The 57,671-nt window shown below is 59.3% G+C and carries 46 protein-coding genes, 1 tRNA gene and 1 pseudogene (1 of these 48 running past the window's edge); 31 read left to right on the forward strand and 17 right to left on the reverse strand.

All coding sequences use genetic code 11. From position 1 onward, the window contains the following. The 3 genes from ACVWZF_RS02305 to ACVWZF_RS02315 form a co-directional block, all read left to right on the forward strand. Positions 1 to 325, forward strand: a 325-nt coding sequence (locus tag ACVWZF_RS02305) for a zinc ribbon domain-containing protein (RefSeq protein WP_457395562.1), incomplete at its 5' end; no start/stop codon positions are given. A 152-nt stretch (positions 326 to 477) separates the two neighbouring features. Beyond that, a complete protein-coding gene (locus tag ACVWZF_RS02310) occupies positions 478 to 2,193 on the forward strand; it encodes a succinate dehydrogenase/fumarate reductase flavoprotein subunit (protein ID WP_011433708.1) in 1,716 nt (571 codons plus the stop codon). A 139-nt stretch (positions 2,194 to 2,332) separates the two neighbouring features. Further along, positions 2,333 to 3,730, forward strand: a complete 1,398-nt coding sequence (locus ACVWZF_RS02315; protein WP_011433709.1) for an aspartate aminotransferase family protein — start codon at positions 2,333 to 2,335, stop codon at positions 3,728 to 3,730. Positions 3,731 to 3,763: 33 nt separating this feature from the next. Here the strand turns inward: ACVWZF_RS02315 and ACVWZF_RS02320 are convergent, their stop codons facing one another. Further along, positions 3,764 to 4,420, reverse strand: a complete 657-nt coding sequence (locus tag ACVWZF_RS02320) for a hypothetical protein (RefSeq protein ID WP_148202749.1) — start codon at positions 4,418 to 4,420, stop codon at positions 3,764 to 3,766. 353 nt (positions 4,421 to 4,773) lie between these two features. Between ACVWZF_RS02320 and purF the strand changes: the two genes are divergently transcribed. From purF to ACVWZF_RS02365, 9 genes and pseudogenes are all read left to right on the forward strand, one after another. Then, a complete protein-coding gene (purF, locus tag ACVWZF_RS02325) occupies positions 4,774 to 6,402 on the forward strand; it encodes an amidophosphoribosyltransferase (RefSeq protein ID WP_011433712.1) in 1,629 nt (542 codons plus the stop codon). A gap of 52 nt (positions 6,403 to 6,454) precedes the next feature. Further along, positions 6,455 to 6,979, forward strand: a complete 525-nt coding sequence (def, locus tag ACVWZF_RS02330; RefSeq protein WP_011433713.1) for a peptide deformylase — start codon at positions 6,455 to 6,457, stop codon at positions 6,977 to 6,979. Positions 6,980 to 6,990: 11 nt separating this feature from the next. Beyond that, positions 6,991 to 7,488 (forward strand): thiol-disulfide oxidoreductase DCC family protein, encoded by a 498-nt coding sequence (locus ACVWZF_RS02335; protein ID WP_011433714.1) that lies wholly within the window; start codon positions 6,991 to 6,993, stop codon positions 7,486 to 7,488. Then, positions 7,422 to 8,660, forward strand: coding sequence for a pentapeptide repeat-containing protein (locus ACVWZF_RS02340; protein WP_011433715.1), 1,239 nt, complete (start codon positions 7,422 to 7,424; stop codon positions 8,658 to 8,660). Before ACVWZF_RS02335 ends, ACVWZF_RS02340 begins: the two co-directional genes overlap by 67 nt. A gap of 90 nt (positions 8,661 to 8,750) precedes the next feature. Beyond that, positions 8,751 to 8,852, forward strand: a pseudogene (locus ACVWZF_RS02345) (IS630 family transposase); the annotation flags it as partial. Positions 8,853 to 9,430: 578 nt separating this feature from the next. Then, complete coding sequence (locus tag ACVWZF_RS02350; RefSeq protein ID WP_148202750.1) at positions 9,431 to 9,820, forward strand: hypothetical protein; 390 nt, start codon at positions 9,431 to 9,433, stop codon at positions 9,818 to 9,820. 188 nt (positions 9,821 to 10,008) lie between these two features. Beyond that, a complete protein-coding gene (locus ACVWZF_RS02355) occupies positions 10,009 to 10,245 on the forward strand; it encodes a gas vesicle protein GvpG (protein WP_011433717.1) in 237 nt (78 codons plus the stop codon). A gap of 107 nt (positions 10,246 to 10,352) precedes the next feature. Continuing rightward, positions 10,353 to 10,958, forward strand: a complete 606-nt coding sequence (locus ACVWZF_RS02360; RefSeq protein ID WP_011433718.1) for a DUF3727 domain-containing protein — start codon at positions 10,353 to 10,355, stop codon at positions 10,956 to 10,958. A 546-nt stretch (positions 10,959 to 11,504) separates the two neighbouring features. Further along, entirely contained in the window at positions 11,505 to 13,334 is a 1,830-nt protein-coding gene (locus tag ACVWZF_RS02365) for an Rqc2 family fibronectin-binding protein (protein ID WP_011433720.1), read from the forward strand. Between the two features lie 47 nt (positions 13,335 to 13,381). Here ACVWZF_RS02365 and ACVWZF_RS02370 read toward each other — a convergent pair whose 3' ends face one another. The 5 genes from ACVWZF_RS02370 to ACVWZF_RS02390 all read right to left on the reverse strand — a co-directional run bounded on the left by ACVWZF_RS02370 (position 13,382) and on the right by ACVWZF_RS02390 (position 24,861). Next, positions 13,382 to 18,193 (reverse strand): alpha-2-macroglobulin family protein, encoded by a 4,812-nt coding sequence (locus tag ACVWZF_RS02370; RefSeq protein WP_457410726.1) that lies wholly within the window; start codon positions 18,191 to 18,193, stop codon positions 13,382 to 13,384. A 112-nt stretch (positions 18,194 to 18,305) separates the two neighbouring features. Then, positions 18,306 to 19,532: a type II secretion system F family protein gene (locus tag ACVWZF_RS02375; RefSeq protein ID WP_011433722.1), complete on the reverse strand. Its 1,227-nt coding sequence runs from the start codon at positions 19,530 to 19,532 to the stop codon at positions 18,306 to 18,308. 197 nt (positions 19,533 to 19,729) lie between these two features. Then, positions 19,730 to 20,872, reverse strand: a complete 1,143-nt coding sequence (locus tag ACVWZF_RS02380; RefSeq protein ID WP_238376760.1) for a type IV pilus twitching motility protein PilT — start codon at positions 20,870 to 20,872, stop codon at positions 19,730 to 19,732. 131 nt (positions 20,873 to 21,003) lie between these two features. Further along, the gene (locus tag ACVWZF_RS02385; protein WP_457410728.1) at positions 21,004 to 23,067 is read right to left on the reverse strand and encodes a GspE/PulE family protein; all 2,064 of its coding nucleotides are present in this window, start codon (positions 23,065 to 23,067) and stop codon (positions 21,004 to 21,006) included. A gap of 156 nt (positions 23,068 to 23,223) precedes the next feature. Beyond that, a complete protein-coding gene (locus tag ACVWZF_RS02390) occupies positions 23,224 to 24,861 on the reverse strand; it encodes an acetolactate synthase large subunit (protein ID WP_457410775.1) in 1,638 nt (545 codons plus the stop codon). A gap of 178 nt (positions 24,862 to 25,039) precedes the next feature. Between ACVWZF_RS02390 and ACVWZF_RS02395 the strand changes: the two genes are divergently transcribed. The 7 genes from ACVWZF_RS02395 to ACVWZF_RS02425 all read left to right on the forward strand — a co-directional run bounded on the left by ACVWZF_RS02395 (position 25,040) and on the right by ACVWZF_RS02425 (position 32,389). After that, positions 25,040 to 26,092 (forward strand): dipeptide epimerase, encoded by a 1,053-nt coding sequence (locus ACVWZF_RS02395; RefSeq protein WP_414342327.1) that lies wholly within the window; start codon positions 25,040 to 25,042, stop codon positions 26,090 to 26,092. Continuing rightward, a complete protein-coding gene (locus tag ACVWZF_RS02400) occupies positions 26,092 to 27,153 on the forward strand; it encodes a DUF1611 domain-containing protein (protein WP_457410730.1) in 1,062 nt (353 codons plus the stop codon). Before ACVWZF_RS02395 ends, ACVWZF_RS02400 begins: the two co-directional genes overlap by 1 nt. A 79-nt stretch (positions 27,154 to 27,232) precedes the next feature. Continuing rightward, positions 27,233 to 28,426 carry an RNA-guided endonuclease InsQ/TnpB family protein gene (locus tag ACVWZF_RS02405; RefSeq protein WP_011433728.1) on the forward strand — a complete coding sequence of 398 codons (1,194 nt, stop codon included), beginning with the start codon at positions 27,233 to 27,235 and terminating at the stop codon, positions 28,424 to 28,426. Positions 28,427 to 28,638: 212 nt separating this feature from the next. Then, entirely contained in the window at positions 28,639 to 28,800 is a 162-nt protein-coding gene (locus ACVWZF_RS02410; protein WP_187147230.1) for a hypothetical protein, read from the forward strand. 139 nt (positions 28,801 to 28,939) lie between these two features. After that, positions 28,940 to 29,527: a DUF2062 domain-containing protein gene (locus ACVWZF_RS02415; RefSeq protein WP_011433729.1), complete on the forward strand. Its 588-nt coding sequence runs from the start codon at positions 28,940 to 28,942 to the stop codon at positions 29,525 to 29,527. Between the two features lie 195 nt (positions 29,528 to 29,722). After that, entirely contained in the window at positions 29,723 to 30,511 is a 789-nt protein-coding gene (map, locus tag ACVWZF_RS02420; protein ID WP_011433730.1) for a type I methionyl aminopeptidase, read from the forward strand. A 6-nt stretch (positions 30,512 to 30,517) separates the two neighbouring features. Further along, on the forward strand, positions 30,518 to 32,389 hold the full coding sequence (locus ACVWZF_RS02425; protein ID WP_011433731.1) for a chloride channel protein: 1,872 nt from the start codon (positions 30,518 to 30,520) through the stop codon (positions 32,387 to 32,389). A gap of 16 nt (positions 32,390 to 32,405) precedes the next feature. On the opposite strand, the gene ACVWZF_RS02430 is transcribed toward ACVWZF_RS02425, so the two are convergent. The 4 genes from ACVWZF_RS02430 to ACVWZF_RS02445 all read right to left on the reverse strand — a co-directional run bounded on the left by ACVWZF_RS02430 (position 32,406) and on the right by ACVWZF_RS02445 (position 35,602). Next, complete coding sequence (locus ACVWZF_RS02430) at positions 32,406 to 33,044, reverse strand: endonuclease III domain-containing protein (protein ID WP_011433732.1); 639 nt, start codon at positions 33,042 to 33,044, stop codon at positions 32,406 to 32,408. A gap of 120 nt (positions 33,045 to 33,164) precedes the next feature. Continuing rightward, positions 33,165 to 34,268, reverse strand: a complete 1,104-nt coding sequence (gene murG, locus ACVWZF_RS02435) for an undecaprenyldiphospho-muramoylpentapeptide beta-N-acetylglucosaminyltransferase (protein WP_011433733.1) — start codon at positions 34,266 to 34,268, stop codon at positions 33,165 to 33,167. 30 nt (positions 34,269 to 34,298) lie between these two features. After that, on the reverse strand, positions 34,299 to 35,288 hold the full coding sequence (locus ACVWZF_RS02440; protein WP_049749647.1) for a photosynthesis system II assembly factor Ycf48: 990 nt from the start codon (positions 35,286 to 35,288) through the stop codon (positions 34,299 to 34,301). Positions 35,289 to 35,296: 8 nt separating this feature from the next. Then, entirely contained in the window at positions 35,297 to 35,602 is a 306-nt protein-coding gene (locus ACVWZF_RS02445; protein WP_049749648.1) for a rubredoxin, read from the reverse strand. Positions 35,603 to 35,925: 323 nt separating this feature from the next. Between ACVWZF_RS02445 and ACVWZF_RS02450 the strand changes: the two genes are divergently transcribed. Together ACVWZF_RS02450 and tpiA are read left to right on the forward strand one after the other, a co-directional pair. Continuing rightward, positions 35,926 to 36,336 carry an FHA domain-containing protein gene (locus ACVWZF_RS02450; protein ID WP_011433736.1) on the forward strand — a complete coding sequence of 137 codons (411 nt, stop codon included), beginning with the start codon at positions 35,926 to 35,928 and terminating at the stop codon, positions 36,334 to 36,336. 239 nt (positions 36,337 to 36,575) lie between these two features. Then, positions 36,576 to 37,328 (forward strand): triose-phosphate isomerase, encoded by a 753-nt coding sequence (tpiA, locus tag ACVWZF_RS02455; protein WP_011433738.1) that lies wholly within the window; start codon positions 36,576 to 36,578, stop codon positions 37,326 to 37,328. Between the two features lie 4 nt (positions 37,329 to 37,332). On the opposite strand, the gene treY is transcribed toward tpiA, so the two are convergent. Then, positions 37,333 to 40,134, reverse strand: a complete 2,802-nt coding sequence (gene treY / locus ACVWZF_RS02460; protein WP_457410732.1) for a malto-oligosyltrehalose synthase — start codon at positions 40,132 to 40,134, stop codon at positions 37,333 to 37,335. A gap of 175 nt (positions 40,135 to 40,309) precedes the next feature. Here treY and ACVWZF_RS02465 point away from each other — a divergent pair, with 175 nt between their 5' ends. The 3 genes from ACVWZF_RS02465 (at position 40,310) to ACVWZF_RS02475 (ending at position 43,061) form a co-directional block, all read left to right on the forward strand. After that, positions 40,310 to 40,978, forward strand: coding sequence for a hypothetical protein (locus tag ACVWZF_RS02465; RefSeq protein WP_414332314.1), 669 nt, complete (start codon positions 40,310 to 40,312; stop codon positions 40,976 to 40,978). Positions 40,979 to 41,012: 34 nt separating this feature from the next. Then, entirely contained in the window at positions 41,013 to 41,882 is an 870-nt protein-coding gene (locus tag ACVWZF_RS02470) for a M48 family metallopeptidase (protein ID WP_011433741.1), read from the forward strand. A 240-nt stretch (positions 41,883 to 42,122) separates the two neighbouring features. Beyond that, entirely contained in the window at positions 42,123 to 43,061 is a 939-nt protein-coding gene (locus ACVWZF_RS02475; protein ID WP_457410733.1) for a carbohydrate kinase family protein, read from the forward strand. Here the strand turns inward: ACVWZF_RS02475 and ACVWZF_RS02480 are convergent. Then, on the reverse strand, positions 43,055 to 44,779 hold the full coding sequence (locus ACVWZF_RS02480; RefSeq protein ID WP_414408756.1) for an ABC transporter ATP-binding protein: 1,725 nt from the start codon (positions 44,777 to 44,779) through the stop codon (positions 43,055 to 43,057). The genes ACVWZF_RS02475 and ACVWZF_RS02480 overlap by 7 nt on opposite strands. 36 nt (positions 44,780 to 44,815) lie before the next feature. Further along, entirely contained in the window at positions 44,816 to 46,831 is a 2,016-nt protein-coding gene (locus ACVWZF_RS02485; RefSeq protein ID WP_457410734.1) for a diguanylate cyclase domain-containing protein, read from the reverse strand. Between the two features lie 675 nt (positions 46,832 to 47,506). Between ACVWZF_RS02485 and ACVWZF_RS02490 the strand changes: the two genes are divergently transcribed. The 4 genes from ACVWZF_RS02490 to ACVWZF_RS02505 all read left to right on the forward strand — a co-directional run bounded on the left by ACVWZF_RS02490 (position 47,507) and on the right by ACVWZF_RS02505 (position 51,521). Further along, entirely contained in the window at positions 47,507 to 47,866 is a 360-nt protein-coding gene (locus ACVWZF_RS02490) for a hypothetical protein (protein WP_011433745.1), read from the forward strand. A gap of 249 nt (positions 47,867 to 48,115) precedes the next feature. After that, on the forward strand, positions 48,116 to 49,036 hold the full coding sequence (locus ACVWZF_RS02495) for an L-lactate dehydrogenase (protein ID WP_011433746.1): 921 nt from the start codon (positions 48,116 to 48,118) through the stop codon (positions 49,034 to 49,036). 92 nt (positions 49,037 to 49,128) lie between these two features. Continuing rightward, positions 49,129 to 49,848 carry a tRNA (guanosine(46)-N7)-methyltransferase TrmB gene (trmB, locus tag ACVWZF_RS02500; RefSeq protein WP_457410736.1) on the forward strand — a complete coding sequence of 240 codons (720 nt, stop codon included), beginning with the start codon at positions 49,129 to 49,131 and terminating at the stop codon, positions 49,846 to 49,848. A gap of 89 nt (positions 49,849 to 49,937) precedes the next feature. Beyond that, the gene (locus ACVWZF_RS02505) at positions 49,938 to 51,521 is read left to right on the forward strand and encodes a CPBP family glutamic-type intramembrane protease (protein ID WP_457410738.1); all 1,584 of its coding nucleotides are present in this window, start codon (positions 49,938 to 49,940) and stop codon (positions 51,519 to 51,521) included. A gap of 12 nt (positions 51,522 to 51,533) precedes the next feature. On the opposite strand, the gene ACVWZF_RS02510 is transcribed toward ACVWZF_RS02505, so the two are convergent. From ACVWZF_RS02510 to ACVWZF_RS02520, 3 genes are all read right to left on the reverse strand, one after another. Continuing rightward, the gene (locus ACVWZF_RS02510) at positions 51,534 to 52,556 is read right to left on the reverse strand and encodes a J domain-containing protein (RefSeq protein ID WP_011433749.1); all 1,023 of its coding nucleotides are present in this window, start codon (positions 52,554 to 52,556) and stop codon (positions 51,534 to 51,536) included. Then, positions 52,514 to 53,371, reverse strand: coding sequence for an ABC transporter substrate-binding protein (locus tag ACVWZF_RS02515; protein WP_011433750.1), 858 nt, complete (start codon positions 53,369 to 53,371; stop codon positions 52,514 to 52,516). The genes ACVWZF_RS02510 and ACVWZF_RS02515 overlap by 43 nt, the downstream gene beginning before the upstream one ends. Before the next feature lie 187 nt (positions 53,372 to 53,558). Further along, complete coding sequence (locus ACVWZF_RS02520; RefSeq protein WP_202943700.1) at positions 53,559 to 54,395, reverse strand: inositol monophosphatase family protein; 837 nt, start codon at positions 54,393 to 54,395, stop codon at positions 53,559 to 53,561. Between the two features lie 276 nt (positions 54,396 to 54,671). Here ACVWZF_RS02520 and ACVWZF_RS02525 point away from each other — a divergent pair, with 276 nt between their 5' ends. The 3 genes from ACVWZF_RS02525 to ACVWZF_RS02535 all read left to right on the forward strand — a co-directional run bounded on the left by ACVWZF_RS02525 (position 54,672) and on the right by ACVWZF_RS02535 (position 57,067). Beyond that, positions 54,672 to 55,229: an FHA domain-containing protein gene (locus ACVWZF_RS02525; protein WP_238376761.1), complete on the forward strand. Its 558-nt coding sequence runs from the start codon at positions 54,672 to 54,674 to the stop codon at positions 55,227 to 55,229. Between the two features lie 72 nt (positions 55,230 to 55,301). Beyond that, a tRNA-Gln gene (locus ACVWZF_RS02530) sits at positions 55,302 to 55,373 on the forward strand. 194 nt (positions 55,374 to 55,567) lie between these two features. Continuing rightward, on the forward strand, positions 55,568 to 57,067 hold the full coding sequence (locus ACVWZF_RS02535; RefSeq protein WP_011433753.1) for a cobyric acid synthase: 1,500 nt from the start codon (positions 55,568 to 55,570) through the stop codon (positions 57,065 to 57,067). A gap of 14 nt (positions 57,068 to 57,081) precedes the next feature. Here the strand turns inward: ACVWZF_RS02535 and ACVWZF_RS02540 are convergent, their stop codons facing one another. Continuing rightward, positions 57,082 to 57,671: the 3' portion of an RNA-guided endonuclease InsQ/TnpB family protein gene (locus tag ACVWZF_RS02540; RefSeq protein ID WP_011433754.1), read on the reverse strand. Its footprint extends 616 nt past the window's final position; only the last 590 of its 1,206 coding nucleotides appear in the window; the start codon falls outside the window, past its right edge; the stop codon is at positions 57,082 to 57,084.

Below are 57,671 nucleotides of genomic sequence, written 5' to 3' on the forward strand. Positions count from 1 at the left end.
GCGGCGGTTTATCGAATACAAGGCTGTGAGGGCGGGTGTCAAGGTGGTAGCTGTCCCTGCGGCCTATACCTCGCAGATCTGCCACAAGTGCCTGCGTATTCATCCCGACTCCGCTCAATCCTATCGCAAGGGTAAGCAGTTCAAATGCGGGCACTGCGGTTGGGAAGGGGATGCAGATTTTAACGGTGCGAAGGTGATTGCGCTTTTGGGGGCTGCCGTAAACCAGCCTAGAGGTTCGGGCCTGTTTTGTTCTCTGGTGGAGCAGAGCAGGCTCAGGGCTACTGAAAGCCCGCTCCGTACCGCTTTAGCGGTCGGAGTCGGGTAGTTTACAGCAGAAAGTGGTAAGCCTACGGCACCGCACCGCTGCTGATAACGAGCTATACTCAGCTGCTGCTGGAGAGGCTGCTGGGGCCGGCCATAATGGGAAAACGCCATCCTGGCTGTGGCGGAATCCTTTGCGAGAGCTTGCCTGCATCCATGCTGGAACACGACATTGTCATCATCGGGGGAGGGCTGGCCGGTTGCCGAGCGGCTTTGGAGGTTATGCGACGGGATCCCAGCCTCGACCTGGCCTTGGTGTCCAAAACCCATCCCATTCGCAGCCACTCGGTAGCAGCCCAAGGGGGCATTGCCGCCGCCTTACAAAATGTTGATCCGCAAGATTCCTGGGAGGCTCATGCCTTCGATACCGTCAAGGGATCCGATTACCTAGCGGATCAAGATGCGGTGGAGATTCTAGCCCGGGAAGCCCCTGAGGTGATCATCGACCTAGAACACTTGGGGGTCTTGTTCTCCCGCCTGCCGGATGGCCGCATTGCCCAGCGGGCCTTTGGGGGACACAGCCACCCGCGCACCTGCTATGCCGCCGACAAAACTGGGCAGGCCATTCTACACGAGTTGGTGAGCAACCTCAAGCGCTTTGGGGTCAAACTCTACAGCGAATGGTATGTGCTGGATCTGATCCTGGAGGACAACCAAGTCCAGGGCGTAGTGATGTTGGAGCAGGCCAGCGGACGGCTGGAAGTGCTGCGGGCCAAGGCGGTTATGTTGGCTACAGGCGGCTATGGGCGCATCTACAACTCCACGTCCAACGACTTTGCTTCCACCGGCGATGGCATGGCAATGGTGGCGCGGGCCGGCCTGCCTCTGCAGGATATGGAGTTTGTGCAGTTTCATCCCACGGGCCTGTATCCGGTGGGGGTGTTGATCTCAGAGGCAGTGCGCGGAGAGGGGGCCTATCTGATCAATGGGAAGGGGGAGCGCTTTATGGCCGCCTATGCCCCCAGCCAGATGGAATTGGCCCCACGGGACATCACCTCGCGGGCGATTGTTACGGAGGTGCGGGCCGGGCGCGGTATTGACGGCAAAGATTTTGTCTACTTAGACCTGCGGCATCTGGGGGCAGAAAAGATCCACACTCGGCTGCCCTTCTGTTGGGAGGAGGCCCATCGCCACTTGGGCATCGATGCGGTTGTCGATCCCATTCCAGTGCGACCGACGGTGCACTACTGCATGGGCGGGATCCCGGTGACGGTGGAGGGGCAGGTACTGCGGGATGCCCAAACCCGTGTGGAAGGGCTGTTCGCTGCCGGTGAAACGGCCTGTGTTTCGGTGCATGGGGCTAATCGGCTGGGCAGCAACTCTCTCCTGGAGTGCGTTGTTTTCGGGCGGCGCACAGGGGCAGCCATGGTAGAGGCCGTCAGAGGTCGAGCCTTGCCGAAAGTGGACGAGGGATCCCTACTCAAACAGGCCGCCAGCCGGATTGCCGGGCTCCTGGAACGATCAGGGAAGAGCCGCATTGATCAGGTGCGGCGGCAATTTCAAGATTGCATGACCGAGCATTGCGGCGTTTACCGCACCGAATCGGTTCTCCAAGAAGGGATCCAAAAATGGCAGCAGATCCGCCAGCGTTACGAGCGGGATTTGCATTTGGACGATCGGGGCAAGGTGTGGAACACCGAGCTGATCGAAGCGCTGGAGCTGGACAACCTCATGACGGTGGGGGCTTTGATCCTCGCCAGCGCCCTGGAACGGCGGGAAAGCCGTGGCTCCCACGCGCGGGAAGATTACCCCCAACGGGATGATCAACGGTTTTTACAACACACCTTGGCTGCCTTTCGCGAGGGATCCCCTCAGATCAGCTATCGCCCCGTGGTGATCACCCGGTTTCCCCCTCAGGAGCGAAAATACTAACTTTCCAGAGGCCTCCCAGGCCGATTAGGATTGCTCTATCGTTCCCGTTAGCAGGATGGAGCCCCTTTCAAAATTATCCAATATCCAGGGATTCCATCTTCGCCAGCTTGAAATCTCGTCTACTGCCGGAGGGCCAGCCATGCAAGAAACCCTGGAAAAAGCAGCCGTCGCCCTGCAAGCGGAGCTGAATCTGGAGCCTTTTTGGATGCCCTTTACGGCCAATCGGCAATTTAAAGCCAACCCGCGCCTGTTGGTTGCCGCCCGAGACATGTATTACACCAGCCACGATGGACGCCAAATCCTAGATGGGACTGCCGGGCTGTGGTGTGTGAATGCCGGCCACTGCCGCCCCCCAATTGTGGAAGCGATCCAACAGCAGGTGGCCCAACTGGACTACGCCCCAGCTTTTCAGATGGGCCATCCCAAAGCCTTTCTACTGGCGGAGCAGCTCATCCAGCTCACCCCTGCCGGACTGGATCACGTTTTTTTCACCAACTCTGGCTCTGAGGCGGTGGATACGGCCCTGAAAATGGCCATCGCCTACCATCGCTTACGCGGACAGGGATCCCGGCAGCGGCTGATTGGCCGAGAACGGGGCTACCACGGCGTTGGCTTTGGGGGCATCTCGGTCGGGGGCATCTCCAACAACCGCAAGTTTTTCGGCAGCCTCATTCCCGGAGTGGATCACCTACCCCACACCCACAACCTGGAGCAAAACGCCTTTAGCCGCGGCCTGCCTCGCTGGGGATCCCACTTGGCAGAAGACTTGGAGCGGATCGTCGCTCTCCACGATGCCAGCACGATTGCAGCGGTGATCGTAGAGCCGGTTGCCGGTTCAACGGGGGTGTTGCTGCCGCCGGTGGGCTATTTGGAAAAGCTGCGGGCCATTTGCGACAAATACGGCATTCTGCTCATCTTCGATGAGGTGATCACCGGCTTTGGGCGTCTGGGATCCCCTTTTGCGGCCAATTACTTTGGGGTGGTGCCGGATCTGATTTGCTGTGCCAAGGGCCTCACCAATGGCACCATCCCGATGGGCGCAGTGATCGTCAAGCAAGAGATCTACAGCGCCTTCATGGAGGCTGCTGGTTCCGCTGATGACCTGCACCGTCCAGGGGACAACAGCAGGACGCTGTCCTGGAGCCCCATCGAGTTTTTCCACGGCTACACCTACTCCGGCCACCCAGTTGCCAGTGCCGCCGGCTTGGCTACCCTGAACCTGTATCGAGAAGAAGGCTTGTTCGAGCGGGCTGCCAACCTCGCTCCCCTCTGGGAGGAGGCTCTCCATTCCCTACGGGGCTTGCCTCATGTCATCGATGTGCGCAACCTCGGCTTGGTGGGGGCAATTGAATTGGAAGGGATCCCTGGCCGACCGACAGCGCGGGCTTTTGAAGCGTTTTTGCGCTGCTACGAGCGGGGGGTATTGATTCGCACTACAGGTGATACCATTGCCCTTTCCCCGCCTTTGATCATCGAGGAAGCCCATATTGAACACCTGATCGCCACCCTGAAGCGAGTTCTTCAAGAGCTACCTTAGTCCTGAATCGACAAGAGAGACTGCCTGAGGGAGTTAGAAGCTTCTGGGGCTGGGCGTCGGCGAAGGACTGGGAGAGGGACTGGGTCTGGGCGAAGGGGATACCGAGGGAAAGGGATTGGGGGTGCCGGTCGGCGTTGGCGAGGGGGAGGGACTGGGCGCAGGCAACACCCGTAAAGGAGCTTTGGCCGAAGCAATTCGGCCCTGGGTATCCGCCACCATTGCCGTCACCTCATAATCCCCGGTGGGAGCAGAAGTGGGAATGGTGATGGGGATGGTGCCAATGCAGGCTCTGCTGTTGGGCTGACAGCCGACGGCAGCGGCAGTGAAATCAAAGGTGAGGGTGAGGGGGCTTTGTCGGATTTCCACCCGGAAGCTGATGCCGGCCCCCAAACCTGCAGGAGTCGTCACGGCCACCAGCACGTTGAAGGGTACTGTCTGTCGCGCGTCCGTCAGGGCCACCACGGCAATCGAAGGCGGCTCTGCTGCAAAGGAAGCAGTGGGAGAGGGGCTGGGAGTGGGGAAAGGATTCAAGAGGGGAGTGGGGGTCGGGGTAGGCAGAGGGGTGGGCAGCGGCGTAGGGACAGGACTGGGGATGAGGAAAGGAGTGGGCGTTGGAGCCACCACCGCTATCGGCGTGATGGTAACCGCAGGCTGTTCGCCGGCATCTTCTTGGCAAGCCACAAGTGACAACGACAGAAGAGCGGCTATACTGGCCCTTATTACAGAGGAGGCTGCTAACGTCCAGCTCTGACGGAACCTATGGGGCTGCTGTCTCATGGGGTTTGACTCCTCACAACACAAAGCTTTGGGATCCTGCCGGTTCTGGGAGAGCCGAGCTTCGGTGGCATTCAACTCAAAAACCCGGCCAACCTGCTTCCTCAGCCGCAAAAGCAGGAGCGTCTCACACGCTGCTAACACTATAGATAGAGCATTAGTTTTTTGCAAACCCCACCTGTGGACTCCCCCTTTGGGGGTGAAGCCAGATAGAGGGGAATGACCTGGGCCGAGTTAGACTGGTAAGCGTGACAGCAAGACGAGGATCCATGGCAGCAAGGGCGGGAGCAGAACCATCTTCTGGCTGTGGAGAAGCAGAGGGGCAGACTGCCGTTGGCGTTGATGCCCTGTACCCCTCAGAAAACATCAGCGGGGCGGGGTATGCCCGGGAAGAGCTGCAAGAGGCTTGCGGGGTCTTTGGCATCCTGGCTCCAGGAGAGGAGGTGGCCAAGCTGGCCTACTTTGGCCTATTTGCCTTGCAGCATCGCGGCCAAGAATCGGCAGGGATCGCCACTTTTGAGGGATCCTTTTGCCGGGTTCACAAGGCGATGGGCTTGGTCTCCCAGGTCTTCGATGAAGTGAACTTGGCCCAACTGACCGGGGATCTGGCGGTTGGTCACACCCGCTACTCCACCACTGGATCCAGCCGCGTGGCCAATGCTCAGCCGGTGATCGTGGAGACTCGCCTGGGGCCGCTGGCTCTGGCCCACAACGGCAATTTGGTCAATGCGGAAGAGCTGCGGAAGGAACTGGAGGCCGCCGACCGGCACCTAACCAGCAGCACCGACTCCGAGTGTATTGCCCACGCCATTGCCCAGGCGGTGAACCAAGGTCAAGATTGGATCGCGGCCACTTGCCAAGCTTTGCGCCGCTGTCAGGGGGCTTTTAGTCTGGTGATCGGCACGCCAGAGGGCCTGATCGGGGCACGGGATCCCTATGGGGTGCGTCCGCTGGTGTTGGGGCTTTTGAGCAGCAACCCCGCTCTGGATGAGCTGCTGCAGTCAGAGATGCTGGAGATCATCTGCAGCGACGGCACCCTCAGCCACCCCGAGGCCGAGCCGCTGCATTACGTGTTGGCTTCAGAAACCTGTGCTTTGGATATCATTGGGGCCGACCCTCTGCGGCAGGTGGAGCCGGGAGAGTTGGTGTGGATCAGCCGTCAGGGGCTGCAATCGGTGCGTTGGGCGGAGGCCACCCCCAAGTTGTGCATCTTCGAGATGATCTACTTCGCCCGCCCCGACAGTTGGATGCACGGGGAAAGCCTCTACTCCTACCGGGTGCGGCTGGGAGAACAACTGGCCAAGGAGGCTCCGGCAGAGGCCGACTGGGTGATCTCCGTTCCCGATTCCGGCACGCCGGCGGCCATTGGCTATGCTCGCCAGTCGGGGATCCCTTACACCGAAGGGCTGATCAAAAATCGCTACGTGGGCCGCACCTTTATTCAGCCCACCCAATCCATGCGGGAGCGGGGCATTCGCATGAAGCTCAACCCCCTGGAGGATGTGCTGGGGGGGAAGCGGATTGTTATTGTGGACGACTCGATTGTGCGGGGTACCACCAGCCAGAAAATCGTCAAGGCCCTGCGCCAGGCGGGGGCTACCCAGGTCCACATGCGCATTTCCAGCCCCCCGGTCACCCATCCCTGCTTCTACGGTATCGATACCGATAGCCAGGATCAGTTGATTGCTGCCCAGCATTCCGTAGAGGAAATCGCCGAGAAGATTGGAGTGGATTCTTTGGCCTACCTGAGCTGGGAAGGCATGCTGGCTGCCACGGGCCGGGATCCCAACTCGTTCTGCTCCGCTTGCTTTACCGGCCACTACCCCATCCCCATCCCAGAAGGGCTGAAGCGCTCCAAGCTGGCCCTGGAACTGGTGGCTACTGGCAAGAGCCGCTAGGCTGCTCAGGGATCCCCGCTAGACTGAGAAGAAGAATTGCTTGGGGCAAGCCATGACTTTTCGCCTACGCCAATTGGGGGATCCCATCCTGACGCAAGTGGCCGAGCCGGTGACGGAGTTCAAAACGCCGGCCTTGCAGGATCTTATAGAAGGCATGCTGGCTACCCTGAAAGAGGCGCAGGGGGTGGGCTTGGCTGCTCCTCAGGTGGGATCCCTGCTCCAAGTGCTGATCGTGGCCTCTCGTCCCAATCCCCGCTACCCGGAAGCGCCGCAAATGCAGCCTCTGGTGATGGTTAACCCCCGTCTGCTGGCTTGCAGTTCTGAACAGGTGCTGGGTTGGGAAGGCTGCTTGAGTGTGCCCAATTGCCGTGGTCTGGTGGCCCGCGCCCGCGAAGTGGAGGTGGAGTATTACACTCCAGAAGGCGTTCAGCAAAGGGTGGTCTGGCAGGATTTTCCGGCGCGGATCTTTCAGCACGAATACGATCACCTGATGGGTCGGGTGTTCCTGCAGCGGCAGCCTCGGCAACTGCTTACCGAAGCCCAGTACCAAGCACAGATTTTGGGTCAGCCCGCCTGAGGGATCCCACCATGCCCTACATGGTTATCTACGACGGCCTCTGCAACCTCTGTGCCACCGGCGTTCAGCTCTTGGAGCAACTGGATCGCGGACGGCAGTTTTGCTATGCCCCCATGCAAGATGCTTCTACCCTGGCCCAATGGGGGATCCCACCGGAGCAGGTGGAGCTGGGGATGATTCTCATCGATCTGGAGCACTCAGAGCGCCGCTGGCAGGGATCCGCTGCCATTGAACAAATTGCCGCCCTTTTGCCGAGCGGGGAGGTGTGGCTGGCTCTGTACCGCAACTTTCCTGGCTTGAAGTTTCTGGGGGATCTGGGCTACAAACAGATCCGGGATCACCGCTACGAGTGGTTTGGCTGCCGTAACACCCTCTACCTATCGGCTTACCCTGTCTGTGTTCGCGGCCAGGATCTCCTGGTGGATTTGGTAGATAAGGAATCATGCTCAGCCCCGTCCAGCAACTGCTGCACCAATACGCTCAGGGGGAACGGGATTTCAAGCAGCTGAATCTCAGCGCCCTGGGGCTTTACCAAGCAGATCTGCAAGGGATCCTCCTCAGCGGGGCCGACCTCTCTGGCCTTTGTCTGGCTGAAGCAGTTCTGTGCCGGGCCATTTTGGTGGGAACTGTCTTGGTGAATGCCAACCTGCGCCAAGCCTTCCTGGAACAAGCCAATCTGTGTCGAGCAAACCTACGTCAGGCTAACCTATGGCGGGCCCAGCTAAAAGCTGCTGATTTGAACAATGCCCGCCTAACTGAAGCCATTCTTTGTTACGCTGACCTCAGCCATAGCCGCCTTGAGGGAGCCCATCTGCAAGGGGCGGACTTGAGCCATGCCAACCTCAGCCAGGCCAATCTCCGGCAAGCCAACTTGCGCCAAGCCAACCTGATGGGGGCTAACCTAAGCAGCGCCGTTTTGGCTGACGCCGATTTGCATCAGGCCAATCTCGTGGGAGCGGACTTGCGGGGATCCCTGCTGCGGAGCGCCCACCTTACCCCTGAGACCCAAATTGCAGAAAAGTGGCGCCAGGTGTGGCAAATCCTCAACTGGGAGCAGGAAGGACGAGATCTGGTGGGCAGGGATCTGTCGGAGGCAAATCTTTGCGGGGGCTATCTCCACTCGGCCCAATTGGATGAAGCCAACCTTGCCGATGCAGACCTCAGCCAAGTCATCCTCTGCAGGGCTTCCTTGCAAAAGGCTAACCTGCGCCAAGCTCGCCTACTGCAAGCGGACTTGCAGGGCTCCAATTTGCGAGAGGCTAACTTTGTCCATGCCGATCTGCGCGGCGCCAATCTCCGCGAAGCCCACCTCGGCGGGGCCGACTTAACCTCAGCCAACCTACAAGGGGCAGATCTCAGCCAGGCCGTCCTGCAGGGGACACGCCTAGACGCCCAGACCCAATTGGATCCCAAGTGGAAACAAGTTTGGCGGGTTCTCAACCAGCCGCGTTCCGGCTGGAGCTTGGCCCGAGCTAACCTTGCAGATGCGTATTTGCGCCGAGCCTACCTGCAGCAAGCGGACTTGACCGGAGCGGATTTAAGAGGAGCTGATTTGCGAGAAGCAGACTTGCAGGAAGCCAACTTGAGCCAAACCGACTTGCGGGGCACCAACCTGCGGGGAGCTAACCTGAACGGCGCTTTGTTCAAGGGATCCCTTTACGACGAGTACACCTTTCTTTAGACTCACATTGTTGCTACAGCCTATTAAAAATAGGATACAAGTATTCAAGAGGAAGGAGAGAGGGATATGCCAACCCATTCGCTAGAAGCTGGGAAGTGTAGCATAGAGCAGATAGTGGAGACCTCTTTATTACTTATCAACCCGTCCTGCTTCCGAAGTTGGTTTGCTAAGTGTTGCTACTGTGCCCCTTAGTTCCTTAACAGGCTGTATCGTTACTCCTGGGGCACCACCCGCCAAACGGTTCCTCTAGCCGCCATTGCTCGTGACCAAATTCAAAGCTTGAAAGAATGGGCTGCCGAGTCAGGAGCACGTACCGCTTCCCAAGATCAAAAGTTGATTCAGGAGCTACGGACCATCGTCCAGAAGAGAGGGTTAGGCTACATTGAAGTTGATAGTCCCCCATCCTTTTCCTCTCCACCTCCTGCCTAAGCTGTTTTGGTCGGCTCGTTCCGAGTTGTGGCAGCTCCGTGGAAGTAGGCTTGCAAGCATTTTTTCCTGCAAGACGCGGAAAAACTCCGGTTGCCGCTCCGCTTGAATTTGCTGCCTGTGGATTAGCCCCCGTTAAATCCGTCCGGGGAAGCCGCCGATTGATCTGAGCTGCTCAGGTGGCCCCTTGTTGGATTAACTTCCGGCAGCTCCCAGGCAGGGCACTGGGATCGGATCCCGCACGTTAGCGTGCAGGACCGATGGTTTTGCACTTTTCGTATCCTTGACTACAGATTTTTTGGTAGGATTGATCGTGTAGAGGTACTGGTATGTAGAGCAGCCTTATGAGTGCAATCGCTGAAATGAGGGGGACAAGTCTCCTGGCCCGCCATCGCCAAAACATAGCAGCCTCCCTGGCCCGTCGTTTGGAAGCAGCTAGGGCGGCCAACAACACCCGCTTGATGGAGCTGCTGAAACAAGAAGAGCGGCAGCTGGCAGCCGAGTACGGCGGCAGGGATCCCTTCTCTTCAGCGCTCTTCAGAGGACTGCGCCATCTTTGGCAGAGCTTGAAGGAAGTCTTGGCGGCCTGCGATGAACTGCGGGTGCGGCAGTGGGTAGATGGCAGCGGCATGGTCTGGTGGTCTGTCCAAGACCCAATCACGGGAGAGCGCCTGTGTACCCATTCCGAGGGGGAGCTCATGGAGTGGATCGAGAAGCACCAGCGAGAGGATTAGTCTTCGCGGCTAGGACTTGCCTGAGCACCAATAGCCAGTGTTTCCCCTGGCGCTTCGTGCGTGTCCCAGTCTTTCCAGCTTGGGAGGAAGGGAACAAAAAGTTTCACGGCTAGGCCGGGGCAATGGCCACCTGAGAATCCAAATTGATAGGATTACGAAGACTCATCATCTGCTTTAGGGGTCCTGGGATGGTTTGGCAATTGTTGACTTGGCCGGCCCAAAGTTTGCTTTGGCTAGCAGAGCAGATCCAAGAACGCGCCGAAGCACAGCTGGATAGCAAAGAAAACCTGCAAAAAGAACTTACGGCCCTGCAAATTCAGCTAGATTTGGGAGAAATTGACGAAGAAACCTACGCCCGCCGAGAAGAGGAGATTTTATTGGCTCTGGAAGCCTTAACCCAAGCAGAAGGAGAAGCCGAAGCATAGAGTTCTGCCGGTGGGCCTGGAAGGGATCCCTCAGCATTGCAGGGGGGCAGAACATGGGAGAATGAGCTTCTGTACACCCCCGTCTTTCCTACCCTGGGCTGTTTTCAATGACTGAATCCCATGAAACCTTGGTGCTCCGCGACGAGCAAAACCAGCCTCTCAAGTGCGAGATCCTGCGGCAGGTGGTCATCGACGAGCAGACCTATGCTCTGGTGACTCCCGTTGATGCTGTGATCAAAGTGCTGGTTTGGGAAGGGGAAGAAGAACCCAGCCAAGCGGTGAACGGCGATGCCAACATGGAAGGGATCCTGGACGAGCCGGATCCCGAAGAGCTACAGGCTACCCTGCCCACCATCCAGGCTGTCTTGGGGGAGTTGAACCTCACCTTGCAGCAAAATGGCTTCGACATCCTCACGGTTCAGGGGGAATTGCCCCCAGTCGAAGAGGAAGATGTGTTCGAGCTGGGCGAGAGCGAGGAAGATGCCCAGGAGTTTCAACTGCTAGCTACCTTTTTCTACCAAGAGAAGAAATACGGCATCTTTACCCCCCTCGATCCCGTTTTGCTCTACGCCGCTCTGCCTGACGAAGGGGATCCCTACCTGCTCACCCCCGATGAGCCGCCAGAGCTTTTTGATCAGCTCTATGCCCTGCTGCTGGATCTCGATGAGGAATGGGAAGACGGAGATGACGAAGAAGATGAAGACGAAGATTAGGCGGTCAACCCCTTCTGTTCTGCCGAGTTGGATACTCCTGCCCAGCCAGTCGCCTCGGCGGTGCGGAGCACCATAGGGATAGAGGTGGTGAAACTACCCGGTAAAACTTGCCCAGAGTTTTTCACCAGCCACTCCAGACCCGTCTCAACATCTGTCGGGGGCGTCGGATCTGCGGGCCAAGGGTCAGAATAAGCCAGCCTCAGACCAGCCGCCTGAGCATTGCGTAGCGAAGGAGCATGACTCTAGTCAATAATAAGCTCAACTATACTGAAAATAATGTATAATATGTTCAGTACGGATTACTACCAGTTGATCTTTCTGTTTACTTTCGAGTCTGCCAACATGGTAGCCAAAGCAAAGCAGAAAATTGGTAGTAAGACGACACGGAAACTGCGCTTTGGGTATTCTACTCAAAGCTTTGCGGGATACCGCCATTCTGTTTGGACTCCGTCCCGCTAACGCGAATGGAAACAAACAGAATGCTATCGCTGCATAGTTGAACAGTGATGTTCAGCAGTGTTCAGCGTAAATGTATCAGCAACAGGGATGCAGCCCGTTGATCTGACCACCCTGCGCGCTGTGCTGGCAGATCTAGCCCAGGCTAAGACAGGTCGGGATCTAGTGTTGCCTGCCCGCGTGGAATGGATCCAACAGACCGATCTGTGGACGGTGGTCATTGGCTTGCGCACCCTCACTGCCCGTCCCTGCCTGCTGTTGTGCTGGCACCCTCAGGCGGCCCGTCTCCACCTCTGTCAGCCTCCTCCCAAAGAGCCGGATGGCTTTCAATTTAGCCAGTTCCTCCAACGGCACCTGAAGGGTTTGGCTCTGACGGAGCTGGCTCTGCTGGAGGATTGGGAACGGGTGATTGACTTGCGCTTTGCCCCTCGGCCCGGGGATCCCCCTTATCGCCATCTCTACCTGGAGGTGATGGGCAAGCACAGCAATGCCATTTTGGTGGACGAGGCGGGCATGATCTTGGCCAGTGGCCATGGGGTAAGCGAGCGCCAATCGCGAATCCGTCCAGTGCAGCCGGGCCTGCCCTACGAGGCTCCTCCGGCCCTAACCGACCCGATCCCGCAGCGATCCGAGCCCTTCTCCTGCTGGCAAGAGCGCGTTGCCCTGATCCCCGGCCCCATCGGCCAACGGCTGTTGCGCTGTTATCGCGGCCTCAGTCGGCACTTGGTGGAAGCGATGTGCCATCAGGCTGGGATCCCGCCGCAAACCTCCACCGATCACCTCTCTGCCCGCGATTGGCAGGCACTGTTTGCCAGGTGGCAAGACTGGTTAACCCGTCTGGAAACAGGCCAGTTTGACCCAGCTCCCACTCCCCAGGGATACACCGTTCTCGGCTGGGCAAGCGGTGCCGTTCCCGTTAGCGGGACGGAGTCCCTGCAACAACCTTCTCGACTCAATCTGCACCAACTTCTGGAAGGCTACTACCAGGCTCAGCTTAACCGCGAACAGTTTGAGCGAGAGCGCCACCGTCTGCTGCAAAGGGTATCCACCCTGCTGAAAAAGCTCTATCAGCGGCGAGAGCAATTTGAGGCAATGCTGGCCGACTCCACCCAGGCGGAAGCCTCCAAGCAGGCTGCCGACTTGTTGATGGCCCACCTCCACCTCTGGCGGCCAGGGTTGCATCACATCGAGCTGCCGGATTTTGCCAGCGGCCAGACGGTCAAGATCCCTCTCGACCCCGAAAAAAATGCCATTCTCAATGCCCAAGCCTACTACCGCAAGCACCGCAAACAAAAACGGGCCCAGGATGCTATCCGGCCCCTACAAGAGGCGCTTGGCCAAGAGATCCTCTACCTCGAGCAGGTGGAAGCGTCTCTACAGCAGCTGGAAACCTATCGGGATCCCCAAGACTTGACCACCCTCAAGGAAATTGAGACCGAGCTGATTGAACAGCGCTACTTGGAGAGTCCCACTCGCAACAGCGGGACAGAGTCTCTGCGGGCGAGCTCAAAACATGCCTCACCGGCAACCTTCAACCCCCACCGCTTTACCAGCCCCAGTGGCTTCTCCATTTGGGTGGGGCGCAACAACCTGCAAAATGATCAGCTCACCTTTCGCGTGGCTCAGGAACACGATTGGTGGTTTCATGCCCAAGAGATCCCCGGCAGTCATGTGCTGCTGCGCTTGCCCCCCGGGGCTGTAGCAGAAAGCGAAGATCTGCAGGCGGCTGCTGATTTGGCGGCCCATTTCAGCCGCGGTCGCCTCAGCGAACAGGTGCCGGTAGTCTACACTCGCCCGAAACTGGTGTTCAAACCCAAGGGATCCCCGCCCGGCATGGTCGTTTACAAACAGGAGCAGGTGCTTTGGGGGCGGCCCAGCCATGCGCAGCTGCTCATTGCGTCAGCCCTTGGGCCACACTGACGCAACTGGTTACTTTGTTTCTGGCCAAGTGGGCAGGTTCGAGGCATTCAAGGGAGAACTTCGAGGGAGTAAGCGGCGCTGCGGCCATGGCGGCTGGGATCGTACATTTCTTCGGCCAAGGCAGGAGCCACCTGGAATTGGCCGGGGATCTCCGGACGGAAGAGATAGACAAACTCATGGCGACCCTGCTTGAGCTCGGTGCTGAAAAAGGCCACGCGGTCATCCCGATTCTCTTGGCGGGTCCAAAACCAGTCCCACCAGTAGTCTGGGGCCAAGCCGGTGAACTCTCGCGGATCCTGGGAGGTGATCTCGGCGCCGCTGGGCAGGGGATCCTCGACCACCACGTAGTGGCTGTCCCGCTCGGCTTCCACCGTCAACCGGGCCAGGAGGATTTCTCCGGCCCTTACTGTGTCGCCAGGGCGCAGCGGCTGCTCTCGGTAGCGGATCTCCCCGTTGGGTTGGGGCTGGGGCTGTAGGCGGAAGTAGCTGCGGCTCACCGCAAAGCCTTGGGCTTGAGAGGGCAGAGGGTTGGGGACGAAGGCTTCTCCCCTCAAGCTGTAGTAAAGGGGGCCGGGGCCGGACTTTTCCAGGCGCAGGCTGCTCAGGTTCCCCACTTCTGCGTCAGCCCAATCCAGCCCATAGCGGGGATCCCCAGCGCCGGCCTGCCAGCGATCAAGAAGGGATCCGGTTGTCCCATCCAACACCCGCACCTCGCCGGGGCCGGGAAGCTGCTGCTGCTGGGCTTGGTAGTAGGCGGACAGGCCGAGGAGAGCATCGGCGGTGGCTTTGGTGGTGCGCCAGCGGTTGTTTTGCCGCTGCTGGAGAAGGGCCTCGGCAATCTGGGCAGCCCGGTCATCCTGCAGCCGAACGGCCAATTGCAAAAGCGGGCCGGCCACCTCCATGTCGTCGTAGGTGGAGCGCTCGTGGGTTGCCAAGGAAGAGGCAGCCGGGATAAACCAGCGCCCTTGGGGATCCTGTTGCCGCCGCTCCAGAACCTCATCCAGGGCTGCCTGGGCAAGATCCCTCTGGCCCAGTTGCAGGGCGGCCAGCCCTCGGTAGGCCAGGCCAAAGGTGGAGAGCCGCTCCGGCGGCGGCAGGTCGGCAGTCACCAAAGCGGGATCCCAGAGGGCCAGGCTGTAGGCGACAAAAGCCTGCAGATCCGGGGAGAGGGCTTGTGGCTGGGCCAGTTGAGCGGCCAGATAGTCCAAGGCCTGCCGCACCTGCCAATCTTTGAGGGCATAGCCGGCGGCTTGGGCAAGATGATATCCCTGCAGGATGTATCCGGTCAGATAGGGGTTGCTCCGGTCATGGGCCCACCAGCCCCAGCCCCCATCGTAGTTCTGGGATCCCTCCAGTCGCTGCAAGCCCGATCGAAGCACCTGGGGCAGCCGCTCCAGGGTTTGCGGTCGCGTCGGCGTTGCGGAGCAACAGCGCAGGTTCAAGCCCAACTGCTTGCTGACTTGGGCGACGGCTAGGGCGGGCAAGAAGCGACTCAGGGTTTGCTCGGTGCAGCCGTAGGGGAACTCCACCAGGTAATCCAGCGGCTCCAGCAGGGTTGCTGCCGGGCTAGCGGCCAGTTCCAGGTGAAGCTGCCGGGATCCCGGCACCCAGGTGGCGGGCCAATCCAGCGATAAGTCAAGGCTGCCCTCCTGCACCCGACCCACCTGGGAGAACCGTTGCACAGCGCCGAAAGGCTGGCTGGGGATCCGCAGTTGCAACGCATCTTTCAGCCCATTCCCTTCCGCCCAGACCCGCAGAGAGGTATCTCCGGCCCCCAGAACCTGGAGAGGCCATTCCACCCGCCCCGCTCCTTGGGCCGGCACGGTGAGGCGTTGTCGTTCCGGGCCTTGCAATTTCAAGATCCCACCGGCAGGAACAGGAACTTCCAGCCGCACCTCCACCGCTTGGGCTTGACCCGTGCGGTTTTGCACAATGGCCGCCAAGGTGAGCTGATCCCCCACCCGGAAAAAGCGGGGAGCGGCCAAGCGCACCAACAGGTCTTTGCTAACCGAGACTGTGGCAAGAGCGGATCCCACCTGGGTGTCGGCAGTGGCGGCGCGGGCGGTCAAGCGCCAGGTGGTGAGGTTGTCGGGCCAGCGCACCTGCACCTGAGCCAGGCCATCGGCATTGGTGACCAGATCCGGGAACCAGGCGGCGGTATCGCGAAAGTCTTCCCGCACTTGGCCGGCCAGCTTGTCAGCACCGCCGGGATATTGCTGAGGGAAAGAGGTAGTGGTGGTAACTTGGTTGTACTGGCGCCCATAGAAGAAGCGGCGAATATCCGGGGTGAAGTCGGGTCGCAATAGGTAGAGGGCATTGTCCACAATCCCTAGGCCCACCTCGGCGCTCACCGGCTGCCCTTGGGCATCGCGGGTGCGGATTTGGATTTGGGCGGTCTCGCCCGGTCGATAGGTGGGTTTATCGGTTTGCAGCTCCACCTGCAAAAAGCGATCCAAGGGGGAGACCCGCAGCAGGGCCTCGCTTCGGTACAGCCGCCGCTCTGGGCCGATGGCAGTGGCAGTGACGTAGAGATTGGGACGATAGTCGCCGCGGATGGGCAGCCGCAGCGTGGCCGTATGCCCCTGGAGACGCAGCACCTGCACCTGGTGCAGCCGGGATCCCTCAATGCCCACCAGCACCGCCACATCCGGCAGCGGCGAGACTATCAGGATCTGGGCCTCCTCCCCCACCTGGTAGATCTGCCGATCCGCCACCACTTCCAGGCTGGGCAGGGATCCCCAACTTTGCAGGGGGCTGCCCGGCTCCACCACCCAGAGATAGTCCACCTCCTGCACCCGTTCGCGCCAGCGGTGCGGAGCACTTTGACGGCGGGGATCCCATGCCGTCAACCGCACCCGGTAGTCTCCCGGCTCCAGGTCGGCGGGCAGGTGGAGGTCGAGGCTGCCTTCCCCGTTGACAATCTGAAAAGGCTGCCGCAGCAGGGTACCTTGCCGTTGGTAGGTGTTGCTCTTGGGATCCCAGCGCCAGCGCTCCAGGCTCAGCTCTCCGGTGGCGCTGACGGGGCGGCCATCGTAATCGCGGGCTTGCAGCCGGTAGGTGAGGGTATCCCCCGGAGCGGGCAGGTGGCGGTTCACTTCCGCAAACAGAGCAAATTCGCCAGCCGTGACCCAGGCCCGCGCCGATCCTGTTACCGTCCGGCGGCTGATATCGGTCACCTCCACCTCGATGCGCAACTGCTGCACCTCTTGGGGGCCCCAGTAGCTGTCTTCTTCCCAGTCCAGATCGGCCAACAGGCGGGGTAGGTGAAAGACGGCACGCCCCTGGGCATCCGTCACCCCTTCCCCTTCCGCCACCAACTGGCCGTAGCCGCCGTAGTAGCCCTGCTCCTCTCCCAGGTCGTCGGCGAAATAGTCTTCCTCGGCAGAACGGGGCAACAGCCCATAGCGCAGGCTCCAGTCGGGGCTGCTGTAAACCCGGTAGCGAAGCTGGGCAGCGGCCACCGGCGCGCCGAAAAGATACTCGGCCTCCACCTGCACCTTCAGGGATCCCCCCCGCACCAGCCAAGGTCGGTCGGGCACCACCGCCACCTCAAACTCCGGCTTGCGGTAGGCTTCCACCTGAAAAGAGGTGTATTCGCGGCTGGATCCCTGCGGCCCTGACACCTGCCACTCCAGGCCGTAGCTGCCCAGGGACGCTTCTTCTGGCAGTTGAAACTCCCCATGGACACTGCCAAAAGCATTGGTGGCCAGGGTTTGTTCGCTCAACACATCCCCGTTGGGGGCCGTAAGGGTCAGTTGCACTGCTTGTCCTGGGGGGGGCGGCGTGAGGCGGGTTTGCTCTCGCACCAGGGCGCGGAAATAGACGGTTTGGCCAGGGCGGTAGAGGGGACGATCGGTGTAGGCGTAGATCCGGTGGGGCTGGTTCCAGCCATAGGCGTAGCTGCGGGACAAAGCCTGCAGGGTGTTGTCGGCACTGCGGCCATAGACCACCAGGGAAGAACCCTCTCTCGCCGGCAGGCCAAAGCGGGCCAGCCCCTCTGCATCGGTGGTGGCCGTCAGGGGATCCCCCCACTCCCCGAAAACTTGGATCTGGATCCCGGCCAGGGGACGCAGCTCCCGCAGGTGCACCGCCTGCACCACCAACTGGCTGGCATCCTGCTTCTGGATGAGGCCGAGATCGCTCACCAAAAACCAATGGTCGAAACGGGGCAAGGGTGCAGCCGTTTGCGCCAGCGGCTCCCGGCCCTCCGCCTCCACCCAGTAGGCCCCCGGCGGCAGGATCCCCAGCTCCAAGGTTTGGGCTGTCCACCCCTCTCCCGCTCGTCGTGGCACCGGCTGCTGCCAACTGCGCACAAGCTCCCGCCGCAGGGTGGGATACAGAGCCGGATTCAGGGAGCCATAGCCAGCATCCGCCAAATCCCGCAAGAGAGGGGATCCCTGCAGCTCTGTCAGGGAAAAGCGATAGAGGCTGAGCTGCACCGAGCCCAGGCTGGTGGCCCGCCACTGCAGCCGCGCCGGTTCTGCGGTCGTAAACACCTGGCTGGTGCTGTAGAGATAGAGACCGGGGGGGACAAGCTGAGGGCGCAAGGTGGGGATCCGGGCCGTTGCCCCCTCCCGCACCAGAACGGATCCCTGGCTGCCCACCGTTTCCAGGCCGGATCCCTGCACCGTCACCTGGTATTCCCCAACAGGCAATCGATCCAAGCGATATTCGCCATCTGCGGTCAAGCTGGAGCTGCGAGTGGCCGGGCCGGCGGCGATCACCCGGACGCTCTCCAGAGCTACCCCTGCCGGTAGCTCCACCCGTCCCACCAGGGATCCCGTCGGCTGTTCGGAAAGCAAAACTGCCAGCCCCACCCCCAACAACAGCACCAGGGCCGCTAACCATCGCCTCAGCATGGGATCCCTTTCCTCCGTTGCTCTGACTTTGCCTCTTTCGACCCAAACTATCGGGAGCCAGCAGCAGAACCTGTGTAGAATTTACCGTCCAACTTCGAGGGATCCCTTCCGGCTACTTCACCAACTCGAACACGTTGAACATGGGCAGGTACATGGCCACGATAATGCAGCCCACCATACCGCCCAGGATCACGATCATCAACGGCTCCAGCAGGCTGGTGAGGGCGCGTACCGCCTCCTCCACCTCCAGCTCGTAGAAATCCGCCGTCTTCATCAGCATCGCGTCCAGCTCCCCTGTCTCTTCCCCCACGCTGATCATCTGAATGGCCATGACTGGGAAGACCTTGGCCTTGTCCAGAGCAGGGGCAATCTGCCCTCCCTCTGAGATGGATTGGCGGGCGGCGTCAATGGCGTTGGCCACCACCTGGTTGCCGGAGGTGTCGCGCACAATTTCCAAGGAAGTCAGCACCGGCACCCCGGAGCGGGTGAGAGCGCCAAAGGTGCGGCAGAAGCGAGCCACCGCCGACTTCTGGATCAGATCCCCGAAGATAGGGAGCTTGAGGGCCAGCGCGTCGATGGTCTCCTTGCCGGCAGGGGTGCGGTAAAAGCGCCGGAAAGCAAAATAGACGGCCCCTAGAAAGCCCACCAGCCCCAAGCTGTACTGGGGCGTGCGTAGGAACTTGCTGATGTTGATGAAAAACTGGGTAAAGGCGGGCAGCTCCCCACCCAAGTCGTTGTAGATGCTCTCAAACGTGGGCAAGATGAACAGCACCATGCCCAAGAAAATCAAGACAGCCAAGATCGTCACCACCACCGGGTAGGTCATGGCTGACTTGATCTGCTTCTGCAGGCGATCCATGTCCTCCAGCAGCTTGGCCAGGCGGTTGAGCACTTCGTCCAGCACGCCGCCCACCTCCCCCGCCTGCACCATGCTGCAGTAGAGGCCGTCGAAGGCGTCGGGATAAGGGCGGATGGAGTCGGAGAGGTTTTTCCCCGCCTCCACCTCCGCTCGGATAGCCCGCAGGTACTTTTTGAGTTTGGGGTTGCCGGTTTGCTCCTCCATGATGGTGAGAGAGCGCACCATCGACACGCCGGCGTTGATCAAGGCAGCAAATTGCCGGGAGAACACTGCCTTGTCGCGAATGTCGATGGATCCCAGCATTGAGAAATCGAAAGACGTATCCAAGGAAAAGAAGGGTTTCTCCTCCTGAATGTCTTCCTGTTTGGCAAAAATCCCGTCTCGGCGCAGCCGTGCACGAACTTCGGTCAAGCTGTTGGCCACCACCGTCAGGCGTACCGGCTGACCGGCCTTTAACCCCCGAACCTTGTAGCGCGGCATGGCTGTACCCCCGGCTAGATCGCTCTAAATAACGAAATGGCTTTAAATGTTTCGCAGGTGCAAAAGAGAAGTCAGCCCAAACCTTGGGCAGATCAACAATCTCTCAGCTAGAGCTTAGCCACAAATCAAGTCAGCGGCTAGAGATCGGCAATGAACCCTCACCCCGGGATCCCAGCGCTGCCTGGTGGAGACGAAGTTTAGCGACGGGCGGCAACTGCTGCTGGCCGCTGTTGTTGGGCAGCCGCGGCTGGCGAGGGCCCGGTAACGTTGCCCAAAAGCCGTTGCAACTCCTCGGGGCGAGAGGTCTTAGACATGGCCGTATCGAAGTCGATCTTGCCCTGTAGGTAAAGGTTAGCCAGATCTTGCTCCAGCGTTTTCATGCCCTGCTTGCCCCCCGTCTGGATAGCCGAGTAGATCTGGGCAGTTTTGCCCTCCCGAATCAGGTTGGCAATGGCCGGCGTCACCACCATGATTTCCTGCACCAGCACCCGTCCAGGCTCTCCTGGCTTGGGATTGAGGCGGCGGGCCAGAGTTTGGGAGAAGACGGCCTTGAGGGAGTTGGAGAGCTGCACGCGAATCTGCTGCTGCTGCTCGGGCGGAAACACATCCACCAAGCGATCCACCGTCTGGGCGGCAGAACTGGTGTGTACCGTGGCAAAGCAGAGGTGGCCCGTCTCGGCGGCGGTAATGGCCAACTGGATGGTCTCCAGATCCCGCATCTCCCCGATCAGGATCACATCCGGATCCTCCCGCATCGCTGCCCGCAGGGCATTGGCAAAACTCTTGGTGTCTTCCCCCAGTTGCCGCTGGTGGATGATGCTGCGAATGGGGGTGTAGATATACTCAATGGGATCCTCGATGGTGAGGATGTGCTCGGCCCGTTCGCGGTTGATCATGTCGATCATGGAAGCCAGCGTAGTCGATTTGCCAGATCCCGTTGGGCCGGTTACCAGCACCAAGCCCCGCGGCAGGCGAGCTGCTTCCTTACACACATCCGGCAGGCCCAGCTTGTCGATGTTGGGGATCTCAGAAGCCAGGGCCCGCATGGCGCAAGCATAGGTGCCGCGATCGCGGTAGACGTTCACGCGGAAGCGCCCGATCCCCCGCACCCCATAGGAGCAGTCCAATTCCCAGTTTTGCTCCAGCTGCTTGCGCTGGTTGTTGTTCAGCATGCTGAAGATCAACCGCTGCACCTCCTCTGCCGAGAGAGGCTCATGCTCTGTCGGCTCAAGGTGACCATTGATGCGGAAGTAGGGGGGCAAACCCGCCGAGATATGAATGTCGGAACCGCCCTTTTGGACGATTGCTTCCATGAGGTCTTCGATCATCAGTTGGGGCATAGGGTTGGGTTCTCCAAAGGCGAGTAGAACTGTCTATCAAAAGAGCCGCCGGCCAAAGCCATGTGAGAAAGGCAACTGTATAGGACTGTTATAGTCGGCACCCCAACATCGTCAAGTGCCAAGCCGACTTCCTAAAACTTCGGGGTCAGGCAATAGGGGCAGTCCATCCAGTCCACATGCAAGGCCGCGCCACAGTTGCGGCAGGTGCTGAGAGCCTTGGCACGGGCCTTCAGCTCGCTTTCCAGACCCTTGTCGGTGAGGGTCACCCGATCCACCTCCTCCAGCGTGGTGAGGCCCTGCTTCACCAGCATCAAACTGTAGGCCAGCAGGGTTTTCATGCCACTTTCCACCGCCGCTTCTTTGATCACCTCCGTGGGGGCCTCTTTGTTGATCAAGTCCGCAAGGCGGTCGTTCATGCGCATGAACTCGTATACCCCTACCCGACCTTTGTAGCCCACACCCCCACACTTCTCGCAGATGGGCTTGCCGGTGGCCTTGCGCTGCTCCACTTCTTTGGGGGAGAGCTTGTTGGCTTTGTAGAAGGTGAGCTGCTCGCCGTCGCCACTGAGGGTAAGGCCATAGCGGGCCAGCTCCTCCGGCGTGGGGTGGTAGGGGATCCGACATTCGGTACACACCCGGCGCATCAAGCGCTGGGCCAACACCCCCAGCAACGAGCTGGAGATCATAAATGGCTCGATCCCCATCTCCGTCAGACGGGCAATGGCGCCAGGGGCATCGTTGGTGTGCAGCGTGGTCAACACCAAGTGGCCCGTGAGGGAGGCTTCGATGGCGGTTTTGGCCGTCTCGTGGTCGCGGGTTTCCCCCACCAGGATGACATCCGGGTCTTGCCGCAAGAAAGCCCGCAGGATCATGGCAAAGTCCATGCCCTTTTCTCGGATCACCTGCACCTGAGTGATCCCCGGCAGCGAGTATTCAATGGGATCCTCGGCGGTGCTGATGTTGATGCCCGGGTCGTTCACCTCCGCCAGGGCCGAGTAGAGGGTGGTGGTTTTCCCGGATCCCGTTGGCCCGGTCACCAAGATTAGGCCAAAGGGTCGCTTGACAATCTCCTTGAAGCTTTCCAAGGTCTCTGGGTCGGTGATCAGCTTGTCCAGCCCCAGTTGGGTGGCGGAGTTGTCCAGGATCCGCAGCACGATCTTCTCCCCATAGCGGGAGGGCAGGGTGCTGACCCGGAAGTCCACCTTGCGCCCCTTGAAGACCCGCCGGATCCGCCCATCCTGGGGCATGCGCCGCTCGGCAATATTCAGGTTGGAGATGATTTTAAAGCGGGCAGTGAGGGCAGGGACGATCTTCTTGGGAAAGTTTTCAAAAGCCTGCCGCAACACCCCATCTTTGCGGAAGCGGATGCGCAGGTATTCTTCTTGTGGCTCGATGTGGATGTCAGACGCCCCGTCCTGCAGGGCCTTGACCAGGATCTGGTTGGACAGTTTAATAATCGGGGCATCATCTGCCGATTTGACCTGCTGCTCCAGGGATCCCTCGCCGGCCTCATCGGCAGTCACATCCTCGATGCTGTCCAGATCGATTTCGGCGGTATTGACCACCACCTCTTCTTCCTGTTGGGCAGTAGCCGCGTCGTTGATCCCCTTGATGGCCAGCAGCTCCGCCTGCGCATCCATGTAGCGGTTGATCAGGGTCTCGAAATCCCGCTGGGTGAAGACCCGCCGCTGCAGCTTCAGCCCCTGGATGCGGAAGCGCCGTTGAATGTCGTCCAGTGCCTGCAGGTTGTCTGGCTTGACCATCGCCACCGTCACCTGATTGTCTCGACGGCGAATGGGCAAGAACTTGTAGCGGTTGCAGATGTCGAGGGGCAAGATCGAGTCGATCAGCCCAATCATCTCGGAGATCTCCACCGGCTCCAGGTCGACATCCAGGGAGGGGATCCCGTAGATGATTTTCAGTTCAAAGAGCTGCTGCCGTTTGTAAGCCCGCTCCAGGTCAGGGGTGATCTCTTTGCCCACGATATCCTTGACCACCAGAGCCAGGGCCTTGCTGTTGCCCTCTCGATCCGCTTTGAGGGCGTTTTGGATGTCCTGGATCTGCTTATCGTCGGCAAAGCCCAGCTCCTTTAACTTGCGGCCAAAGGGGGTAATGCTGACGTTGGCGATGGCCAGAGCTTTGCTGGCAGCACCGGCACGGCGCGAGGTAAAAGGAGGGGGAGGAAGATCGTTCATGCTAGCGGGTCACCCACAATGCCTCTATTTCACTGCACTCGGCTGCTAAGGGTCAACGGTAAAGATACATAAGTCTGGACTGCCCAGAGGCCGCCAACCCTGGGCTTACTATGCCCCAACTCGGCTCAAATCTCGCATTCACATCCATCTCGTCCCCTAAGCCTCGCAGACCAACGCTTGCGACCGCTGGGTTAGGTAAAGGTTTTCGCTGTAATCGACAGGGCAGTCGATGAGGGTGGGCACCGGCTGCTCGAGGGCCTGCTTCAGGATGGGGATCAGCTCGGCAGCCTTTTCGACACGGTAGCCCTTGAGGCCCATGCTCTCCGCCAGCTTGGCGAAGTCTGGATTGCCGAACTTGACGAAAGCAGCCTCGTTGTATTGATTGTGTTGCTTCCACTCGATCAGCCCATAGCCGCCATCGTTGAAGATGAGAGTTACAAAGGGAGTGCCCACCCTGAGGGCAGTTTCCAGCTCTTGGCAGTTCATCATGAACCCTCCATCTCCGGTTACGGCCACGATGCGCCGGTCGGGATGCACCAATTTGGCGGCCAAGGCCCCCGGAATGGCGATGCCCATGGCGGCAAAGCCGTTGGAGATGAGACAGGTGTTGGGTTTGTCACAGTGGTAGAGGCGGGCCATCCACATCTTGTGGGCGCCGACATCGGAGATGACGATGTCTTCCGGTTGCAGGACTTGGCGCAGGTCGTAGATCAGCTTTTGGGGCTTGATCGGGTAGCTCTGATCCTGGGCATAGCAGGTGTACTCGCGGACGATGTTCTGCCGCAGGCTGAGGCCATAGGGATCCGGCTTGCCCGTGCGATCGCAGCGGCGCAGGATCTCCATCAGGGAGTCGGAAATGTCTCCCACCACCTCTACTTGCGGGATGTAGCTGCTGTCGATTTCTGCGGGCAGGGCAGCGATGTGAACGATGGGGATGGTGCCGTCGGGGTTCCATTTCTTGGGAGAGTACTCGATGAGGTCGTAGCCGACGGCGATCAACAGATCGGTGCGGTCGAAGCCACAACTGACCAGATCCCGCTGCTGTAGGCCAACGGCCCACAGGGACAAGGGGTGGGTGTAGGGGATCACCCCTTTGCCCATGAAGGTGTTGACCACGGGGATGTTCAAGCGGGTGGCAAATTCCGTGAGGGCGCTGCTGGCTTGGGCGCGAATGGCCCCATTGCCGGCCAAAATCAAGGGGTTGCGGGCGCGGGAGATCAGGGACGCCGCTTCGTTCAGGCTTTGATAGGAGGCGTAGGTTTTGTCCAGGCGATCTCTCCTCAAGGGAGTGCCGCTGGCTTCCATGGCGGCGATGTTTTCCGGCAAGTCGATGTGGACGGCCCCGGGCTTCTCGGTTTGGGCCAATTTGAAAGCCTTGCGCACGATCTCCGGGGTGATGCTGGGGCGGACGATCTGGGCATTCCACTTGGTGACGGGGGCAAACATGGCCACCAAATCCAGGTATTGATGGGATTCGATGTGCATGCGGTCGGTGCCCACTTGGCCGGTGATGGCCACTAGGGGTGCTCCATCCAGGTTGGCATCGGCAACTCCGGTCATCAGGTTGGTGGCGCCCGGCCCCAAGGTGGAGAGACACACCCCCGCTCTGCCCGTCAGCCGGCCATAGACATCGGCCATGAAGGCGGCCCCCTGTTCGTGGCGGGTGGTGATAAACCGAATCGAGGAGCGGCGCAGGGCTTGCAGGACTTCCAGGTTTTCTTCGCCAGGAACGCCGAAGATGTACTGCACCCCCTCATTTTCCAGGCAGCGAACCAGCAGTTCGGCGGTATTCATGGTGGCAAGGGTATGGAGAACGGTGGATCTGGATCCCACCATAGACGGCGGACGGGGCAAGGGATAACTTGTTTTCTGGGCTTGGGGACGGGGGCAGGCTGGGCTGGGAACCAAGCTAAGCTCAAAGGGGCGGCCCAGGCCCAATTGCCCCTCCAAGCTTCCTCTTCTGGAGATGCCCATGCGGCTCTACGTCGAACCTTTCACCGTTCACAAGCGCTACGCCTTGACCATCAGCCGAGGTACCCACAGCGATACAACCTTGGCTTGGGTGCGAATTGAGGAGGAGGGAGTTGAAGGGTGGGGAGAGGCTTGCCCTTTTTCGGTGAGCGACGACTACCACCAGTCTCTGGACGACATCCTGATGGGCTTGGACGTGGCCAAAGGGATCCTGCGCCGCCATTCCCCCTGGGAGCGACAGCCAATCGAGGCAGAACTGCTGCGGGCCGGGATCCCTTCGGCAGCGCGGGCAGCGGTGGATATGGCCCTGCACGATTGGATGGGCAAACGGCTGGGGAGGCCCCTGTGGCAGTTGTGGGGGCTGGATCGCTCCCGCATTCCGCCCACGACGATGACGATCGGCATCTCCACCCCGCAGGCGGCCCGCCAGCGCGCCTTGGCCTGGATGGAACAGACCCAAGCGCGGGCCTTTAAGATCAAGCTGGGCAGCGGCTCAGGACTGATGGCGGATCAAAACATGCTGATTGCTGTACAAGAGGTGATCCCGCTGGGATCCCTGATTACAGTGGATGCCAACGGCGCTTGGACGGTGGAGCAAACCCTGAGCATGAGCAACTGGCTGGCGGGGCAAGGGGTGAGCTACCTGGAGCAGCCTTTGGAGAGGGGGCAGGAAGCGAAGCTGATCACCCTCTGGCACGAGTCGAAGCTGCCCATTTTTGTGGATGAGAGCTGTATGGACAGCCGCGATATCCCCCCTCTGGTGGATCGCGTCCACGGGATCAACATTAAGCTGATGAAGTGCGGAGGCCTCAGCGAAGCCTGGCGCATGATCCACACCGCCAAAGCCCACGGCCTGCAGGTGATGTTGGGCTGCTACAGCAACACAGCTCTGGGGAATACAGCGGCAGCCCACTTGGCTCCCCTGGTGGATTACCTGGACTTGGATAGCCACCTCAACCTCATCGACGATCCCTTTGCCGGGGCCATCCTGCAGGACGGCTGCCTGCTCCCCACCGACCGACCGGGTTTGGGGGTAGAGCTGCGGGAGGAATAATGGGAAGGCCGGAATCCCTGTCCAGCGAAAGTCGCGTGGCCATCCTGCTCCACGGGGGGTTGCTGGGGGAGCATGGGAAAACGGGGCTGGGGCTGCTGCGCTACGGCTCTTTCCCGGTGGTGGCGGTGATCGACCGGGAGCAGGCGGGGGGATCCCTGGCCCATCTGACCGGAATTGCCAAAGACATTCCCATCGTGGCCTCGGTGGAGGAGGCGCTGGCCCACCGGCCTGAAGTTCTGGTGATTGGGATTGCCCCTTCAGGGGGGCAGTTGCCGCCAGCATGGCGGGAGGAGTTGGGCCTGGCCCTGCGAGCTGGCCTATCTCTGGTGAATGGGCTGCACACGCCTTTGGCCGAGGATCCCCAGTTTCGGCAGTGGTTGCATCCGGGGGCCTGGATCTGGGATATTCGCCGCGAGCCCCCCAACCTGTCGGTGGGGAAAGCCCTGGCCCGCACCCTGCCCTGTAAACGGGTGTTGACGGTGGGCACCGACATGAGCGTGGGCAAAATGTCCACCAGCCTAGAGCTGCACCGGGCCAGCCTGAGGCGGGGCCTGCGCTCCCGCTTTTTGGCCACCGGGCAAACTGGGATCCTGATCGGCGGCGAGGGGATCCCTTTGGATGCGGTGCGGGTGGACTATGCCAGTGGGGCGGTGGAGCAACTGATCATGCGCTATGGCTCTGACCACGACATTCTGCACCTGGAAGGTCAGGGATCCCTGCTCAACCCCGCCTCTACGGCCACCTTGCCTCTGTTGCGTGGATCCCAGCCCACCCACCTTATCCTGGTACACCGCGCCGGCCAGACCCACATCAAGGGGATAGACTACGTGCCCATCTCGCCCTTACCCAAGGTGATTGAGCTGTATGAGCAGGTGGCAGCGGCTGCCGGGGCTTTTGCCCCCGCGCCCGTGGTGGGGGTTGCCCTCAATACCTTCGGCTGGGAGGAAGAAGCAGCCCTAGAGCAGATCCGCCGGGTGGAAGCCGAGACCGGACGGCCCTGTACGGATGTGGTGCGTTTTGGGGCGGATCCCTTGTTGGAGGCAATTTTGGCGGCAGGATAACTCAGCTAGAAATCGCAGGAGCCCCGCACTGTACCCGTAGGGTCAGTGTCGGGAGGAATGCGGAAGTTATGATAGAACCATGACCCAAGTCCTGACCGTCTCCTGCAAGCTCAAGGTGTCTCAGTCGCAAGCCGCAAAGTTGGATGCGACAACGGATGCCTTTGTGCAGGCGTTGAACTGGGTCAACCAAAACACACCAGAAAAAGTAGTCAACGCAGTCAAACTCCAGTCCCTTTGCTATTACCAGATTCGCGCTCGGTTTGGCTTGTCCAGTAACTTGACTCAGCAGGTCTGCAGACGGCTGGCCGGTGCCCGTAAAGTTGCCCGACAGAAAAACCGTCCGGTCAAAGCGTTCAAGAGAGGCTTTGCGACCTACGATGCACGTATCTTCTCGTTTCGCGAGAAAGACTGGACAGTGTCGCTTGCCACGGTTGATGGAAGAGAACGCTTTGAACTAGCCATTGGCAACTACCAGCGTGGGATGCTGGCTGGTTCTAACCCCAAATCGGCCACCCTAGTCCAGCGGAAGGATGGCTCCTACTACATCCAGATTTGCGTAGAGAAAAACCCGCCCAAGCAACAAGATACCGACAAGGTGATCGGGGTGGACTTGGGCAGGACGGATATCGCCCATACGTCAGAGGGGGACAACTGGAATGGACAGCAGTTGAACCGAATCCGAGACCACTACTCCAAGCTGAGGGCGGCACTCCAACGCAAAGCCAGTAAGGGCACACGCAGTTCGCGGCGCAGATGCCGTCAACTGTTGCAACGGCTGTCTGGCAAGGAAAGACGCTTTCAGGCGTGGGTCAATCATCGAATCTCCAAAGCTATTGTCTCTAGGGCAAAGGCGACAAACAGCGCTCTTGCTCTGGAAGACTTGACAGGGATTCGGGAAAGGGTCAATCAACAGCCACGCAGCAAAGCCGAGCGGCGTAGGACCAACAGTTGGGCGTTCTACCAACTACGTCAGTTTCTGGAGTACAAGGCTCTGCGTGCGGGGGTTGCTCTGATTCTTGTGCCGCCTGCCTACACGTCGCAGACCTGCCACCGGTGTTTGCACATTCATCCCGACCCTGAGCAATCCTACCGCAGTGGGAAGCAGTTTAAGTGTGGACACTGTGGATGGGAAGGGGATGCGGATTTGAATGGTGCGAATGTGATTGCGCTTTTGGGGGCTGTCGTAAACCAGCCTAGAGGTTCGTGGTTGGCTTGCCAACTGCAGGGCTACCGAAAGCCCGCCCTGTACTGCGAAGCAGTCAGGGTCGGGTAGTTTACATGGTTCCCGGTGCCGTTGTCTTCTCTGAGATGCGATCTCCTCAGCCAGGTATTCTCGATCCAAGTCGCTCCCATTGGCCGGGGGCCAGGAACTGGGCTTGCTCCGTGTTCAGAGAAGAGGCCTTCAATCTTCGGAAAGTAAGCCGATGGGTACACCTGCACAGCCAAGATGGGATCCTAGATTCACAGTCTTCCCCAGAACTTCAGATGACAACTCCCCCCGAAAGGCCTAACCCCAAAATGAAATCGGGATCCCTGCCCTCTGCCCTGCGATCCGGGCTGAACATTGCCCTGTTCCTATTCTTGGTGGTGCTGGTTTCCTACTTGGGTCTTAACTTCGTGCTGGCCTTGGTGGACAAGCTCAGGTGACCACTCCGTAAACCGATCCCCCGGCGTCACCCCGTTGCTGCTGGCCCGGATTTGCCAATGGCCCTTTGTCGCCAAGGGCAGGAAAGATACACTGGATTTACAGGACTTAACACCTTCTCTCAGTTGCCCCCTTGCCACCATGAGCCCCCTCTTTTGGTTGAGGCTGCCCTCTTTCTCCTGGCCTTCGCCGGGATCCCTTAAGCTTTATTCCAGATCCTACTCTGGATCTCAACCAGGGCCGACCCTAGCCCGCCGGGATCCTTCCTGGAAGCGTTGGCTGCGCTATCTTTATCTGCGCCTGTTGCGGCTGCAATCGTCGCCAAAAGAAATTGCCCGTGGCTTGGCGGTAGGGGTTTTTGCCGGCTGTTTCCCCATCTTCGGCTTTCAAACGTTGGCCGCTCTGGTGTTGGCTGTTCCGTTTCGGGGCAACAAGCTGGCGGCGGCGGCAGGGACCTGGGTGAGTAACCCCTTCACCTATGTGCCCATCTATGCATTCAACTACCAGGTGGGAGAATGGCTACTGGGATCCCGAACTGTCCTTCCCACCACAGAGCTGGTGGCGGCCACCTGGCAAAACTGGATGCAGTGGGGCTTGGAGATGTCGGGCACGCTGTTTGTCGGCTGTGCGTTTGTCGGTTTTTGGGGATCCCTTGTCAGCTATTTTCTGGGGCTGTGGTTGGTGCAGCGGATTCGTCGGCGGCAGAAAATGGCCGGCAGGGGTCTGTGAATGGGCGCAAGGCGATTCAGAATCCCAACTGAGAACCCAATCCTGGACAGTCTGCAGGTGCAGAGATCCATCCGTTTTCACAGAGCTTTTCACAGATAAGGTCTCATGATGGAAGACATGCGAGCGTTGTTGACAGACCTCAGCCGTCGCTCCCAGCGATGGGGGGAGCAGTTGGGATCCGCTTTGCAGACGGGTATGAACCAGCTCACGCAAGCCCCTCAGCCCATTGTGTTGCTCTCTTCGCGGGAACTGGAGAAAATGCGGCGGGCTTGTCGCCTGGCGGCAGATCTGCTCAAGCACTTGGAGCCGATGGTGCGACCAGGGGTCACCACCCAAGAGCTCAACGACGAGGCCGAGCGATGGACGCGGGCGCATGGGGCCAGAAGCGCCCCTTTGGGCTACCATGGCTTTCCCAAGTCCATCTGCACCAGCGTCAACCACGTGGTTTGCCACGGCATTCCCAGCCCCAAGCAGATCCTGCGAGAAGGCGACATCATCAACATCGATGTCACCCCGGTTTTGGATGGCTACCATGGCGATACCTCCAAAACCTTCTTTGTCGGACAGCCTTCTGAGCGGGCGCGGCGCCTGGTGGAGGTGACCGAAGAATGTCTGCGGCGGGGCATTGCTGCTGTAAAGCCGGGGGGGAGAGTCGGCGACATTGGCGCTGCCATCCAAGAATATGCCGAGGCCCAGGGCTACAGCGTGGTGCGCGATTTTGTCGGGCATGGGGTGGGACGGCAATTCCACACTGCTCCCCAGATCCCCCACTACGGCGAGCGAGGAAAAGGGGAGAAACTCCGCCCCGGCATGGTGTTCACCATCGAGCCGATGATCAACGAGGGCACCTGGGAGGTGAAGGTGCTCTCCGACGGGTGGACGGCGGTAACTTTAGATGGCAAGCTCTCGGCGCAATTTGAACATACAGTCGCCGTTACCGAAACCGGTGTAGAAATTTTAACCCTGCCTTCCCAAAGCCCTTGAGCCATCATGAACAGCGCCCCCGCTCTCCGCCTGCGCCTCTCCTCCGAGAACCTGCTGCTGCTGCTGGCGGCGGCAGTGGGGTTGGCCACGGGGCTGTTGGTGGTTGGATTTCGCTACTTGATTGGCTGGTGGCGCTATCTGCTGCAGGACACCCTCGTGGATGGCATCGGCAGGGCTGCAGAACACTATGGCCTGTGGCTGCTGGGATCCTGGACACTGGCTCTGGCGCCGGTGCTGGGGGGCCTGCTGATCGGCGCTTTGGGGGCAGTTGTGCCCTTTCCCAACTTGAGCCTCTCCAGCTTGGTGAGTCCTGCTCGTCCTTTGGCACTTCAGCCCTGGTGGATCCCGCTCAAGCTCTTGGCGGCTGCCATCTCGTTGGGCGCGGGAGCTTCCCTTGGCCCTGAGGCCCCCAGTGTGGAAAGTGGCGCTTTGCTGGGATCCCTGCTGGGGCAAAACCTACGCCTCTCGCGGGAGCGGGTGCAACTGTTGATGGCTGCCGGAGCAGCGGCTGGCCTGGCGGCAGGGTTTAACGCGCCCATTGCCGGGGTGTTTTTGGCGCTGGAGCTGGCTTTGGCCCGCACCTTCACCACTTCTGCTGTCAGTGTGGTGGTGTTGGCGGCGGTGGTCTCCGCCTTGATCGCCCAGGTGGGGTTGGGGGCACAACCCGCTTTTCTTTTGCCCACCATCACCCAGCCGGCTTTTGTCTTGCCGGACTACGAGATCCACAGCTTGCTGGAGGTACCTCTGTATCTCGGCTTGGGCTTTTTGGCCAGCCTGGTTTCTATGGCCTTCAGCTACACCCTGGAGTGGGGCAAGCACCTGTTCAACAGTGGCCCCCTGGCGGCCTGGCCAGCTTGGAGCAAGCCCATTTTGGGGGGCGGGATCCTGGGCTGCGCGGGCTTGGGGATCCCATTGGCGTTGGGGGTGGGCTATGAAACCATTGAGTCGATTCTGCAGGCCGTTCCCTTTTCTCTTGGCCATCTGGGCCTGCTCCTATTGGGCAAGCTGTTGCTGAGCGCTTTGAGCCTGGGCAGCGGCTTTGTGGGGGGAACCTTTGCCCCGGCTTTGTTCATGGGGGCAGTGCTGGGGGCAGGCTACGGTCAGGTGCTATCCCAAGCTTTGCCCCTGATTGCCTTGTCTCCCCCCGCTGCCTACGCCATGGTGGGCATGGCGGCTGTGTTGGCGGCCAGTGTGCGGGCTCCGCTAACGGCCATCTTGCTGCTGTTTGAGATGACGCGGGACTATCACATTGCGCTGCCGGTGATGGCGGCAGTGGGTTTGAGCATCTGGCTGACGGAGCAGTTGCATTCGCCGGCCATCTACCCTTCCGCCCGTCGCTATCGCCACGCAACGCTTGACGGAGTCCTTGGGCAGGAGCCTAGAGAGCTGACGGTGCAAGAGGTGATGGTGCCCCCATCTCTTTTGCTTCGGCAAGACACACCGCTGCGAGAAGCTCTGGAGAGTTTGCTGCAGCAAAAGTGCCATAGCGCGTTGGTGGTGGACGGACAGGAGCGGCTGCGGGGCATTCTCACCCTGGAAGACCTGGAGCGGGCCTTGGCCCACAAGGAGGCGGCGGAGTTGGCGGAGCTAACCGTACAGGAGGTCAGCCAATCCCCAGTTCTCACCACCTTCCCCGATGAGGCGGTGGCAGTGGCAGCCGAGCCGATGTACGAATACGATTTGCGCCAATTGCCGGTGGTTTCTCGGGAAGACCCAGAGCAGATCGTCGGCCTGTTGGATCGAGAGCGGGTGCTGCTCTCCCAAGAGATTCAATCGGTGCGGCAAGCCCTGGAGTTGGAAGTTCCCCCAGCAGAGAGAGACGCCGGCAGGAACGGACAAGAGGGGATCCCCGATGCTTCTACTGCGCCCGCAGAATAGAGCCCTGCTGTCGGGATCAGCGCTGCCGCCCAGAAGGGCAGGTGGGACGCAGCGGGCAGCGGCCACATTCGGGCATACGGGCCTTGCAGATGCGCTTGCCCAGCCGGACAAAGTTGACGTGCAGGGAATAGGCTTTGCCTCTGGGGATCTGAGGGGAAAGCTGAGCAAAAGTGTCGTCGGGATGTTTGGCCCGCACCAAGCCCAGACGGTTGGCCACTCGATGCACATGGGTATCCACCGGGCAGAGATCCCGACCCAGCCCGAACAACAACACACAGGTGGCGGTCTTCAGCCCTACCCCTTTTAACGAGAGCAGAAAGTCGAGGGCGCCGGCGTCGTCCAGGTCGCGCAGAAAGTCGAGGCTCAGGGATCCCTGTCGTTCTTGAATGGCGGCCAAGATCTCCTGAATGCGGGCTGCTTTAAGGTGGGCTAAGCCGCCGGAGCGGATCACCTGGGCCAGATCTGCCGGGTCGGCAGCCAAGACCGCTTCCCAAGAGGGAAAGGCGGCTTTGAGGGCGCGGAAGGCACGGCTGCTGTTGGCATCGGTGGTGTTCTGGGAAAGGATCGTGCCCACCAACTCGTCCAGGAGATCGGGGTGAGGGGAAAGGCCATTGGGAGCCCGCTGGGGGATCCCGAAGCACTGCTCTAGCCGCATCAACAGCGATTCCATCCTGTCAGCGGGCGGGAGTTCTGCCAGCAGGGCAGGGGACTCCGCCGCTTTGGCGAGCACAGGCGGGCGTTGGGAAAGGCTGTCCAATCTTGGCTGTACCACAGCTTAACGGGCAGAACTCTGGCGGATCTCCTGCAACAGGCGGGCAAGAACCTTGCTGGCATTGGGAGGAGCTGCGGCCTGCAAGCGAGCGGCCATTTGGGCAACCACCTGCGGCTGGGCCAACCAGGTCAACACCGTTTGCCGCAGCAAGTCCAGATTCTCTTCGGATTCTCGCATGACCACCCCCCCACCGCGCCCCACAAAGGCCAGAGCATTCTGATACTGATGATCTTCTGCAGCAAAGGGATAGGGGATCAAAATGGCCGGGGTGGCGGTGGTCAGCAACTCCGCCAGGCTCATGGCTCCGGCGCGGCTAATGGCAAAGTTGGCCCGCTGCAACAAGGCAGCTACATCTCGACGGAAAGGAAAGGGCCGGTAGCGGGGATGGCTGGGGATCCTGGCTTCCGGATCTTGAGCTTCGCTGCCGCCGGTCAAATGCACAATCCAGGCCCCCGCCTCCAACCAAGCTGGGGCACAGGTGGCCACCATGCGGTTGAGGCCCCGCGCCCCTTGGCTGCCCCCCATGACCACAATGAGGGGATCCCCGTCGGGAATGGGGAGGTCGGCAGGGAAAGGCTGGGGCGTGTAGAACTCGGCCCGCACTGGCGTGCCCACCACTTGGGCGGCCACCCCTGGCAAATGCTCTGCCGTCTCCGCCATGCCCAGCGCCACCACCTGACAAAATCTCCCCAGCCAACGGGTCACTTTGCCCGGGATCCAATTGGACTCGTGCAGCAACACCGGCACCCCCAGCGAACGGGCGGCCAAAATGGCCGGAGCGGCAATGTACCCACCGGTGGTCAGGACAATATCAAACCGTCCCGACATAAGGAGTCGGCGCACTTGTAGGGTCGCACGGGCCAGTTGGGCCAAGGCCTGCAGCCTGTGGAGAGGGGATCCCTGCCAGCCCGACATGACGACCCGGTGCAAGGGATACCGCTCCCGCACCAGCTTCCCTTCCATGCGATCCGGCACCCCCAGCCATTCAATCTGCCAGTCAGGCAACTGCTCGGCAACGGCCAAGGCCGGAAAAATGTGGCCACCAGTGCCGCTGGCAGCAACCAGCAGCCGAGGGCGTGAAGCTGGATCCTTGGCGCGTGTGTCCACCCGTGTGCCGGTTAGGGATCCCTGAGACCTTCAGGAGTTGTTGGAGCTGACATAGCGCAAGAGGGTGCCCCGTTGCCCCAGAATAAACCCTTGCTCGGGGCCGAAAAACTCAATGCTGTAGAAGTTGGCGGGGATGTTGCTGAGTTTCTTGGCCTGTTCCCAGGTTTTGCCACCATCAGGGCTGTGGATCAGGGTAGCGCCACCCCCCACCACCCACAGGTCGTGGTCGTTCTGGTAGGCGGCATTGAGGTAGCCAAAGCTGAGGGCCCGCCCCGGACGCAGCGGCGACGACCACTGGCCGGAGGTGAAGTCATCGGTAAAGGCGATCTCCGCCCCTTGGTTCAATTTCCAAGCGCTGCCGTGGGGGCCAAAGCCCATGTTTTGAATGCGGCGGGAGCTTTCCCGCGGGTAGGGCTTCCAGGTGCGACTTTCAGGAGTGTACAGAAAGTAGAAGCTGCCCCGCGACGACACCGCCAGATATTCGCCTTCAGGGCCGCGGGCAATGTTTTTGATGGCCCCAATCGGCTCATCCACTTGGGCATGCCAGGTCTGACCGCCATCTTCGGTGCGGTAGATGGCCCCCACATTGGTCACCATTTCGGCGGCGCCAGGGCCCAGAGCCTGGATCAAGAGCGGCTCCCCTGGCAGTTGGTTGTTGAGGCGGATGGAAGTCCAGTCGGATCCCTCGTTTAGGGTGTGGAGGAGGATCTTCGGCTGCCCGGCCACCCAGCCTTCTGCCCCAGCAAAGCTAATGGAGGCCAGGTAGGCTTCCGGCTCCAGACCCGGCAGCTCCCGCACCTGCCAGTGCAGACCCCCATCGCGGGATTCCAGCAGCGTCGCCTTGTCTCCCACCAACCAGCCATGGGAAGGGGTGGTGCCGGTGAAGGCAATGTCCAGCAGAATGTTCTGGGTGGGCACTTCCACCTGCTGCCAGGGGACCACCCGCATGTTGGGCATCCGCGCCGCCATTAGCAGCACCGAGACAGCAATCAGCAGCACCAGCCTCAGGGGTTTGAACATCTTGACCCTCACTCGACGAAATAGAAACTCATCAAAAATAAAAATCCCAGCGCCAGTCCCAAGAAGATCAGCAGGTTCTTTTGAGCAGGGGTCATCACGTTCACCCCCAGGCCGTAGCGCAAGTTCTCTTGAAAACCGGAAGGCTTGCCCTTGGCGCCCACTGCTTGGAACGAGCGCTTACCGGCTCGGCACACCGGACATTTCCAATCGGCTGGCAATTCCTCAAACGGTACGCCCGCCGGGATCCGATTGAGCTGATCCCCCTTGGCCGGTTCGTAAACATAGCCACAAGAACGACATTCGTAGCGCTGCATCCGCAGGGGATCGCTGAGCTGCGCATCGGTTTCATCTTCCGGCAACTCAATGAGCCTCGGTGTCTTGGGAGAACGGGGTTGAACACCGGGATCCGGTTGCGAGCCATTCATGGTCAGGGATCCATCTGCATCGTCGATCCTATTATGAGAGGAATTGTTACAAAAATCTACTCAGACCCTTTCTTGTTGCTCAGGGGGATCCCGCACCAGCCTGGGATGCCGACCTGAAGAGACTTATCCGGTGGACACAGGGATCCACCAGGGGGATCCTATGTTATGTTTTGGCTATCTTGCCCTCAGTGTTGTGCAAGCGGGTGCCTTTCATGACCACGCCCCCTCGCCGACCGGCCCTCAATCACGTGCTCATCGTCAAGGATCGTCACGGGCCAAAAGCCTACTGGTTGACGGCTGAGCTTTATTCGTTGGGCCGGGATCCGCGCAACAGCATTCGCATCGACTCCCAGTACGCCTCTCGCTACCACGCCATTTTGGTTAAGACAGAGTCTCCCTCTTCTCCCGATGGGTTTACCTACCAAATCATTGACGGAGACATTCAGGGCACTCCCAGCACCAACGGCCTTTACGTGGGCGGGCAACGGGTGGAATTTCGGGATCTGGAGGACGGGGACGAAATTCAGTTTGGCAACGATGCCACCGCTACCTACTCGCTGCAGAACAAAGATCTGGATGAAATTCTGGCTACCTTTGAAAACACCCAGATCGTTGAGCTCTGAGAGGCTGCTTTCCCTGTTGAGTTTTGGCCTGTGGGGGATCCCCCTGTCCCCACGTGGGTTGAGGGGTTAACCGGCGCTCGGAGAAGGGATCCCGTCGCCGTATTTCTGGGATCGCTTGCTGGTAAACTGTGTCATACAAAAAAACGAAAGCTGGGATCCCTGCTGTTCTTCCACATATTCCTTGGGCTTTCTGCTTGCGGGATCCCTTCCTTCTGCTGTCTTTAAGGGAGGATCTCATCTTGCGCCCCATCCTCATTGCCGGCAACTGGAAAATGCACAAGACTCAGGCTGAGGCTCGCGAGTTTCTGCGAGAGTTGGGCCTGGCTTTACGGTCATCGCCGTCAGGGTCAGCATCCCAGCGGCAGATTATCTTGTGTGTGCCCTTTACAGACCTGGCGGTGGTGGCAGAGCAAAGCCGCGGATCCGACATAGCCGTGGGAGCACAAAACCTACATTGGGAGGATCAGGGAGCTTTTACCGGGGAAATTTCCGGCCCCATGCTGGCGGAATTGGGGGTGCGCTATGTCATCGTCGGCCACAGCGAACGGCGGCAGTACTTCGGCGAGACGGACGAAACCGTCAATCGGCGTCTGGCAGCCGCCCAGCGGCACGGCCTTACCCCCATCCTCTGTGTGGGAGAAAGCCAGCAGCAGCGGGAGCAAGGCTTGACCGAGTCTTGGATTGTGGGGCAGTTGGATCGCGCCTTGCAAGGGATCGATCTGGAGAACTTGGTGATTGCCTATGAGCCAATTTGGGCCATCGGCACCGGCCAGACTTGTGCAGCTCAAGAGGCCAACCGGGTCATCGGCTTGATCCGGCAACACCTGGGCAATGCCCAACTGCCCATTTTGTATGGCGGCTCGGTGAAGGCCGGCAACATCGATGAGCTGATGGCCCAGCCTGAGATCGACGGCGTGTTGGTGGGAGGGGCCAGCCTAGACCCCCAAGAGTTTGCCCGCATCGTCAACTTTCAGGCCCTAGCTCCCGCCTAGGCCGCTAGCGGGATTGTCCCCACAGCAGGGCCACCGGGAAGGATTTCAAGACAACGCCCACCGGCAAGGTTTCGCCGGCAGGGATCCTTTCCTGGGTTAGCCCATTCACCCAGTCCAGCCGCTTCCAACGCGGCAGATGAATTTCGGTATCTGCCCAAACGGATTCTCCCAGAGGATCTTGGGTTTCGTCGATCAACTTTGTTAAAAAACGCGGCACTACCGTGAGCAATACCTGCTTACTGTGCTGACGGGCAAAAGCCACAACATGGTCAGCATGGGATCCGCTGATTTGCAGAGGAATGTAGCTGCCCTCGAGAAACAATTGGGGCTGTTCCTGGCGGGCCTTGAGCACGTGGTAAATCAGAAACAGCTTAATGCGTCCGTCGCTGCGGTGCAGGAGCAAATCCGCAATGAGTTGGAGAGGATCCTGTTTAACCCGCCGCTGAATTTCTTCCAAATAGGCGAGGCGACGGGAAAAATCCACAGGCCGACGATTGTCGGGATCCACCATGCTCAAATCCCACAGTTCCGTGCCTTGGTAAATATCCGGGATCCCAGGGCTGGTCAGTTTGATCAGCGTCTGTGAGAGAGAATTAAAAATGCCAAAGTGAGCAACTTTCCGTTGGAAAGGCAAAAAGGACTCCAAAAAGGGGTTAGGACCTTGAAGGATCCGTTCGATAAAAGCGGTAGTGGCTTCTTCGTACTCGGTATCGGGGCGAAGCCAAGCGGTGTGGACCTTAGCTTCCCGCACTGCTTTGATGGCATAATCTTTGACCCGCTGTACAAACTGGGGCACCTCTTCCGGTTGGAAGGGATAAGAGCCGAGCAATGTCTGGTAGAGCAAATACTCGTCATTGCGATCCGGCAGTTCCGAGCGCTTAGCTTGTTTGCTGCGGACTTTGTAGCCGAGGTTCAGCTCATGCCAAAGATTGATGTGCTTTTCCCACTCGGCGGGGATTTCAGAAAGCACATTCAGCCGGGCCCGCACATCTTCGCCACGCTTGGTGTCGTGGGTGGCAGAAGCATTCATGGACAGAGGCCACCGAGCTGACCGCTCTTGATTAAAGCGGTGAAACTCTTGCACCGAAAGGCCAAAGCGACAGGGATCCCCGCCGACTTCATTGAGAGATAAAAGGCGGTTGTACACATAAAAAGCAGTATCTTCTACCCCTTTGGCCATGAGAGGGCCGGCCAACTGCTGCAAGCGCATGGCAAAATGGATCTGCTCATTTTTCTCCTGGTCTGATAAATTTTCCAGAGACTCCAGGCAGAGAAAGCGCTGAATAAAATTCAGCTCATTCACCAAAACGGGCAGGTTCTCCTTGGCCTTCTCCACAGCTTGACGAACCACCTGTTGACCTTCTGGACTGAGGATCCCTTCGTGGATATAGACGCGGTAGACCGGAAAGCACACCAAAACTTCTACCAAAGCTCGACGTAAACTGTAGAGGGTAAAGTCATTGGCATAGCGATGGTGGCTGGTGATCTGTTTGAGCAAAAAAGCAAGGTTATCCATATCTCCTGACAGGTTGCGCTCGATGATCAGGCGTTTTTTATCTTCGATAACCTGCTCTGGGGAATGCCGTAGATTTGTGAAATTTTGATAGAGAGAGTCAAAAGCCTCCGCATTTTCTTCTTGACAAAAGATGCCGTTGAGCTTAGCCAAAAAATCGTAACCCGTTGTGCCCTGAACCGGCCAGCTTTGGGGCAGACTTTCATTGGCCTCTAGTATTTTCTCCACCACGATGTAAAGATTTGGGCAGCGTTCCCGCAGGCGATGGAGATACTCTTCGGGATTGAACAACCCATCGATATGATCGATGCGCAAACCACTAAAACGCCCCTGTTCTGCAAGCTTAAAGATAAGCTGATGGGTTTTGCGAAACACCTCGCGATCTTCCACCCGCAGTGAGATCAGCTCGTTAATGGTAAAGAAACGACGATAATTGATCTCCTCAGCACCCACCTTCCAGAAGGAAAGGCGAAAATTTTGCCGCGCCAGAAGACTATCCAGCAGGTCAAAGCTCGACGGATCCCCTGGCTTGCCGTTAAAGATGTCAATGTTCTCGTCAAAAAAGCTCTGGATAGGTTGGCTAGAAGTGTAGAGTTCCCACAACGAATGCTTGGCAAAGCTAATTTGATCGGTGCGCTCTAGGAGATCTTCCTTGCTGGGAATGAATTTCAGGCTGAAGAGGATCCCGAGTAACTTGACGTAGTCGGGATGGCTGCGTCCCAATTTTCGCCGCAGCTTGCTCAGGTTGTAGGTAAAAACATCCGCATAGGTGTCAATATTGAGGGGGAACCTCAAGTTGTAGTAGTTAATACTTAGGCCATCGGCATCATAACGAAGCTGGATTTGACCCGACTCCAAACATTTGTCGTAGAAATCTCCCAAGAAAGGGGCTAAGATTCTGCCTTTGATCCCCAGGTAAGAGTGATTCCAATTCACATCAAAGTAGTCAATAAAATCTGAGTTGGGGCCGCTCTCCAGAACATCCATGAGCATCTGGTTCTGGCCATCGTAGGCCATGTGATTGGGCACAATGTCCTGGATCCAGCCTATTCCCTGCTGATTGAGGGCTTCCCACAAGAGCTCAAACTTTTCGCTTCCCCCCAGTTCCTGGTTAATCTGCCTGGGATCCACCACGTCGTAGCCGTGGGTGCTGCCTTTGCGGGCTTGGAAGATGGGAGAGGCATACAAGTCACTGATGCCCAGCAACTTCAGGTAGGGAACAATCTGTCGTGCTGCGTCGAAGTCAAACCCAGCATGAAACTGAATGCGATAGGTGGAAGTCGGGATCCGCATGATGACCTTAGAACAATGACAAAGAAGCCGAGCTTGTCAACGGCATAGGGTCAAGAGAACAGATGTATCTAGGGTAGCGGCTAAGATCAAGGAGTCCTGCAGGGGAGAGGCGAGGTTAGTGAACTTGTCAAGGCCACAGAGGAGCGCTTCACCCCCGGTAAGGGGGCCGGCAAGGATGGCGAGGTGGGCAGGGATCCTGCTCGTGGGTGGGCTGATGGGGAGTTGGCGGAGTGAGGCAACCTGGGCAGAAAGCGAGTTTCGGGTGGGGAGTGAGCTGGTTTTGACCCTGCGCACCCCCGATGCCCCCGCTCGCCTCCGTCTGCTGAAGCAACGGTTGGAAGAGATTTTGCTACAGGCCAGCAGCCCTCAGGTGCAGGTCAGTCTGGATATCCCCAGTCCCAATCCCTCGACGACCGGCAGCGGGGATCCCCCAGCTCAAGCCGCTCGGATTCTTTTGAACCAGCAACTGCTGTTGGAGGTAACTCCAGCCGATGCAGAGGCTCATGCTGCTCCCCAACCGGCAGATCTGGCAAGGATCTGGGCGGATCGCCTGCAAACGGTGTTCAACCAGGAATCCAGTCGGCAGCAACTGTTTTTGGGATTGGGGCTGCCCCCGCACTTGACCTGGCAAGGGCGACTCTATCGCCGCGCTGAGCGTGCTGCCGCCGATACTGGGCGCTTTGTTACCGATGGCACTCGCATTCAAGATCATGTGGTCTATTGGGAGATCCCCTCTGGAGAAAACCCGTTTGATTTTACTGACAAGCCGACCCTGCCGGATCCGCCGCCGGAGCGGCTATTTTTGTTGAATCGCCACCGCCAGTTTGTGCCCTACGAGTTGTAACCGAAGTCCTTTCTCCCTCTGTTGTCTATTGTCTATGTCGTCCATTCAACGAGAACCTCGCATTCTGTTGGGCCTGCGGGCCGACCAATTTCGTCATCCCGTGGATCTGCAAGCCACCCGCTCTCTGCAGCAAGTGCCGGGGCTGGGCCTGCTGATTCAAAATTGGCTTGGCTCAACGGCAGGACAGATATTTTATCTGGACAACATTGCTTCTAGTATCCAAATTAACGAGCATCAGTTGCCGGAAATTCATCAGCTTTTGGTGCAGGCCTGTCGCATCTTGGATCTGGAGGTGCCCCAGCTCTACGTGCGGCAGAACCCCACGCCCAATGCTTACACCTTTGCCATGCAGGGGAAAAAGCCCTTCATTGTCTTGCACAGCTCTCTGCTGGATCTGTTGGAGCCGCCGGAAATTCAGGCCGTGATCGCTCATGAGTTGGGCCACTTGAAGTGCAATCACGGGGTCTACTTGACGATGGCCAACATTCTCATGCTCTCCACCAGCTTGCTCCCCTTCGGGGGGTTGTTTTATCAGGCGTTGCAGGATCAACTGATGCACTGGCTGCGGTGTGCCGAGTTTACCTGTGACCGGGCGGCGCTGTTGGTAGCCCAAGATGCCAAGACGGTGATCTCGGTGTTGATGAAATTGTGTGGGGGATCCCCGCAATTGGCCTCCAAGCTGAACGTGGACGCCTTTTTGGAGCAGGCCCGTACTTACGACGAGCTGGACGGGGATCTGTGGCAGATGGAGCTGAAGCAGATGCAAACGGTGGGGCGCACCCATCCGCTGCCGGTGCTGCGGGCCAGAGAAATCGAGCGTTGGTTCCGCAGCAACACCTATCAGCAGATCCTGGAGCTCCAGGGATTGGGCTCCGCACCGCGGACGTCAACGGCTGCTTCGTAAACTACCCGACTCCGACCGCTAAAGCAGTACAGAGCGGGCTTTTAGTAGCCCTGCAGTTGGCAAGCCAACCACGAGCCTCTGGGGTGGTTTACAGCACCCCCAATCGACCGTTACCAGTGCCTTAAACAACCGTTTCTGGTGTCCGCAGTACAATTATAACCATGGAGGCGGACTTTCCTCTCGACACTGATCCTACCGGTACAGCACGGGGCTCCTGCGATTTCTAGCTGAGTGCTCAAGATGGATCCCTCTCATGTGCCCCTGGGTTTGCCGCTCATCTTGGGGGAGGTGCTTTTCGACTGCTTCCCCACAGAGATTGTGCTGGGCGGAGCAGCTTTGAATGTGGCTTGGAACCTCAAGGGGCTGGGATCCGATCCCCTCTTGCTCAGTCGTGTTGGCCAAGACGAGGCCGCCAGAGAGCTGCTGGGGGCCTTGCGACGGCAGGGGCTGCGCCTGGAGGGTCTGCAGCAGGATTCTGTTCACCCCACCGGCAAGGTTCAAGTAACCCTGGATGAGCAAGGGATCCCCACCTTCGCCATCTTGCCCGACCAAGCCTACGACTACATCCAGTTGGATATCGGGGCTCTGCAAGCTCTCCAGCCCAGCCTGCTCTACCGGGGCAGCTTGGCAGCCCGCCGGGAGGCAGCCCATCGCCACTTTCAAGAGGGGATCCCCGCTTTGGGCTGTCCCGTGTTTCTGGATCTCAACCTGCGGGATCCCTGGTGGCATCCAGACGCCATCCGGGAGATGCTGCGCACCTGCACTTGGCTGAAGCTGAACCAGGCAGAGCTGGAGCAAGTGGCCCAACTGGAAGGGATCCCTCCTGTAGACCTGCTGGAGCAAGGACAGATCCTCCAGGCCCACCTGAACCTGAAAGGTCTATTTCTGACCTTGGGAGCGGCAGGCGCGCTGCTGATCACCCCTACTCAGATCCATCGGGCCGACCCAGTGCCCGCGCCTCAGCTGGTGGATACAGTGGGGGCGGGAGATGCATTTAGCGCCGTGGCCATCCTGGGGCTGTTGCGGGGATGGCCGGAGGCGATTCTGGTGCAACGGGCCGTGCAATTTGCGGCGGCCATCTGCGGGATCCCGGGGGGAGCGCCTGCGGATCCGGAGTTTTACCGGCCCTTCTGGCAGGCATGGGAGATCCAGGAGATCCAGAGGCCAAGGGTTCAATGAAACTGGCGCAGGTGAAACTGGGCGTAGCGACCCCCTTTGCCCAGCAATTCTCGGTGATTTCCCTGCTCCAGCAATTGCCCCTGCTCCAAGACGAAAATGCGGTGGGCGGTGCGCACTGTCGAGAGGCGGTGGGCAATTACAAAAACGGTGCAGCGTTGCATCAGCCGTTGCAGCGCTTCCTGCACCAACGCTTCTGACTCGTTGTCCAAAGCCGAGGTAGCCTCGTCCAGGATCAAGATCTTGGGGTTGAGGAGCACGGCGCGGGCAATGGCCAGCCGTTGCCGTTGTCCACCGGAGAGGGTGACCCCCCGTTCTCCCACGCGGGTGGCGTAGCCATCGGGCAAGCTCTCGATAAAGGTGTCGATGTTGGCCACCTGGGCCGCCTGGCGTACCGCTTCCAGGTCAAAATGCTCTTGTCCGTAGGCGATGTTGCTGGCAATGGTTCCCGAAAACAGGGTGATCTCCTGCGGCACAATGCCGATCTGCCGGCGCAGGCTCTTGAGGGTGACGGTGCGGATGTCGATGCCGTCGATGCGGATGCAGCCCTGCTGGGGATCGTAAAAGCGGGGAATCAGGCTCACCAGGGTGGATTTGCCGGCGCCGGAGGATCCCACCAGGGCCACAATCTCGCCGGGAGACACCTGAAAGCTGATCTGTTTGAGCACCGGCTGATCCGGTTTGTAGGCAAAGGAAACTTGGTCGAACTCCACCCAACCCTGAATGGGAGGCATGGGGCGGGCCCCGGGCAGCTCCCGGATTTGGGAGCGGGTGTTTAGCAGCTCGAAAATCCGCTCCACCGAAGCCTCACCCTGTTTCAGCTCGCTGTAGTTGTTGGTGATGTGAACAATAGGGTCGATCAACATCGCAACACCGGCGATAAAGCCGAGAAACTGGCTGCCGGTCAGGTTGCCCTGGCTAATTTGCCAGCCGCCCACCCAAAACACCCCCAACACGCTCATGGCGTACAGAAAACCCACCACCGGGTCTTGGATGGCTCTCATCTGTTCGGTCTGAAACCGGGCCAGGCGGTTGCTTTCGGCAATGGCACTGAAGCGGCGAATTTCGTAGTCCTCAGCCGCAAAGGCGCGAGTGAGGCTGATGCCAGCAAACACCTCTGTCAAGAGGGCGGCCAAATCCGACATCTTCTCTTGGTTGAGGCGGGAGCGAAACAAAAGGCGATCCCCAAACCAACTGATCAAGGCTCCCATCAGGGGGGCTATCAGCAAGGTGGTCAAGGTGAGAATGCCGTTGAGATAGAACAGGTAGGCCACCACCGCCAAGATGGTGAGCACGCTGGGGATGAAGCGATGGAAAAACCGCTGCACCACCTCTCCCACCCGATCCAGATCCCCCGTAAGGCGATAGACCAGATCGCCGGTGCGGCTGCCGGAAAAATAATCCAGATCCAGCGCCTGCAGGTGGGCATAGATCTGTTGGCGCAATTCCAAAACCATTTGCAAGGAGGCCCTCGCCATCAGGGTGTCTTGGCCATACTGAAAAGCGCCGCGCACCAAGAAAAACACCACCCCAATCAAGGCCAGCATCCGCAATTGCCCCAGATCCCCGGCACCGATGGAGCGGGCCACCCACTCGATCAAGTAGGCGAGGGCGGGCATGGTTAGCACAAAGCCAAGGGTACAGGTTAGCCCCAGCAACAACATCCACAGATGGGGCCGAATGAAGGGAATGAGACGGCGATAGCTACGACCCGGATGCACAAATCACAAACCAGAAGGGCCTCTGACCCAACCAGCTTACAGGATAGTGTTGCGGACTGCTGCCGGGATCCCTGAAACTGGCCGGTAGAGCTGAAAGCCGCTGCGACCCTTTTCTTTGACCTGGTAGAGGGCCAAGTCGGCATGGTGCAAAAGGGTGGACACTTCTACGCCGTCTTGGGGGTAGAGGGCGACGCCAATGCTGCAGGTCACGGAAAGGGAATGGCCCTCGCAGGAGAAGGGAGTTTGAAAGGCATCGACAATCCGCTGAGCCAGACGCGCTGCCACTGTGGGGCTGCCAATTCGGGGCAGCAGCAGGGTAAACTCATCCCCTCCCCAGCGGGCGACGATATCTCCAGGGCGAACGCACTTGGTTAACCGTTCAGCTACCCCCTGCAACAGGGCATCGCCGACACCGTGGCCGAAGGTATCGTTGATGTCTTTGAAGTGATCCAAATCCACAAAGAAGAGGGCCAGGCATTCACTGTAGTATTGCTGCAGGGCCTGCTGCAGCCGCTCCCGAAAGGATTCGCGGTTCACCAAACCTGTCAGGGCATCATGATGAGCGCGAAACTCCATGTAGGCTAAGCTCTGCTTTTGGGCGGTGATGTCTTCGCAGATGCCTTCATAGCCGAGGATATTTCCGGCTTTATCTTTAACCAAACGGGCCTTTTCTCGGACCCAGATGATCGAGCCATCCCGCCGCCGCAGCCGATACTCAAAACCGCGCACGGATCCCTGTTCCTGCAATAGCCGCACAAATTCCTCCCACTGGCTGGGATCCACATAGAGCTGCCGCTTGCCCGCCTCTTTCGCTTCGCGCATCAATTCTTCGGGGGAGCTGTAGCCGCAGATCTGGGCCAGCATCGGGTTGGCGGAGAGATACCGACCTGCCGCATCGGTGAAAAAAATGCCCTCTACCGCATTCTCGAAAAAATTGCGATAGCGCTCCTCAGCCTGGCGCAGCTCCTCTTCCACTTGCCGGCGCTCCGAGATCTCGAGGGCCAGAGACACCAAATCCGCCAGGGATCCGGCGAAGTTTTGCTCTTCTAAGGTCCAGTGGCGAGGGGAGCCAATGTGCTCGTGGCAGAGAACTCCCACCATCCGTCCTTCCAGTCGAATGGGGGCATCCAGCATCGAGACCACTCCCATTGCTGTCAGGTAGGAATTGCCGAACTCGGCGGTGCGGGGATCCGCCACCACTTGGTCGGCAGCAATGGTGCGCTCTTGCTCCAGGGCTTGAAAATAACGGGGATAGTCTTTGGCCCAGATCTCCGCCCCTTGAGTATGGGATCCCTCGGGGTTGTCTGGGGTGATCTCGAATTGATTGATGCAGCGAATGCTGGAGCGCTCCGACGTGTAGAGCCAGACCCCCACCCGTGCCACCCCCAGGGTATGGGCGGCTGTAGTACAAATCTGTTGCAGAGCAGCTTGTAAGTCTCCTTGGCTGAGGGCTTTGTGCCGGGTGAGCTCCATCAGAGCCCGGTTGTGCTCCAACAGTTGCTTTTGGCTGCGCTGTAGCTGCCACTCCACTTGCTTGCGTGCTGTGATGTCCTGACAGGAGCCGACAATTCGGCTGATTGGCTTGTTCTCCTCAACTACTGGAGAAAGGGTAACGATTAGAACACGGGTCGACTCTGGGTCGGGAGCGGCAGAGGCCGTTAGGCTCAGCTCAAAGCTCACTTGCCGGCCATGGCTGAGGCAGTGTTCGGTGTGCAGTTGAATCTGCGCAGCCAGAGAAGGCGGTAGACAACTCTGGAGCTCTTCTCCCTCGATAGGTCGAGAGGAGAGAAAAAACATCCTGCAAAAAGCCGGGTTACCCACCAAAAACCGACAGCGCGGTTGAGGTGAGCCTCTTTCTGGCTCCGGGGGCAGACACTCAAGGACAAACAACCCATCGCTGACGCTCTCGAACATGGTGCGCAGCACAGCCCGTCCCCGAGCCTGTACCGGGCGCCCACGGTACATGACCTGGGGATTCCACAGATCGGCCCGCGTCAGCGCATCATAAACGCTGCCAGCCTGGTCTGGCCCAGCAGTCCCCCTTTCAACCATAGGCTAGGAACACCCAGTAGACGCTCGGGCAACGGGGAGGGCAAGCCGAAAAAAACAGCTATGAATTCACGCTGTCTCTGCCATTCTACGGTCATCCTATGGAATTGTTGGGGGAGTTTGTGTGTCTCTCGATACAAAAGATCCCCGGGCTGGCACGGGCTTTTGGGTGCTCCGGAGGGGATATTCTTTGAAGCAACTCTTGAGGTTAATTAAAAGAATTATTAAAAAGCCTGTCCTGCCGACGTGAAGGGCTATGCGTCGCCGTTTTCAAGGTTAAACCGCTTCTGGCTCCCGAACTTGTTCTACCCGTACATCGACACGCTTGGGAAGGAACCAGGCCCCTATTAGTTAGAACTGCTCTCATTAGAAAGAACCTCAGCTAGCCCTGGAAAAGGGATCCCTGCCAGACCCAGGATGGCTAATTCCGCGGGCGTGGGATCCCCGATGCATCCAAGGCAAGAGAGGAAGACTGATGGATACAACTCCACCACTCAACCGAGTAACAGCATAGCTCTATTGAGATTAACTTTCAATAGCGTGCCGGCAAAGTAGGGATCCTCTTTGATAAAGACTTGCATTAAGCTTGAGGAGTCTGGTAGAGTGCTTACCCAAGTAGCAATTGCTAAAGATTTGCAGTTAAGTCTTCTCAGGAGAACAAGCTGCGGAGTGGCAAGCATGGCATGGCAACAGGTTCAGGCGGGGGTGTGGTGTAGGCAGTTGGGGCAATTGGCGCCTCAGTGGTGGTTGGGCTGGAGTCTGGAGCAGGGCTTTCGGCTCTACCGCAAAGAAGTTTCCTCTGCTCTGCCTTCTCTCTCTGCTTTGAGGATTCGCTACCAAGAGCGAGATGGCTGGCTGGACGTGTTTCTGGGAGAAGCGGAGCAATGTAACCGACGACGGCGCAGCCTTTTGGATCCGGCAGCGCGGGTAGCCTTGCACTACATGCCGGAAGATTTAGCTCAGATTCAGTCCCTAAAGTGTCCTCACGAGCGCATTCCTCCGCAGCTTTGGCAGCGGCTAACCCAGCAGCCGGGTTGAGGACTGTTGAAGGTTAGAGGGCTATTTATTGTTTTTATTGTTTCAGATGGATCCAGTCCGCTGCGGCAACCGATCCTGCCTCTTCTCGCCTTTCCAGTTCTTCTGGAGAGCGGTAGCCTGTTTTTTTCTTCCTCTAGGCAGGCTTAAGCTGGAGAACGAAGAGTAGCGGCTGCAGCCATGACTGTTTCTGAGCACCAACCCAAGCAGCGCTCCCAGCAGCAGGTCGAGGGGCTGACTTCTCGCCGCCTTTTGAAGGGATCCATCATCGGCGCCGGCCAGGTAGGCATGGCCTGTGCCTACTCGATGGTAATCCAGAACACTCTGGATGAGCTGGTCCTTCACGACATCGACCGCAACAAGCTGGAAGGGGAAGTGATGGATCTGGTGCACGGGATCCCCTTTGTGGAGCCGACGCGGATACGGGCAGGGGAACTGGCGGATTGCGCCGGGTCAGATGTAGTGATTTTAACGGCAGGAGCCAAGCAGCGGCCTGGAGAAACCCGTTTGGATTTGGTGCAGCGCAACGTCGAGATCTTCAAAGGCTTGATCCCGGCCTTGATGGCGCATTGCCCTGACACACTCCTTTTGGTGGTGAGCAATCCCGTTGACATCATGACTTACGTTTCCCTGAAGTTGTCGGGGTTGCCGGCAGGGCAGGTAATTGGGTCGGGGACGGTTTTGGACACAGCCCGCTTTCGCTATCTTTTGGCGGAGCGCCTGGGGGTGGATCCGCGTAGCCTGCACGCCTACATCATCGGCGAACATGGAGATAGCGAGGTGGCCGTTTGGAGCAAGGTGAACATCGCCGGCACCCCGATTGGGGAACTCTCGCCGGACTGGGATCCCGCCTATTTGGGGGATATCTTCGAGCAGGTGCGCAACGCTGCCTACGAGATCATCCGTCGCAAAGGGGCCACCAGCTACGCCATCGGGTTAGGGGTGACGCAAATTGTCCAAGCCCTGCTGCGGGATCAACACCGCGTTTTAACCGTGAGCAGCCTCACCCAAGGGGAGTACGATCTGCCAGAGGTCTGTCTCAGCTTGCCCAGAGTGGTCGGGCGGCAGGGGGTGGAACGCACGCTGGCCATGTCCCTCACCGAGAGCGAGCGCAAGCAGCTGCACCGCTCGGCCCAGATCTTGCGGCAAGTCATCGACAGCATCCGGTGGTAGCCTAGATCTCCTGGACTTTTGTCGCTCCCCTCCAAGCTGGGGGATCCCTTGGTCAGTGGGCGAGGGCCGCAGCTGGCGGCAGGAGGTGGTCTATGGAAGCAGAGGTGCAACAGGGGCAGCAATCGCCTGAGGGCCAACTGGAGAAGCGCCCCCCTTCTCCGCCTTGGGCCGGGATCCCCTTACAGAGGGGCCTCGGTCACCGGGTACGGCAGCACGTCAATCCCCTGCAGGCACAGTATCAGCAGCCCGCCCCCCCACCCCATTGGGAACGGGTATACCGGCGGCTGGGGCAGCCCTTTCATCTGGATATCGGCACAGGGAGCGGACGATTTCTGCTGCGCATTGCTCAGGAGCAGCCCGACTGGAACTTCCTGGGGGTAGAGATTCGGCAGGCGCTGGTGGAACGGGCCAATGCCTGGCGGGACGAGCTGGGGCTGGATAACGTCCATTTTCTGTTTGCCAACATCAATGTCTCTTTGCGGCATCTGTTTGCGCCGGGGGATCTCAGCCGGGTGACCATCCTATTTCCGGATCCCTGGTTCAAAAAGCGCCATCACAAACGGCGGATTGTCCAACCCCAACTGGTGGCAGATCTGGCTCTGCTGCTGCGACCGGGCAGCCCTGTCTTCCTGCAATCGGATATCCAAGAGGTGGCCGAAGAAATGGCAGCTCGATTTTTGGATCATCCGCAGTTTTGGGATCCCCACCAGGGGCCTTTGGACTCCAATCCCCTCGGCATCCCCACGGAGCGGGAGTGGCAGTGTCTGCAATTGGATCTGCCCATCTATCGCTATTGGCTGGAGCGCCGGTGACAACGGGGCAAAGCAGTAATAACAACTCCATTCCGCCAAGACAAACAGAAGATAGGATATAACCCGCTTGAGTTGGATCCGTTGCCGCAATGTCTCACCCTGAAGCCACGGCCTTTGCCGACCCCTCTTCTGCTCGGCTTTCTGTTCGCCGTGGGATCCTCAACCTGCTGAGCCTATTGGCCATTGTGATTGTCGGGCTTTCTCTTTCCAGCAGTTGGTTTCAGCCGCCGCCCCAAACGCAGTTGGATTTGTTGCAAACCGATCTCGCCCTGCAGGCTTCCCGCACCCTCGATGATCCCCGCTATCAGGATCTGGCACGGGCACTTTTGGGTCAGGATGTGTTCAAGGTGGCCCAAAATCGCTATCAGCAGACCGCCGATAACTACACCGAACGCCTGAAACGTTTGAAACGGCTGGCCCGTTTAACTCCTGCTGGCGAATCTGAGGCGGCCAGCCCAGAACTGGCCCAATCTCCAGAGGTGGATCCTGCCCTTCTGGCCTCCATGCAAGATTTGCAGACGGAGCTGGATGCGCTTTGGCTGCGCCTGGGCTTGCTCTATGCCTACCAAGAAGATCTGGAAGCTGCTCGGCAGCAATGGCAGCAGATCATCGACCTGGAACGTCCCGTGGAGCTGGAATCGAGCCAAAAGGGGGCAGCGCGGGTTTTGCAAGGGCTGTGGGGAACACCGCGGCGCATCTTGCCAGAGGCGGAGGTGCAGATTCGCAATCATCTGGATGGTTGGTTTGAGGCGGTGGCTCTGCAACAGCTTTACCGACTGCAGCAGCGCAGCGATAGCCTAAATGCCCTCAACCAACAGCAGGAAAAATTGGCCTTGGCGGCTCTGTTTCGACTGGCGGTGGTGGGTGGGATTCCCGTGCTGGGGGCACTGCTGGGGTTGATGCTCTTGTTGGGCTGGCTGGGCTGGAGCCTTTGGCGCAAACGTCCGCTCCTGGGCCCTGTTTGGGAAGTGCCTTGGCCGGGGATCGGGGCGCAAGCGGTGTTGACCGGCTGGTTTTTGGGGTTTATCGCCCTCAACGCTTTGGTGCCTCGACTTTACATCATCATCCTCGGCCTGGGGGCACGGCAGCTCAGCCCTTGGCAGCAGGCGGTAGCCCTGTTTCTCACCTACAATTCCGGCGCTGTGCTGGGGGCAGGGTTATTGTACCGTCTCTTGCACACCTACCCCGGCTGGCAGAGGGTGCTGCAGGTGCGGTTGTGGGACCCTTGGCTGCTGTGGGGCCTGTGTGGCTACTGGGTGGCCTTGCCTTTGGTGGTGCTGGCAGCGGCACTCTCGCAATTGCTGCTGCCGCAGGCAGGGGGTGGGAATCCCATTTTGCCCCTGCTGCTGGATAGCCATGGTTGGGGGGCGCGGTTGGTGTTTTTGGCCGTGGTGTCTGTCTGTGCCCCTGTTTTTGAGGAGGTGCTGTTCCGGGGCTTTTGGCTGCCTACTCTAAGCCGCTACCTGCCTATGGGGGCCGCCATTGTGCTCGGCGCCTTTACCTTTGCCCTTGCCCACCTCAACCTCTCTGATCTGCTGCCTCTGACCATGCTGGGGGTGGTGCTGGGGGTGGTGTACAGCCACAGCCGCAACCTGCTGGCTCCCATCCTGCTGCACAGCCTCTGGAATACGGGATCCCTGGTGACGCTGCTGGTGCTAGGGGGTGCGCGTTAAGGGGGGCTCTGCCTACTTTTTCCTGCCGAAGAGGCGGCTCAAGAACCCGCCGTTGTCCTCCTTACGGGGAGGCGGCACCACTTTCTGAGCCTGTGACGTTTGACGGCTGGCCACTCGCGTTGGCGGGACGGAGTCCTTGGGGACGGGAACGGGCTGTTGAGTGGTGACTTGCTGCATCCAACGGCGCACTTCTGCCATCAACTCGGCGTTGGCAGGTTCTAGGCGACTGGCTTGCATAAAGTCTGCTTTGGCCATGCCAGCATTCCCCTGCTTCAGGTGAGCAATGCCCCGGTGCAGGTAGTAGCGGGCCACGTTGGGCTCAGCGCTGATGGCAAAGTTCAGATACTGCACCGCATCCCGGTATTGCTTGCGCTCGATCATGTCCAAGGCTTGGATAAAGCGGGTTTCCGCAGGGCTGAGCTTGGGAGCCGGAGGTGGGGTGGGAACGGGCTGAACAGGGGGACGGCTGGGCGGAGCAACGATGGGGGAGGCTGGGATCCCACCCACAGTGGTACGGCTGGGGGAAGGGGTTGGGATCCCTTGGTAGCCGGCCTTGAGCAACAAATAGGCCAGGTTCAGCTCGCTCAACTGCTCGGTTTTCTCGAGCAGGGTTTCCATGGAGCTGTATTGCTCTTTGGCCAGCTTCTCCACCCGTCTGACATACTCTTCCTGCCAATGGGGGTGCTCGGCCAAGCCCTTGACGGCTTCCCCAGAGGGCCAAAGATCCGGGGGGGGCGTCTCCAAAAGGCGTTTGATCCGCATTTTGAGCACAGTTTCGTATTCCCCTCGCTCCCGCTCTTTGGTCAGCACTTCGTTGGCCGGGTTGACCAGCTTGGCAAAGAGGATGTTGGCGCGCTCTGCACCTTCGGGATCCCCCACAAACCGATCCGGGTGGAGGGCCTTGGCCGCCTGCAGGTAGCCGCGCCGGATCCCCTTGGAGTCGGCGGTAAGGGGCACGCCTAAGATGGCGAAATGGTCAGTCTCGTAGCGGGCTAGTCCTCGGTTGAGGCGGGGGACATTAGAGTTGGATCCCATAGTTGCCACTTCTCTAAAATCTGCTGCAAGGTTCCGTTTTCGATCAGGCTGGAAATCGCCCCATCCACAGCTTCCTTCAGGGAAGGATGCTGAGAGGATACTACTCCCACCAGAGGCATGGGGAACAGGGGCGGCCCCACCAGGCGCAGCCGGGATCCAGCTTGGCGCAGGTTTAGGGCGGCAACGGGCTGATCGACCAGCACAGCATCCAACTGGCCAGCCTGTAGCTGAGCAAACAAGCGCTCAGGGTTACTGGTGGCAAAGAGACGAATGGCGTTGCCTCTCCTCTCGTTGTACGCCTCCAGCAGGGCTGCCCCCGTACTGTTAACTACAATGCCCACTTTGCGGCCAAATAATTGCGACAGTGCTTCAATGGCCGGTTCCTCTGGCCCAGAGGTGGGGAAGGGATCCCGTACCACCAAGCGCTGCGGGCTGAGATAGTAGGGCCGGGTGGCCAGAAACTGCTCCGGATCCAAGCCCAAAGCTTCCCGCGCTCCCCAGATCAAGTCCACCTCATCCGCTTGCAAGGCCGCCAACTGCTCGCTCCAGGCCACGTAGATGGGATCCACCTGCACCTGAAGGGTTTGGGCAAGCGCCTCCAGGATATCCCACTCGAAGCCGGCGTAGGTTTGTCGCTCCAAGTCGGTATAGAGATAGGCCGGCCCCAAACTGGGATCCAAGCCAACTCGAATGCGCCCCCGGGCCTGGATCTCGGCCCAACGGGAATCGAGGGGCTGTGCCCGCTCGGTGGGGGCGACTTTCCCTTGTGCCGGCTGAGGGTAACCGGGGCCAGCAGTGGCGACCCCAAGGGCCATTGCTCCCAAGAGGAGAGCCAGGCCGAACTGTGCCGCCCGGCAGCAATGTCGCTGTTTTCTGTGGAGCTTGCTAACCAATCTTCTACCTACCCTGCCCGACACGGATGTTTTGTAGTCTTCTTGATTATTCTTCAACTACTTCTGTCTCGAATTCAACTCTTTCAACCGGCAAGCTTTCCCGGTTTTTCTAGGTTGGGTGGGGATCCCGCCGCATGGGAAAGGAGACCGGCAAAGGCTGTACTTGGGCCAATTCTTCTTGCAGAGCAGCGTGTAACCAGCCATTGCTGGCCAACAGTCGGCCACTGTAAACGTCCACCGGGCTGCCATCATAAGCGGTCACCTTGCCGCCTGCCTCCCGCACCAGAACGATCCCTGCGGCAATGTCCCAAGGGGAGAGGCCCCGCTCCCAATAGCCATCCAACTGGCCGGTGGCCACATAGGCCAAATCCAGAGCTGCAGATCCGCCGCGCCGCACTCCTTGGGTGAGATGGGTAAAGTGGCAAAACTCGGCGTAGTTGTTGTCGGGGGTTTCGCGACGATCGTAGGCAAAGCCGGTAACCAGCAGGCTCCGAGACAATTCAGCCGTTGTGGAGACTCGAATGGGTTGACGGTTGCGGGTGGCCCCCATTCCTTGGACGGCGCGAAACAGATCCCCGCGAAAAACATCACAAACAACCCCCAAAACCGGCTCCCGCCCCTGCAGCAAACCAATGGAGACGGCGGCAAAAGGGTAGCCATGGGCAAAGTTGGTGGTGCCATCTAGGGGATCGATCATCCAAGCGTAGGCACCCTCCGGGGATCCCTGCTGGCCTGATTCCTCGGTCAAGATGACATCTTCGGGGAAGTGCCGCCTCAAGATTTTTAAGATGAGATCCTCGGAAGCGCGATCCGCCGCCGTCACCAAGTCGCCCGGACGTTTCTCCTCAATGGCAAGGGTGCCTCCCACATAACTGCGCAGCAAAGCCCCTGCCTCCAGGGCAGCTTCTGTGGCCACATCCAACCGACGCAGCAGGGCCTCTGTCACACCCTCACCTCAAGGTTAAAAACCTGCTACTCAGAATAGCCCGCCTGAGGCTGTGGCTCCCAAGGGATCCCTGAAAACCAAAATGGGCCCAACCTGAGCCCAAGCCCAGTTTCCGGGGAAAGGGGGTATCTCCAAGGCTGCCTATGGTGTATAGTACAGTACACTGGGGCTTGTGGGTTTTCCGGCAGCCCGCCAAGACCAGAGTTCCTTTGAAAGCAGTAGGGTTTTGGGGAACTATAGGTAAGACTTTGAATTTGGAAAGCCAAGCTGCTGTAAATGGCGTTGAGCGTTGAGGGGGGAAGGCCGTTGTCACATAGCTACGACGATTTTTTCACCTCCATCACAGAGGTTGGCGGGAAAAGTCCTCTTCCCAGCCAGGGCTTTGATCTGCCGGCGGATTTGTTCGATCAAGTCCCTGAACGGCCGGTGTCCCATCCGGAGTTCACCCTGTCCATCTGCCATCCTGTCCGGCCCTGCAGCTACATCCTGCGGGAGAGTATCTACACGGTTGGACGGGATCCCTCCAACGCCATCCAGATCGTCAATCGGTTTGTCTCGCGTCACCACGCTTACCTGGTGCGGGTGCCCACCAAGTCCAACCGGACAGGGTTTACCTATTGCCTGATCGACGGCAACCGCAAGGGCCAGTCCAGTACCAATGGGGTGTTTGTCAACGGCACGCGGGTGGCTACTCACTACCTGAGGAGCGGAGATGTCATCTATTTCGGGCCAGAGATCCGCGCCTATTTCTTCGAGGTGGCCCGCATTCTCCCTGTGAACCCCTTTGACATCGGCCCTGGCCTTGGCGAAGAGCTTCAGCTTCCCCACGCATAGGAGCTCACTGCAACTGTTGACAGACCCGAAGCTGCATCGCTAGATTAATTAAGCTGGTTAAGCAATGTGAATTGGGGCATCGCCAAGCGGTAAGGCAGCGGGTTTTGGTCCCGCCATTCGGTGGTTCGAATCCATCTGCCCCAGCTTAAAATCCAACCGAGAGCACAAAGGCGCAAGCCCCTGGGATCCCGTGCAGACCTGGGGTTTCGGCTCTTGGCATCAGCAGGGCGGTTAACTAGGGGATTGCAGAGTCGCTTTTGCCAACGGAGGCCCTGGCTTGGCAGGACTGGCCGCGGGGAGAATGGCAACAACCAGAAACCAAGGGCGAGGGATCCGGGGTGAGCTGTTCAGGTCGATCCTTGATGGTGGTGGGAACTTCTTCCCATGTGGGCAAAACCCTTTTGGTGACAGCCCTTTGTCGCATTCTCAAGAAAGCGGGAAAAAGGGTTGCCCCTTTCAAAGCTCAGAACATGTCCCTCAACGCCTATGTCACCCCAGACGGCAAAGAGATCGCCTACGCGCAGGCTCTGCAAGCTTGGGCTGCCGGGATCCCCCCTGCGGTGGAAATGAACCCGATTCTTCTGAAGCCCCAGGGCAACCTGACTTCCCAGATCGTCTTGAACGGAGTGGCGGTGGGCACCTACCGCGCCGGAGAGTATTACGAGCGCTGGTTTGCGCCGGCCTGGCAAGCGGTCAAAGAAGCCCTTGCTCGCCTGCAAAAGCAGTACGACTGGATCCTTTGCGAGGGGGCAGGTAGCCCAGCAGAGGTGAACCTCAAACATCGGGACTTGGCAAATATGCGGGTTGCCTTGCATTTGGGATCCCCCACTTGGCTGGTGGCGGACATCGACCGAGGTGGGGCGCTGGCCCATGTGGTGGGCACACTCCAACTGCTGGAACCCGAAGAACGGGCCCTGATCCGGGGCATTGTCATCAACAAGTTTCGGGGCTCGCGGGAACTGTTGCAGCCCGGCCTGGATTGGCTGGAAAACTACACCGGGATCCCAGTTGTCGGGGTCTTGCCTTGGGTGGACTGGGTTCTGCCCCAAGAGGATTCGATGGGAATTGCAGCCAACCCCCTGCTTTGGGAAGATCGCCGCGACCGAGCCGGTGGCCAAGCCCTGAGGGAAGGGCGCCTGGAGATTGCTGTGGTGCGTTTGCCCCAGGTGGCCAATTTCTCGGATTTTGACCCCTTGTTGGCGGAGCCCACCGTCCATCTGCGCTGGGTTCACCCCGGCCAAAGTTTGGGATCCCCGGATGTGGTCATCCTGCCCGGCAGCAAAACCACCCTCAACGATCTGTTCGCGTTGCAAAAGACCGGCTTGGCCGAGCAACTGCGCCAATACTCTGGCCATATCGTCGGCATTTGCGGCGGACTGCAAATGTTGGGAGAAACCATCGCCGATCCCGAAGGCTGGGAGGGGATCGCCGGCACCTACTCGGGGTTGGGCTTTCTCCCTTTGACCACCGTTTTACAGCCCACCAAGGTCACCCAGCAGGTACAGACCCAAAGCCGATGGCCTGCCCTGGCCCCCATCCAGGGGTACGAAATTCATCAGGGATCCACCCAGGCGGATCCCTCTGGCTGCCTGCCGCTGTTCGACCGGGAGAACCTGGGCTGGCGGGATCCCACGGGTCGGATTTGGGGCAGCTATCTGCATGGCCTGTTTGACAACCACCTGTGGCGGCGACAATGGCTGAACTGGCTGCGCCGACAAAAAGGCTGGGATCCCTTGCCGGAGCTGGAGGGCCACTATGCTCAGCAGCGGGAGCAATTGCTGGAGCGCCTGGCCGATCTGTGGCAGCCTCACCTGGACTTGGGCCTGTTGATGGAATAGCCGCTCCGAAAGACTTATGCAACGCTGAACAAAACAGAACTTTGCCCAGCATCGCTGCTTTCTTCCTGCTTCAGCGACCCATGACTGGCGGCAGAGTTCACCTCCACCGCCCCGCCAGAGGGATCTCCACAGGCGTTACTTCCCCGCGAGCTGCAGGTAGTTAGATACCACTGGGCTAGGTTGATGGCTGCATTCAAGTCGCGGTCTAGCTCCAGACCACAACACGGGCAGCGAAATACCCGCTCGCTGAGTGGCATCTTCTGTTTGTGGCCACACCCTGAACACAGTTGGCTGGACGGATAAAACCTATCCGCCACCACCACCTGACAGCCGTAGAGTTGGGCCTTGTACTCTAGCTGTCGCCGAAACTCGTAGAACCCACAGTCTGACAGCGCTCCTGCCAACTTGCGGTTCTTAAGCAGGTTCTTCACCTGCAAGCCCTCAATCACCACCACCCGATACTTCTTGGCCAGGTAAGTCGTTAGCTTGTGCAGATTGTCTTGCCGAATGTCTGCCACCCGCTTGTGGGCCCTGCCTAACTGCACCACCGCCTTCTTACGGTTAGCGGATCCCTTCTGCTTGCGACTCAGCCGCCGTTGCAGTT

The organism is Thermostichus sp. OS-CIW-30 (genome assembly GCF_054060215.1).

Excerpts from the sequence above, each read along its gene's own strand:
- ACVWZF_RS02505 (WP_457410738.1), top strand. The coding sequence starts at position 49,938 with ATGTCTCACCCTGAAGCCACGGCCTTTGCCGACCCCTCTTCTGCTCGG.
- ACVWZF_RS02410 (WP_187147230.1), top strand. The coding sequence starts at position 28,639 with ATGACAACTCCCCCCGAAAGGCCTAACCCCAAAATGAAATCGGGATCC.
- purF (WP_011433712.1), top strand. The coding sequence starts at position 4,774 with ATGGCAGCAAGGGCGGGAGCAGAACCATCTTCTGGCTGTGGAGAAGCA.
- ACVWZF_RS02445 (WP_049749648.1), bottom strand. The coding sequence starts at position 35,602 with ATGCAGCGCTACGAATGTCGTTCTTGTGGCTATGTTTACGAACCGGCC.
- ACVWZF_RS02390 (WP_457410775.1), bottom strand. The coding sequence starts at position 24,861 with ATGAATACCGCCGAACTGCTGGTTCGCTGCCTGGAAAATGAGGGGGTG.
- ACVWZF_RS02340 (WP_011433715.1), top strand. The coding sequence starts at position 7,422 with ATGCTCAGCCCCGTCCAGCAACTGCTGCACCAATACGCTCAGGGGGAA.
- ACVWZF_RS02475 (WP_457410733.1), top strand. The coding sequence starts at position 42,123 with ATGGATCCCTCTCATGTGCCCCTGGGTTTGCCGCTCATCTTGGGGGAG.
- ACVWZF_RS02465 (WP_414332314.1), top strand. The coding sequence starts at position 40,310 with ATGGCGAGGTGGGCAGGGATCCTGCTCGTGGGTGGGCTGATGGGGAGT.
- ACVWZF_RS02450 (WP_011433736.1), top strand. The coding sequence starts at position 35,926 with ATGACCACGCCCCCTCGCCGACCGGCCCTCAATCACGTGCTCATCGTC.
- ACVWZF_RS02310 (WP_011433708.1), top strand. The coding sequence starts at position 478 with ATGCTGGAACACGACATTGTCATCATCGGGGGAGGGCTGGCCGGTTGC.
- ACVWZF_RS02525 (WP_238376761.1), top strand. The coding sequence starts at position 54,672 with ATGGCGTTGAGCGTTGAGGGGGGAAGGCCGTTGTCACATAGCTACGAC.
- ACVWZF_RS02365 (WP_011433720.1), top strand. The coding sequence starts at position 11,505 with ATGCAGCCCGTTGATCTGACCACCCTGCGCGCTGTGCTGGCAGATCTA.
- ACVWZF_RS02370 (WP_457410726.1), bottom strand. The coding sequence starts at position 18,193 with ATGCTGAGGCGATGGTTAGCGGCCCTGGTGCTGTTGTTGGGGGTGGGG.
- ACVWZF_RS02395 (WP_414342327.1), top strand. The coding sequence starts at position 25,040 with ATGCGGCTCTACGTCGAACCTTTCACCGTTCACAAGCGCTACGCCTTG.
- ACVWZF_RS02375 (WP_011433722.1), bottom strand. The coding sequence starts at position 19,532 with ATGCCGCGCTACAAGGTTCGGGGGTTAAAGGCCGGTCAGCCGGTACGC.
- ACVWZF_RS02400 (WP_457410730.1), top strand. The coding sequence starts at position 26,092 with ATGGGAAGGCCGGAATCCCTGTCCAGCGAAAGTCGCGTGGCCATCCTG.
- ACVWZF_RS02315 (WP_011433709.1), top strand. The coding sequence starts at position 2,333 with ATGCAAGAAACCCTGGAAAAAGCAGCCGTCGCCCTGCAAGCGGAGCTG.
- ACVWZF_RS02355 (WP_011433717.1), top strand. The coding sequence starts at position 10,009 with ATGGTTTGGCAATTGTTGACTTGGCCGGCCCAAAGTTTGCTTTGGCTA.
- ACVWZF_RS02405 (WP_011433728.1), top strand. The coding sequence starts at position 27,233 with ATGACCCAAGTCCTGACCGTCTCCTGCAAGCTCAAGGTGTCTCAGTCG.
- ACVWZF_RS02385 (WP_457410728.1), bottom strand. The coding sequence starts at position 23,067 with ATGAACGATCTTCCTCCCCCTCCTTTTACCTCGCGCCGTGCCGGTGCT.
- trmB (WP_457410736.1), top strand. The coding sequence starts at position 49,129 with ATGGAAGCAGAGGTGCAACAGGGGCAGCAATCGCCTGAGGGCCAACTG.
- ACVWZF_RS02440 (WP_049749647.1), bottom strand. The coding sequence starts at position 35,288 with ATGTTCAAACCCCTGAGGCTGGTGCTGCTGATTGCTGTCTCGGTGCTG.
- ACVWZF_RS02425 (WP_011433731.1), top strand. The coding sequence starts at position 30,518 with ATGAACAGCGCCCCCGCTCTCCGCCTGCGCCTCTCCTCCGAGAACCTG.
- ACVWZF_RS02350 (WP_148202750.1), top strand. The coding sequence starts at position 9,431 with ATGAGTGCAATCGCTGAAATGAGGGGGACAAGTCTCCTGGCCCGCCAT.
- ACVWZF_RS02510 (WP_011433749.1), bottom strand. The coding sequence starts at position 52,556 with ATGGGATCCAACTCTAATGTCCCCCGCCTCAACCGAGGACTAGCCCGC.
- ACVWZF_RS02485 (WP_457410734.1), bottom strand. The coding sequence starts at position 46,831 with ATGGTTGAAAGGGGGACTGCTGGGCCAGACCAGGCTGGCAGCGTTTAT.
- map (WP_011433730.1), top strand. The coding sequence starts at position 29,723 with ATGAACCAGCTCACGCAAGCCCCTCAGCCCATTGTGTTGCTCTCTTCG.
- ACVWZF_RS02335 (WP_011433714.1), top strand. The coding sequence starts at position 6,991 with ATGCCCTACATGGTTATCTACGACGGCCTCTGCAACCTCTGTGCCACC.
- ACVWZF_RS02430 (WP_011433732.1), bottom strand. The coding sequence starts at position 33,044 with ATGCGGCTAGAGCAGTGCTTCGGGATCCCCCAGCGGGCTCCCAATGGC.
- ACVWZF_RS02380 (WP_238376760.1), bottom strand. The coding sequence starts at position 20,872 with ATGCCCCAACTGATGATCGAAGACCTCATGGAAGCAATCGTCCAAAAG.
- ACVWZF_RS02490 (WP_011433745.1), top strand. The coding sequence starts at position 47,507 with ATGGCATGGCAACAGGTTCAGGCGGGGGTGTGGTGTAGGCAGTTGGGG.
- ACVWZF_RS02470 (WP_011433741.1), top strand. The coding sequence starts at position 41,013 with ATGTCGTCCATTCAACGAGAACCTCGCATTCTGTTGGGCCTGCGGGCC.
- ACVWZF_RS02415 (WP_011433729.1), top strand. The coding sequence starts at position 28,940 with ATGAGCCCCCTCTTTTGGTTGAGGCTGCCCTCTTTCTCCTGGCCTTCG.
- def (WP_011433713.1), top strand. The coding sequence starts at position 6,455 with ATGACTTTTCGCCTACGCCAATTGGGGGATCCCATCCTGACGCAAGTG.
- ACVWZF_RS02360 (WP_011433718.1), top strand. The coding sequence starts at position 10,353 with ATGACTGAATCCCATGAAACCTTGGTGCTCCGCGACGAGCAAAACCAG.
- treY (WP_457410732.1), bottom strand. The coding sequence starts at position 40,134 with ATGCGGATCCCGACTTCCACCTATCGCATTCAGTTTCATGCTGGGTTT.
- ACVWZF_RS02515 (WP_011433750.1), bottom strand. The coding sequence starts at position 53,371 with ATGGCCCTTGGGGTCGCCACTGCTGGCCCCGGTTACCCTCAGCCGGCA.